This is a genomic window from Streptomyces sp. NPDC059788 (assembly GCF_042732265.1).
Lineage (GTDB): Bacteria > Actinomycetota > Actinomycetes > Streptomycetales > Streptomycetaceae > Streptomyces.
In genome coordinates this window covers 21,704-78,112 of the sequence record NZ_JBHWHY010000039.1, presented here as the reverse complement: position 1 = coordinate 78,112, position 56,409 = coordinate 21,704, and the positions used below count along the sequence as shown (strand labels likewise).

At 70.9% G+C, this 56,409-nt stretch carries 50 protein-coding genes and 2 pseudogenes (1 of these 52 running past the window's edge); 27 read left to right on the top strand and 25 right to left on the bottom strand.

Annotated features, from left to right (window positions below):
- Positions 1–55, top strand: partial view of an FAD binding domain-containing protein gene (locus tag ACFV57_RS30135; protein WP_385238676.1) — the 3' end only. Its footprint begins 923 nt before the window's first position; only the last 55 of its 978 coding nucleotides appear in the window; its start codon lies beyond the left edge, outside the window; it ends in the stop codon at positions 53–55.
- Positions 52–2,235, top strand: coding sequence for a xanthine dehydrogenase family protein molybdopterin-binding subunit (locus ACFV57_RS30130; RefSeq protein WP_385238674.1), 2,184 nt, complete (start codon positions 52–54; stop codon positions 2,233–2,235). The genes ACFV57_RS30135 and ACFV57_RS30130 overlap by 4 nt, the downstream gene beginning before the upstream one ends.
- A gap of 17 nt (positions 2,236–2,252) precedes the next feature.
- Here the strand turns inward: ACFV57_RS30130 and ACFV57_RS30125 are convergent, their stop codons facing one another.
- A complete protein-coding gene (locus ACFV57_RS30125) occupies positions 2,253–3,158 on the bottom strand; it encodes a LysR family transcriptional regulator (RefSeq protein WP_385238672.1) in 906 nt (301 codons plus the stop codon).
- Positions 3,159–3,233: 75 nt separating this feature from the next.
- Here ACFV57_RS30125 and ACFV57_RS30120 point away from each other — a divergent pair, with 75 nt between their 5' ends.
- Positions 3,234–3,635, top strand: coding sequence for an ACT domain-containing protein (locus tag ACFV57_RS30120; protein ID WP_385238670.1), 402 nt, complete (start codon positions 3,234–3,236; stop codon positions 3,633–3,635).
- 99 nt (positions 3,636–3,734) lie between these two features.
- Here ACFV57_RS30120 and ACFV57_RS30115 read toward each other — a convergent pair whose 3' ends face one another.
- Both ACFV57_RS30115 and ACFV57_RS30110 read right to left on the bottom strand, forming a co-directional pair.
- Positions 3,735–4,028 (bottom strand): transposase, encoded by a 294-nt coding sequence (locus ACFV57_RS30115; protein ID WP_385238668.1) that lies wholly within the window; start codon positions 4,026–4,028, stop codon positions 3,735–3,737.
- Positions 4,029–4,175: 147 nt separating this feature from the next.
- Positions 4,176–4,502, bottom strand: a complete 327-nt coding sequence (locus ACFV57_RS30110; protein ID WP_385238666.1) for a beta/gamma crystallin domain-containing protein — start codon at positions 4,500–4,502, stop codon at positions 4,176–4,178.
- Between the two features lie 149 nt (positions 4,503–4,651).
- Here ACFV57_RS30110 and ACFV57_RS30105 point away from each other — a divergent pair, with 149 nt between their 5' ends.
- The 3 genes from ACFV57_RS30105 (at position 4,652) to ACFV57_RS30095 (ending at position 6,909) form a co-directional block, all read left to right on the top strand.
- Positions 4,652–5,410, top strand: a complete 759-nt coding sequence (locus ACFV57_RS30105) for a GNAT family N-acetyltransferase (RefSeq protein WP_385238664.1) — start codon at positions 4,652–4,654, stop codon at positions 5,408–5,410.
- Between the two features lie 365 nt (positions 5,411–5,775).
- Positions 5,776–6,132 carry a hypothetical protein gene (locus ACFV57_RS30100; protein WP_385238662.1) on the top strand — a complete coding sequence of 119 codons (357 nt, stop codon included), beginning with the start codon at positions 5,776–5,778 and terminating at the stop codon, positions 6,130–6,132.
- Between the two features lie 153 nt (positions 6,133–6,285).
- Positions 6,286–6,909, top strand: coding sequence for a DUF1345 domain-containing protein (locus ACFV57_RS30095; RefSeq protein WP_385238660.1), 624 nt, complete (start codon positions 6,286–6,288; stop codon positions 6,907–6,909).
- Positions 6,910–6,930: 21 nt separating this feature from the next.
- On the opposite strand, the gene ACFV57_RS30090 is transcribed toward ACFV57_RS30095, so the two are convergent.
- The 4 genes from ACFV57_RS30090 to ACFV57_RS30075 all read right to left on the bottom strand — a co-directional run bounded on the left by ACFV57_RS30090 (position 6,931) and on the right by ACFV57_RS30075 (position 14,368).
- Positions 6,931–11,829, bottom strand: coding sequence for an AAA family ATPase (locus ACFV57_RS30090; protein ID WP_385238658.1), 4,899 nt, complete (start codon positions 11,827–11,829; stop codon positions 6,931–6,933).
- Positions 11,826–12,701, bottom strand: coding sequence for a hypothetical protein (locus tag ACFV57_RS30085; RefSeq protein ID WP_385238656.1), 876 nt, complete (start codon positions 12,699–12,701; stop codon positions 11,826–11,828). The genes ACFV57_RS30090 and ACFV57_RS30085 overlap by 4 nt, the downstream gene beginning before the upstream one ends.
- Before the next feature lie 151 nt (positions 12,702–12,852).
- A complete protein-coding gene (locus tag ACFV57_RS30080) occupies positions 12,853–13,524 on the bottom strand; it encodes a hemopexin repeat-containing protein (protein WP_385238655.1) in 672 nt (223 codons plus the stop codon).
- Positions 13,525–14,068: 544 nt separating this feature from the next.
- Complete coding sequence (locus ACFV57_RS30075; protein ID WP_385238653.1) at positions 14,069–14,368, bottom strand: hypothetical protein; 300 nt, start codon at positions 14,366–14,368, stop codon at positions 14,069–14,071.
- Positions 14,369–14,789: 421 nt separating this feature from the next.
- Here ACFV57_RS30075 and ACFV57_RS30070 point away from each other — a divergent pair, with 421 nt between their 5' ends.
- From ACFV57_RS30070 to ACFV57_RS30050, 5 genes and pseudogenes are all read left to right on the top strand, one after another.
- Positions 14,790–16,199 carry a lamin tail domain-containing protein gene (locus tag ACFV57_RS30070; protein WP_385238651.1) on the top strand — a complete coding sequence of 470 codons (1,410 nt, stop codon included), beginning with the start codon at positions 14,790–14,792 and terminating at the stop codon, positions 16,197–16,199.
- A gap of 570 nt (positions 16,200–16,769) precedes the next feature.
- Positions 16,770–17,435: a class I SAM-dependent methyltransferase gene (locus tag ACFV57_RS30065; protein ID WP_385238649.1), complete on the top strand. Its 666-nt coding sequence runs from the start codon at positions 16,770–16,772 to the stop codon at positions 17,433–17,435.
- 83 nt (positions 17,436–17,518) lie between these two features.
- Entirely contained in the window at positions 17,519–18,769 is a 1,251-nt protein-coding gene (locus tag ACFV57_RS30060; RefSeq protein ID WP_385238647.1) for a glycosyltransferase, read from the top strand.
- A gap of 303 nt (positions 18,770–19,072) precedes the next feature.
- A complete protein-coding gene (locus tag ACFV57_RS30055) occupies positions 19,073–19,396 on the top strand; it encodes a hypothetical protein (protein WP_385238645.1) in 324 nt (107 codons plus the stop codon).
- Positions 19,397–19,531, top strand: a pseudogene (locus tag ACFV57_RS30050) (transposase); the annotation flags it as partial.
- 68 nt (positions 19,532–19,599) lie between these two features.
- Here ACFV57_RS30050 and ACFV57_RS30045 read toward each other — a convergent pair.
- Positions 19,600–20,028: a VOC family protein gene (locus ACFV57_RS30045; RefSeq protein WP_385238643.1), complete on the bottom strand. Its 429-nt coding sequence runs from the start codon at positions 20,026–20,028 to the stop codon at positions 19,600–19,602.
- Between the two features lie 655 nt (positions 20,029–20,683).
- On the opposite strand from ACFV57_RS30045, the gene ACFV57_RS30040 reads away from it, so the two are divergent.
- The 3 genes from ACFV57_RS30040 to ACFV57_RS30030 all read left to right on the top strand — a co-directional run bounded on the left by ACFV57_RS30040 (position 20,684) and on the right by ACFV57_RS30030 (position 25,978).
- Positions 20,684–21,949, top strand: coding sequence for an FAD-dependent oxidoreductase (locus ACFV57_RS30040; RefSeq protein WP_385238642.1), 1,266 nt, complete (start codon positions 20,684–20,686; stop codon positions 21,947–21,949).
- Positions 21,946–22,746 (top strand): HisA/HisF-related TIM barrel protein, encoded by an 801-nt coding sequence (locus ACFV57_RS30035; RefSeq protein ID WP_385238640.1) that lies wholly within the window; start codon positions 21,946–21,948, stop codon positions 22,744–22,746. Before ACFV57_RS30040 ends, ACFV57_RS30035 begins: the two co-directional genes overlap by 4 nt.
- A 133-nt stretch (positions 22,747–22,879) precedes the next feature.
- The gene (locus tag ACFV57_RS30030; RefSeq protein ID WP_385238638.1) at positions 22,880–25,978 is read left to right on the top strand and encodes an amino acid adenylation domain-containing protein; all 3,099 of its coding nucleotides are present in this window, start codon (positions 22,880–22,882) and stop codon (positions 25,976–25,978) included.
- A 113-nt stretch (positions 25,979–26,091) separates the two neighbouring features.
- On the opposite strand, the gene ACFV57_RS30025 is transcribed toward ACFV57_RS30030, so the two are convergent.
- Positions 26,092–26,742: a hypothetical protein gene (locus ACFV57_RS30025; protein WP_385238636.1), complete on the bottom strand. Its 651-nt coding sequence runs from the start codon at positions 26,740–26,742 to the stop codon at positions 26,092–26,094.
- An 855-nt stretch (positions 26,743–27,597) separates the two neighbouring features.
- On the opposite strand from ACFV57_RS30025, the gene ACFV57_RS30020 reads away from it, so the two are divergent.
- Positions 27,598–28,596 (top strand): DMT family transporter, encoded by a 999-nt coding sequence (locus tag ACFV57_RS30020; protein ID WP_385238634.1) that lies wholly within the window; start codon positions 27,598–27,600, stop codon positions 28,594–28,596.
- 57 nt (positions 28,597–28,653) lie between these two features.
- Here the strand turns inward: ACFV57_RS30020 and ACFV57_RS30015 are convergent, their stop codons facing one another.
- From ACFV57_RS30015 to ACFV57_RS29985, 7 genes are all read right to left on the bottom strand, one after another.
- Complete coding sequence (locus ACFV57_RS30015; protein WP_385238632.1) at positions 28,654–29,916, bottom strand: nitric oxide synthase oxygenase; 1,263 nt, start codon at positions 29,914–29,916, stop codon at positions 28,654–28,656.
- A complete protein-coding gene (locus tag ACFV57_RS30010; protein WP_385238630.1) occupies positions 29,913–31,163 on the bottom strand; it encodes an MFS transporter in 1,251 nt (416 codons plus the stop codon). The genes ACFV57_RS30015 and ACFV57_RS30010 overlap by 4 nt, the downstream gene beginning before the upstream one ends.
- Positions 31,160–31,900: an NUDIX domain-containing protein gene (locus tag ACFV57_RS30005; RefSeq protein ID WP_385238628.1), complete on the bottom strand. Its 741-nt coding sequence runs from the start codon at positions 31,898–31,900 to the stop codon at positions 31,160–31,162. Before ACFV57_RS30005 ends, ACFV57_RS30010 begins: the two co-directional genes overlap by 4 nt.
- Before the next feature lie 31 nt (positions 31,901–31,931).
- Positions 31,932–32,435, bottom strand: a complete 504-nt coding sequence (locus tag ACFV57_RS30000; protein WP_385238626.1) for an LOG family protein — start codon at positions 32,433–32,435, stop codon at positions 31,932–31,934.
- 7 nt (positions 32,436–32,442) lie between these two features.
- Complete coding sequence (locus tag ACFV57_RS29995; protein ID WP_385238624.1) at positions 32,443–32,778, bottom strand: hypothetical protein; 336 nt, start codon at positions 32,776–32,778, stop codon at positions 32,443–32,445.
- Between the two features lie 9 nt (positions 32,779–32,787).
- Positions 32,788–33,408: a GTP cyclohydrolase I gene (locus ACFV57_RS29990; protein ID WP_385238622.1), complete on the bottom strand. Its 621-nt coding sequence runs from the start codon at positions 33,406–33,408 to the stop codon at positions 32,788–32,790.
- A 235-nt stretch (positions 33,409–33,643) separates the two neighbouring features.
- Positions 33,644–35,032, bottom strand: a complete 1,389-nt coding sequence (locus tag ACFV57_RS29985; protein WP_385238620.1) for an STM4012 family radical SAM protein — start codon at positions 35,030–35,032, stop codon at positions 33,644–33,646.
- 183 nt (positions 35,033–35,215) lie between these two features.
- Here ACFV57_RS29985 and ACFV57_RS29980 point away from each other — a divergent pair, with 183 nt between their 5' ends.
- Positions 35,216–36,355: a DUF1152 domain-containing protein gene (locus ACFV57_RS29980; protein ID WP_385238618.1), complete on the top strand. Its 1,140-nt coding sequence runs from the start codon at positions 35,216–35,218 to the stop codon at positions 36,353–36,355.
- A gap of 64 nt (positions 36,356–36,419) precedes the next feature.
- On the opposite strand, the gene ACFV57_RS29975 is transcribed toward ACFV57_RS29980, so the two are convergent.
- The gene (locus ACFV57_RS29975) at positions 36,420–37,283 is read right to left on the bottom strand and encodes an SDR family NAD(P)-dependent oxidoreductase (protein WP_385238616.1); all 864 of its coding nucleotides are present in this window, start codon (positions 37,281–37,283) and stop codon (positions 36,420–36,422) included.
- Positions 37,284–37,341: 58 nt separating this feature from the next.
- On the opposite strand from ACFV57_RS29975, the gene ACFV57_RS29970 reads away from it, so the two are divergent.
- Complete coding sequence (locus tag ACFV57_RS29970; protein ID WP_385238614.1) at positions 37,342–38,052, top strand: TetR family transcriptional regulator; 711 nt, start codon at positions 37,342–37,344, stop codon at positions 38,050–38,052.
- A 237-nt stretch (positions 38,053–38,289) separates the two neighbouring features.
- Positions 38,290–38,697 carry a Dabb family protein gene (locus ACFV57_RS29965; RefSeq protein WP_385238612.1) on the top strand — a complete coding sequence of 136 codons (408 nt, stop codon included), beginning with the start codon at positions 38,290–38,292 and terminating at the stop codon, positions 38,695–38,697.
- Positions 38,698–38,825: 128 nt separating this feature from the next.
- Here the strand turns inward: ACFV57_RS29965 and ACFV57_RS29960 are convergent, their stop codons facing one another.
- Together ACFV57_RS29960 and ACFV57_RS29955 are read right to left on the bottom strand one after the other, a co-directional pair.
- Positions 38,826–39,818 (bottom strand): phospholipase, encoded by a 993-nt coding sequence (locus tag ACFV57_RS29960; RefSeq protein ID WP_385238610.1) that lies wholly within the window; start codon positions 39,816–39,818, stop codon positions 38,826–38,828.
- 242 nt (positions 39,819–40,060) lie between these two features.
- Positions 40,061–40,300, bottom strand: a pseudogene (locus ACFV57_RS29955) (cupin domain-containing protein); the annotation flags it as partial.
- Positions 40,301–40,395: 95 nt separating this feature from the next.
- On the opposite strand from ACFV57_RS29955, the gene ACFV57_RS29950 reads away from it, so the two are divergent.
- Positions 40,396–41,022, top strand: a complete 627-nt coding sequence (locus tag ACFV57_RS29950) for a class I SAM-dependent methyltransferase (protein ID WP_385238609.1) — start codon at positions 40,396–40,398, stop codon at positions 41,020–41,022.
- 370 nt (positions 41,023–41,392) lie between these two features.
- Positions 41,393–42,517: a glycosyltransferase gene (locus ACFV57_RS29945; RefSeq protein WP_385238607.1), complete on the top strand. Its 1,125-nt coding sequence runs from the start codon at positions 41,393–41,395 to the stop codon at positions 42,515–42,517.
- Positions 42,518–42,599: 82 nt separating this feature from the next.
- Here the strand turns inward: ACFV57_RS29945 and ACFV57_RS29940 are convergent, their stop codons facing one another.
- Complete coding sequence (locus ACFV57_RS29940; protein WP_385238605.1) at positions 42,600–43,160, bottom strand: cysteine hydrolase family protein; 561 nt, start codon at positions 43,158–43,160, stop codon at positions 42,600–42,602.
- Positions 43,161–43,365: 205 nt separating this feature from the next.
- On the opposite strand from ACFV57_RS29940, the gene ACFV57_RS29935 reads away from it, so the two are divergent.
- The 4 genes from ACFV57_RS29935 (at position 43,366) to ACFV57_RS29920 (ending at position 48,110) form a co-directional block, all read left to right on the top strand.
- Positions 43,366–44,310 (top strand): TIGR03619 family F420-dependent LLM class oxidoreductase, encoded by a 945-nt coding sequence (locus ACFV57_RS29935; protein ID WP_385238603.1) that lies wholly within the window; start codon positions 43,366–43,368, stop codon positions 44,308–44,310.
- A 212-nt stretch (positions 44,311–44,522) separates the two neighbouring features.
- Entirely contained in the window at positions 44,523–46,223 is a 1,701-nt protein-coding gene (locus ACFV57_RS29930) for an amidohydrolase (protein WP_385238601.1), read from the top strand.
- Positions 46,210–46,569 carry a hypothetical protein gene (locus tag ACFV57_RS29925; RefSeq protein WP_385238599.1) on the top strand — a complete coding sequence of 120 codons (360 nt, stop codon included), beginning with the start codon at positions 46,210–46,212 and terminating at the stop codon, positions 46,567–46,569. Before ACFV57_RS29930 ends, ACFV57_RS29925 begins: the two co-directional genes overlap by 14 nt.
- 32 nt (positions 46,570–46,601) lie before the next feature.
- Complete coding sequence (locus ACFV57_RS29920; RefSeq protein ID WP_385238597.1) at positions 46,602–48,110, top strand: sodium:solute symporter; 1,509 nt, start codon at positions 46,602–46,604, stop codon at positions 48,108–48,110.
- Here the strand turns inward: ACFV57_RS29920 and ACFV57_RS29915 are convergent.
- The 4 genes from ACFV57_RS29915 to ACFV57_RS29900 all read right to left on the bottom strand — a co-directional run bounded on the left by ACFV57_RS29915 (position 48,072) and on the right by ACFV57_RS29900 (position 52,141).
- Positions 48,072–48,638, bottom strand: a complete 567-nt coding sequence (locus tag ACFV57_RS29915; RefSeq protein WP_385238595.1) for a hypothetical protein — start codon at positions 48,636–48,638, stop codon at positions 48,072–48,074. The two genes, ACFV57_RS29920 and ACFV57_RS29915, sit on opposite strands and share 39 nt — an antisense overlap.
- A gap of 156 nt (positions 48,639–48,794) precedes the next feature.
- The gene (locus tag ACFV57_RS29910; protein ID WP_385238593.1) at positions 48,795–49,676 is read right to left on the bottom strand and encodes a fumarylacetoacetate hydrolase family protein; all 882 of its coding nucleotides are present in this window, start codon (positions 49,674–49,676) and stop codon (positions 48,795–48,797) included.
- Between the two features lie 121 nt (positions 49,677–49,797).
- Positions 49,798–50,685: a 3,4-dihydroxyphenylacetate 2,3-dioxygenase gene (locus ACFV57_RS29905; RefSeq protein WP_385238591.1), complete on the bottom strand. Its 888-nt coding sequence runs from the start codon at positions 50,683–50,685 to the stop codon at positions 49,798–49,800.
- Positions 50,678–52,141, bottom strand: coding sequence for an aldehyde dehydrogenase family protein (locus tag ACFV57_RS29900; protein ID WP_385238589.1), 1,464 nt, complete (start codon positions 52,139–52,141; stop codon positions 50,678–50,680). The genes ACFV57_RS29905 and ACFV57_RS29900 overlap by 8 nt, the downstream gene beginning before the upstream one ends.
- A gap of 253 nt (positions 52,142–52,394) precedes the next feature.
- Here ACFV57_RS29900 and ACFV57_RS29895 point away from each other — a divergent pair, with 253 nt between their 5' ends.
- A complete protein-coding gene (locus ACFV57_RS29895) occupies positions 52,395–53,891 on the top strand; it encodes an aldehyde dehydrogenase (protein ID WP_385238587.1) in 1,497 nt (498 codons plus the stop codon).
- On the top strand, positions 53,888–54,670 hold the full coding sequence (locus tag ACFV57_RS29890; RefSeq protein ID WP_385238585.1) for a gamma-glutamyl-gamma-aminobutyrate hydrolase family protein: 783 nt from the start codon (positions 53,888–53,890) through the stop codon (positions 54,668–54,670). Before ACFV57_RS29895 ends, ACFV57_RS29890 begins: the two co-directional genes overlap by 4 nt.
- Positions 54,671–54,714: 44 nt before the next feature.
- Here ACFV57_RS29890 and ACFV57_RS29885 read toward each other — a convergent pair whose 3' ends face one another.
- Positions 54,715–55,290, bottom strand: a complete 576-nt coding sequence (locus ACFV57_RS29885; RefSeq protein ID WP_385238583.1) for a MarR family winged helix-turn-helix transcriptional regulator — start codon at positions 55,288–55,290, stop codon at positions 54,715–54,717.
- A gap of 164 nt (positions 55,291–55,454) precedes the next feature.
- Between ACFV57_RS29885 and ACFV57_RS29880 the strand changes: the two genes are divergently transcribed.
- Positions 55,455–56,318: an SDR family NAD(P)-dependent oxidoreductase gene (locus ACFV57_RS29880; protein ID WP_385238581.1), complete on the top strand. Its 864-nt coding sequence runs from the start codon at positions 55,455–55,457 to the stop codon at positions 56,316–56,318.
- The last annotated feature ends 91 nt before the right edge of the window (positions 56,319–56,409 follow it).

Below are 56,409 nucleotides of genomic sequence, written 5' to 3'. Positions count from 1 at the left end.
GCTGATGCGGCGTACCGTCGTGCGTGCGCTGCTGGAACTGGAGCGTACCCGATGACCGTCTCTCCGCTCGGACGCGAGATCGATCGCGTCGACGGGCCTTTGAAGGTCACCGGCCGTGCGCCGTACGCCGCCGACTACCGGCCCGAGGGCCTGGTTCACGGCCATCTCGTCCAGGCCACCGTCGGCCGGGGAACGGTTCGCGGCATGGATGTGTCCCGTGCCGAAGCCGCGCCCGGGGTCATCGCCGTCTTCACGCCGTTCCGTCCGCTCCGGCTCAAGCCGCCGAGCGGTGAGAGCGGTGAGAACTACAGCGCGTTGCAGGACACCGTTGTCCGATTTCGCGGCCAGATCATCGGTCTGGTCGTGGCCGAGACCTTCGAGCAAGCTCGGGACGCCGCCGCGCTGGTCTCCGCCGACTACGCGGTCACGACGTCACGGACCTCGCTGGTCGACGCCGGCCCGGGCGTGTCACAGGGCGTCGTGCAGAAGCTGGCCCCTGGTGTGTCCTCCATCGACGCCGTACTCGCGTCGAGCCCGGTCACCATCACCACCTCGGTCACCCAGCACGCCCATCACCACATCGCGATGGAGCCCCACGCCACGACCGCGGTGTGGGTCGACGACCAGCTCACCGTCTTCTGTGGAGCGCAGGCGCCGCAGCGGTCCGCCGCGACGATCGCCGCTCGGCTCGGCGTCGAACCCGCCAAGGTGCGGCTGATCTGCCGCTACACCGGCGGTGGTTTCGGCCAGCGCTCACCGGTGTGGAACGAGGCGCTGCTGTGTGCCGCTGCCGCCCGCGCGCTCGGCCGTCCGGTGAAACTGGTGCTGAGCCGGGAGCAGGTGTTCACCGCCATCGGCCACCGAGGAGCCGTCCGGCAGACGGTCCGGCTCGGCGCCGACGCCGACGGCAGGCTCCGCGCGCTCAGCCATGACAGCGACGCGGAGTTGCCCGCGGCCGGCGGCTGGCAGATGATGCCCGGCCGCGACACCTCGGCGGTGACGTACCGCACCCCGAACATCCGGATCGACCAGCGACTGGTCACGCTGGACACGCCGCCGACCTGGTCGATGCGGGCCCCCGCGGAGGCGCCCGGCATGTTCGCGCTCGAAACCGCGATGGACGAACTCGCCGTGCGCACCGGAGTCGATCCGGTGGAACTGCGGCTGCGCAACTACGCGACGGAGGACCCGGTCGAGGGCCGCCGCTTCTCCAGCAAGTACCTCGACGAGTGCTACCGGGTCGGAGCCGAGCGGTTCGGCTGGACCCGGCGCCAGGCGCGTCCCCGGTCGAGGACCGACGGTGACTGGCTGATCGGCATGGGGATGGCCAGTGCGATCTACCCGGCGTGGCGCCAGCCCGCCTCGGCGCGGGTTCGGTTCCGCGACGACGGTCACGTCGCCGTCGCCTCGGCCACGTCCGACGTCGGCACCGGCGCCTTCACCATGCTGGCGGCGGTCGGGGCGGAAGAACTGGGCTTGCCGGTCGGCTCCGTCACGGCGGAAGCGGGCGACTCCGCACTCCCGCCCGGTGGTGTCGGAGCGTTCGGGTCCAGCGTCACGACGAGCACCGTGCCGGCGGCGCAGGCAGCGTGCCGGGCGGCCGTCAAGGCGCTCATCCGGTCGGCCGTGGACAATCCGCGATCCCCGTTCGCCGGCATCGACCCCGCGGCTGTGTCCTACCGAGAGGGCCGGATCGAGGCGACCGGCACATCGGTCGACTTCCGTACCCTGCTGCGGGGCATGGATGTGCCGTACGTGGAGGCGGTCAGCACCGCGGCACCCGAGGCGGGCGCGGCGCAGTACCGGTTCCACTGCTTCGGTGCCCACTTCTGCGAGGTGCGGGTCCACCGGCTGACCGGTGAGCCACGGGTCGACCGGTTCACTTCGGTGTTCGACGTAGGGCGAGTCGTCAACGCCAAGGCGGCCCGCGGCCAGCTCATGGGAGCGATCATCTGGGGCATCGGGCACGCCCTGCTGGAGGCCGATCCGATCGGGCCGGAGGGAAGGTTCGCCGCGGCGAGCATGGCGGACTACCTCGTCCCGGTCCATGCCGACACACCGGAGATCGACGTGCACTGGCTGGACCGTCCGGACCCGCACATCAGCGAGTTCGGCGCCCGCGGGCTGGGCGAGATCGGTCTGGTCGGCTCCGCCGCGGCGATCGGCAACGCCGTGTTCAACGCCACCGGGGTCCGCGTCCACGACCTGCCGATCACGATCGACAAACTGCTGTGAGCCGGTACGCGCGGCTGTCAGCCGGTCAGATCCAGTGCCGCCGCGCGGATCATGTCGCGCAACCAGGAGTGCATCGGGTCGGATTCCAGCCGCGCGTGCCAGATCATCCCGTACGGAAACGCGTCGAACTCCTCCGGCGCCTCGACCAACCGCACCCGTGGATCGGTGACCGCCCGCAGTTCCGCGAGCCGCCGCGGAATCGTCGCCACGAGAGCCGTACCGGGCAGGACGTCGAACGTCGAGCTGAAGTGCGGAACCCGCACCGCGGCCCGCCTGCTGTGGCCGAGCGTCTGCAGCAACCGTTCGATCATGGGTTGCTCCTGGTGCAGCAGCGTGACCACCACGTGACGGGCGACGACGTAGTCGGCCAGTGAGAAGCGGTCCCGCACCGGGTGGTCGCGGTCCACGACGCAGACCATGTCGTCGGTGAACAATCGCTCCCACCGCAGCCGGGTGGCGGGGCGGAGCACGGACAGTGCGATGTCGGCCCGGCCTCGTTCGAGGTCCGCGTACGAGTCCTCGTCCCGCGGTTCGATACGGACTTCCAGCTCGGGCGCGGCCGCGAGGAGCAGGGGCAGCAGGTGCGGCCCCAGCGTCGAGGTGGTGTAGTCGGTGCCGATGACGCGCACCACCCCGGTCGCCGTGGAGGGATCGAAGCCCCGGCCGGCCACGAGGCTCTCCAGCCGCGGCAGGAGCAGGGCGAGTTCGCGCTGCATTTCCCGCGCGCGAGGGGTCAACTCGTAGTCGCCGCCGGACCGGACCAGAAGCTCGTCACCGAACAGCGCGCGCAGCCGCTGCAACGTGCGGCTCATGGACGACTGGCTCAGATGGAACAGCCCAGCGGCCCGGGTCACATTTCGTTCCTCAAGCAGGATGGAGAGAGCACGCAGTTCGTGCAACAGCCCAAGATCACTGTGCGACATGCGCACAGTATGCATCCGCGTCGGGCCGGGTATCGAAAACGCGGACCATTCGTAGGTTGCGATAGGTTGCTGAGCATGCCTGGTGAGAGTGATCTGCAAAAACTGCTGGCGGGAATGCGGCCCGAGCTGAACGCGGGCTGTTACGTGTTCGCCACCGCCGATGATGGTGTCGTCCCGCCGGGCGTGACCCCGGTCGTCACCGTCGCTGAACGGGAAGGACTGACTCTGGTCCTGTCCCGGCAAGAGGCGGATGCGGCGGGGGTGGCGTATGAGTACGTGGCGGGCTGGATCACGCTGCGGGTCCACTCGGCGCTTGAGGCGGTCGGCCTGACCGCCGCCGTGGCGCGCGAACTCACTGATGCGAATCTGAGCTGCAATGTGGTCGCCGGTTTCCACCACGACCACCTTTTCGTGCCCTACGAGCAGGCCGCTCAGGCGGTCGCGGTACTGGAGGGGCTCGCGCGACGGTCCGCCTGAGACGGTATGGACGATGCTGGGCACAGCCACTCGTTGAGGGCCGCTACGGCGACGGTCGCGTCGTAGCGCGCTACGGGGTTGTCGTACCGCGGACCTTCTTCAGGGCGGGCTCGAACTGCGGGGAGTCGCCTCGCTGCCCGGCGGTGATCGCGAGCACCAGGCCGAGGTGTCGACGAGAAGGTGGCGTTTGGTGCCCGGCACCTTCTTGCCGCGGTCGTACCCGTACCGGCCGCCGCGCTCGGCGGCCTGGACGCTCCGGCTGTCCAGCACCCCGGCACTCGGCGCCGGCTCCCGTCCCTCACCGACGCGTTTCCGGGCCCGCAGGGACGCAAGGATCTCCTCCCGGCGTCCCTCGATCCGCCACTGCCGCCCGCCCGGCCTCGGCGGTGGCACCAGCGGATCGAGCACCGCCCGCTACACGTCAGACAGCTCCGTTGGGTGTGCACGACGCTGCCCGGCCATCCCGGCCTCCCCCAACACAGCAATTACCGACTCGTCTGCCTTGAACAGGCCTGCTCGGACAACCTCCGACTGCGGAGATCAGTAGATCTCGATCCGGGTCACCTTGTGGATGTGTCCAGGATTCCACGACCTCCACTTTTCCAGAGTGACACTTTCAAGATTCGGGTTGTTCACGTCTCGCTGGAACTGAATGTTCACCTTGTTGTTCCCCGACTCGACCCAGTTGATGCCGTAAATGGCAACCCCGATGAACCCACGGTCGGCGAAGCAGAGAATATCCCTGCCGTCATTTCCGTGAAGTTCCAGGTAATCGTTCCGGTCGCAGTTCACGCGGTGGGTGCGCAGGGAGCTGTCGGTCGGGGTGCTGGCGGCGGCAGACGCAGTCGCGGCGACCACGGCGGTCACCGCGGCTGCAGCGACGCCGAGCCGGCGTAAGCGAGGTCTTCACCGAGGAGCGCGCAGGGCCTCCTGGACAAGCTCTGCTCTATTCTCGACTCCATGATCGAGGAACGGCCGATCGCGGGCATCCCGATGTGCGAAGGGGGCGCGACCGCGTGAACAGCGAGAACATTCTGGCGGGACTCGACGAGGAGCGCCGGGCCTCAGGGGAGAACTCCGGACGGGGCGTCGTCCGCGAGCACGCGACGGACGGCTCCGAGTGCCGGATCGTGTACGCCCGCTGCGCTCCCGAGGAGCTGGACGACGTCATCCGGGAGGAGACCGCACTGGCGCGGTCGCGCAACTACACCCTGGAGTGGAAGTTGTACGGCCACGACACCCCGGCGGACCTGGCCGGCCGGCTCACCGCCGCCGGGTTCGAGCCGGACGACCAGGAAAGCGTGCTGGTCCTGCCCCTGGACGGCGCGGACCTGGCCTCCTTCGACGCGGCGGGCCGGGACATCCGCCCCGTGACGGACAAACAGGGGCTGGCGGACTACGCGCAGATCGCCCGCGCGCTCGGCCGCAAGAACGCCGAGGAGGAACGGCAGCGGCTCGCCGCCGAACTGCGGGACGACCCGGCGGCGATGAGCATCCACATCGCCTACGTCGACGGGAAGCCGGCCTCGTGCGGCCGGGCCTACTTCCGGAAGGGCGGCAAGTACGCGGAGCTGGCGGGCGGCCGGACCGTCCCGGAGCACCGGCGGCAAGGACTGTTCACCGCGCTGGTCGGCAGCAGGCTGCGGCAGGCGCGTGAGCGGGGGCGTACCCATGTCTTCGTGGACGCGCTGCCGACCTCCGAACCCACCTTGCGCAAGCTGGGGTTCGAGGTCGTGACCTGGACCAGGCCCTTCGTGTACGAACCCGGCGCCTGAGCCGGCCCGGAGAGCGGGAGAGGAAGGGCGAAGGCACATGACAGCGGATGTCGCCGTGGTCGGCAGCGGGCCGAAGTAGCGTTCAGGCGTTGGCCCGGTCCTGGGATCGGTCGCGGTGTTCGGTCGCGGTGTTCGGTCGCGGTGTTCGGTCGCGGTGTTCGGTCGGGCGGATGCCGAGAGTGCGTTTGAAGGCGGCGCTGAGAGCGTAGGAGCTGGAGTACCCGACTTGGCGGGCCACGGCCGCAGCCGCCCCGCGGGGCAAGAACGGCCAGGCCACCTCGGCCGGGCAGACCGCTTACGAACTCGGCCTCGCCTTCGGTATCGCCGCCACCGGCAGTCTGATGGCGTCGGTGTACCGACACCAGGTGCGTGCGGTCGCCCCGGCCGACGCGCCCGCAACCGCCATATCGCAGGCGGCCGACAACCTCGGCGGGGGCCTCTCCGTCGCCGAGCGCCTTCCCGGAGAACTGGGCCGGTCGACGGCCGCGGCCGTGCGCACCGCGTTCACCTCGGGGCTGCACGCCGCCGCGCTCGTCAGTAGTGCCCTGTCCGTCGCGCTGATCGTGTTCGTACTCCTGCTACTGCGGCGAGTGGCCCCCACCGGCGCCCCGCAGCCCGCCGGTTCGGAAACGGCCCGGCAGGCGCCGCCAGTCCGCGAGACGGTCGGACACAGCGGAAGACACGCCCTCAAATCCGCCCACCAGGAGTCGGAGCACTCATAGCATCAGACGGGGCCCGCCCTATCATTACTGCCCCTATCATTACTGCCCCTTTCCTTGCTGTCCCTTTCACCACCACCCCATCTCACGATGACCATCCGGAGAGGATCGCCCGTGCACCGCTGGCTTTCCGAAGGGCGTCGAACGATGGTGGGGATGGCGATCGCGGTGTGCGCGGCAGTCGTCCTGCCCCACGACAGCGTGGTGCGGATCTCGGCGATAGACGTCGGCGTGCTCGTGCTTTTCGCCTACCTGCTCCCCTACCTCGCGATCACCTTGACCGTGTTCGTGACCATCGCTCCGGATCAGGTGCGCTCCTGGGCACATCGCGAAGCCCGTGGCACGTTCATGCAGCGCTATGTCCTCGGGACCGCCCCCGGGCCGGGCGTGTCGCTTTTCATCGCGGCTGCCGCGCTGATGGTGGCGGTGGTGTGGCTCCCCGGTCACGTCAGCACCGCGTTCTCCGCCCTCCCGCGTACGCTGGTGGCTCTCGCTCTCGTCGTCCTCGCCTGGATCTGCGTGGTCGTGGCTTTTGCGGTCACCTTCCAGGCCGACAACCTCGTGGAGAACGAACAGGCTCTCGACTTTCCCGGCGGGGGTTCCCCGGCCTGGGCCGACTACGTCTATTTCGCCCTGTCGACGATGACGACGTTCGGCACCACCGACGTCGACGTGACCTCGCGGGAAATGCGGCGGACGGTGGCGGCGAACTCGGTCATCGCCTTCGTCTTCAACACCGTCACGGTGGCAAGCCTGGTATCCGCGCTGGGCAGCAGATAGTACCGCGGCTCCGGTGCGGCGTCAGTCCCGGCCCGGTGACGGGAAGCTCAAACAGAAGATTCCGGTGTCCGTCTCGACCGCGAGCCAGCCGTCCGGCATGGCGTGAATCTCCTCCACCGTGGCGTTCATGGGAATGCGGAAGAGAAACCGGCCCGTCGTGAAGTCGATGACCGAGATGCCGCCTTCCGTGTCGACGGCCAGCGCCGCACCACGAGAGCCGACCTGTCGCAGGCGGAGCAGGGAGTACTCTCCTCCGTGCGGCCGTTCGGGCAGTTCCGTTTGCCACAGCAGATCGCCGGCCGGAATACGGCGGACGGTGACGGTACGGGAGGCCAGCTCTCCCACCAGGACCTCACCGCCCAGGTTGGTCAGGTCGAACCCGTCGATCCCGCCCGGGAGGATGAGGCCGTCCCGACTTCGGCGGGATTTTCTCACAGGTCGACGCACACCTTCACCGAGCCGGTGGACCACCGTGCCGGACGGGTAGTGCCGGACAGCGAAGACGGGATCTTGCGGAAACAGTGGGGAATTGACAGGCGCTCCCGGCTCGATCGACGAAGGCGGCAATTCCTCAGGGACCGAGGAATACCAGGCGATATAAATGTCGTCCGCTGACGTGGCGACACGCAGATCCTGACTGCCGAGGAGGGGCGAGTAGATGGAAAGAAAGTCATCCCATTGGTTTGTTTGCGCCCTGTAGATGAAGTACCGCCGACCTCGCAAGCGCCAGGACGCGAGCTGCCGCTCGGTCGCCACGACGAGCACATCGTTCTTGGACTTTCCTGTCACGGCGGCATGCATGGTGCCGTCGTGGGACGATCCGACGTCTTCGGTACGCAGAAACCGTCGCAGCGCGTCCCGGCCGGCCCGACGCAAGGGGGGGCCATAGGGCGCCAGCACCGTCGCCCTTTTGCCGAGCGCGTCCAGGACACGTCCTCTGCCGTTGCGCAGCACGTACCAGCACAGCAAGCCGTCCGGTATGCCCGGGGACACGGCCATGGCGGTCCCCATCAACGGTCCGGGGAGAGGCGCGGTGGCCTTGACGCGGCCCGTGCGGGCTTCCAGCAGCGTCACCTGGCTCGTCCTGATCAATACCGCGGGCTCATCCCGGCTGACGCCTACCGCCACTTGACGGATGGCGGGCGGGCGTGGCTCGGGCCTCGCCACTATCGGCTCGGGTGTGGTGCCGAGTGACACCTCGCGGACAGCCACCGCGCTGGGCGACGCACGCAACTGGGCCAGCAGGACTCTGCCCGGCACGGTCTGCATGGCCTCGACAGCGACCGAGCGATCCATCCAGCCTTCGGACAGGGTGACGGGCTTTGCCGCACCGCCCAGCGTTCGGATCGAGAATCCTGTGTCCCCGGTCGACAGGACCGCCAACGCGGTGTCGCCGACGGGAAGAAACGAGTCCCGGGCCCAGCCGTGCAGCTTCCACCGGCTCAGCTCGACAAGCTCCTGATCGTGCACGAATACCGGGTTCTTCGTCGCCGGCGGCGTGTCCATCTCGGTTGCGGCGCACACCTGGTCGTCACTGACCATGAGGTCGCGCAGTCGCTCACCGTGCAACTCGCTCGTCCTCGGATGTGCGGCGCCCCAGCCGGCGCCGGGCAGCACGTCCCAGCGGAGCACGGTGCAGCCCTTGCGCCCCTCGTCGGATTCGAACGAGTGGTGTCCGTCCATGGCCAGCGCCACCTTCAGCTGCCCGTCACGCATGCCGAGCGCCAGCGCGGCTCCGGCGAACCCCTGGTCCGAGCGTCGGTCCGCCGCTCGCCGGGCCCTCCGGCGCTCCGTTGCGCGCGCGTCGGCCGCCCAGGTAGCGGATTCAGGTACGGACAGGCGGCGGACCTCACGCCCGTCCGCCATGTCGATCAGCTTGACCGACCCGTCGGCTTCCACGATCCCGGCCACGACGGTGTCCCCGACCTCCACCAGGGCCAGTGCCTCCGGCTCACCACGGACGGCGGCTCCCCATGGAGTGCGGCTACGGGAGTCCCAGACGCGCAGTTCCCTCGGGCCCTGATCCTCCGGACCCGTACTCACCAGGAGCCAGGGCGAACTGACCGTACGGCAGGCCGTGATGCCCACCGGACGCCCCGCTCCCGCAACGGGCAGCTCGCCCAGTGGCAGGCAGACGTTCAGGTCCCACAGCCGGATGCGCCCGGCCACCTCCAGGGTCGCCAGCAGGGGGCGGCCGTCCCCGTACAGCATCCGGATGTCGCGGAGGCCGCCGGGAAACTCGTCAAGGGTGCGGTGGTGATCGGGCGGGTCGTACAGGTGGCCCCACTCCGCCGTCCACGGCAGACCGGGCATCCGGGCGCTCACCTCGTCGGCCAGTTCTCTTTCCCCGGCTTGCAGGGCGGCCAGGCGCAGCAGGGCCGCGCGGGAGAGCAGGTCGGGCTGGGCGGCCAGGTGCGGAGCGACTCGTTCGTACACACTGCGGACAGCGATGGCGCGGGCGGTCCGGACGGTGAGCAGCCCCCGCTGGAGGGCCGTTCGTTCAGCGGTCACCAGGTACAGCGGGTCCAACAGGATGTCGTCGAGGAGGCCGTGCGGGGCCAGGTGGGAGGCGAGATGCTGATGCAGGTACGGGTCGGCGGCGGGCCAGTCGCGGGCCCCGGTGGCGGGGTCGAAGGGGACGAGGGCGAGCAGTGCTCCGGCCACGCGTTCGGGCGCCTGCGGCTCCATCGCGGCGCGGAGTTCGTCGGCGAACGACTCGTGGAAGAGCCGGTAGACGGAACGGTTGTCCTCGTCGGTCTCCTCGACCAGATGCGCGGCGCCCGCCCGCAGAATCCAGTGCACATCTTCGAAGGTCACCTCACCACCGGTCAGCGCCCCCGCCATGGCGCGCCAGACGGCGCCGAGCGGCAGTCCCGCCCCCTCGGCCAGGGCCAGCGCGGTGAGCAGCCCCCGCCCGATCGGCTCGCGCTCCCCCAGCCGGGTCCGCAGGTCCCAGCGGAAGGCGAAGCCCGCAGCGGTGCTTTCCGTAGTACGTGAACTGCCCGAACTGTTGGTGGCGTTCGGGGTATTCGAGGCACTCGGGGTATCGGAGAAGCACGGCGCCTCCCCGGCGTCCGCGATGTCCCCGGCATCCGCGGTGTCCGCGGTGTTCGCGTGCGAGGTGTCCGCGATGCCGGCGAGCCGGTCCCGATCAGCGGTTTCCGAGGTGCCCGAGGCGCTGGCGGGCCGGTCCTGGACGTGCTGCGACGGGGCTGCCGCTTCCCGCCGCGGAGCCGGGCCGTCGGCGGCGAACAGAGAATCCGGCAGCCGGCGTCGCCAGTCTTCGACTGTCACATCGAGCGGCTGGTCCTGGACGGCGATGAGCCGGGCCAGCAAGCGCGCGACCAGGTACACACCTCCGGAACGGCGCGCGATCTCCTCCGCGAGGGCGGTCAGGACGGGGCCGGCCGCATCGTACGCGCTCCGGCTGGCCGGTCCGTCGGGCGAGAGCAGCAGCTTGCGCGCGTAGGCGGCGATGTCGTCCGTCCCGGTCCAGCGTGGGTCGTCCAGGTCCAGCCGGGTGAAGGCCGTCCCCAGGGCGTCCACGACGTGCGGGCGTGCACCGATCAGCATCCGGACGCAGCCGGTCTCCGCCAGGGGACGCAGCAGCGTCTCGGCGACGCGTACCGGTTCCGTGTCACCGTATGCCGTGCCCGCTTCGTCGAGTGCGTCGATGACGACGACCAGGGGCTCGGTGCGGCGGGCGAGGGCCTCCAGCAGGGCGCCGGGGCCTTCGTCCGGCAGTCCCGCGGCGTCCGCGATACCGGCAGCGATCTCTTCCAGCGTTTTGTGCCGTGCGTGGATCGAGGTGTGGATGTGCCCTCGCGGCAGTGCGGCGCCGGCCGGCAGGTCGGGCAGTGACCTGCGTTCTTCGCTGTCCGCGAGCAGCACCAGCCGGCCGAGCAGGGAGGACTTGCCGACCCCCGCGCTGCCGGTGACCACGACATGCCGTTCGGGGCTGCCGGGTGCGCCGTCGAGCCAGCCGCCCAGCTGGGCGAGCGCGGCGGTCCGTCCGGTGAAGTACGAGTCCTCGCCGTGGGCGGCGCCCCGGCCGCGCGGCGCGAAATGGCTGCGCAATTCGTTTCTGCGGCGGATGCCCTCAGGGGTGAGCCAGGTCCGCTGCTCCGCGAGGTCCATCGGGACCTCGGCCTGGCCGGGCAGGTCCGGTACGTAACGGGGGTTCGGGAAGAAGGGGAAGCCCTCGCCGCCCGGTGTGGCGTAAGCGGCATGCTGGAAGTCGCCGTTCGCCGTCAGGGCCTCGTTGATCCGGCCCACCAGTTCGGGGAGGAAGAGCTGCCGCTGGCGGTTGCCGCCCAGCCGTGGGTCGTCGACGGCTTCGGCGAACGCGCGGGTGAACGCTCCGTCGTTCGCTTCCTCGGTGCCCCGCGCCGCGACGATCACCGAGAGTTCGGGGATGCGTCCGCTGCCCGCCGCGCGGCTGCCGCTGAGCCGGACGCACAGCTCCTGGGCGTACGTCCGTACGGCGTCGGCGCCACCGTGTCCGGCCGCGCAGGTGTCCACGATCAGCAGTAATCGCTCGACGCCGTTCTCCGCGACGACGCGCAGCACGTCCTCGGTCGCCAGCGCGGTGCCCGCCAGTTTGCCGGTGCGGCTGTCGGTGAACAGCAGGCAGTGCCGGTCGTGGTCGTAATCACCGTGCCCCGTGTAGTAGAGGACGACGGCGTCGTCCACCCGGTCCTCCGATTCGGCCCAGTCGGCCAGCGCGGACTGGAAGCCGGACGCCGTGAGGTCCAGCAACGGCTCCTGGATGTGATAGCCGAGGCCGCCGAGCGCGGTACCGATGGTGCGCACGTCGCCGGGCACCGCCGGGAGGTCGTCCTGGTACTCGTACCGCGAGGTGCCGCCCAGTACGGCGATCCTGCGCACCCGGTCCGTACCGCCCGCGTCCATCGGCCTCATCCCGTCAGCCCGGCGGCGATCGCCGCGCCCGTCTCGACGGCCGTGAGATGCCGTTCGATGGCATGCGCCTGCCAGCCGTTGTCCACCAGCACGTCGTGCACGGCGGCCGGGCCGCCGGGGAACAGCGGAGCGAGCCGTTTGGTGAGGGCGACGACGTCACGACGGTCGCAGATGTTCGTCCAGGTGCGGGCCCGGCCGGGCCAGGCGCCCGCGCCGGCGACGGGGCCGGGGACCAGCCGGTCGAAGACGAGGTGCGGTATGCCGAGCGGGGAACCGACGGAGACGAACGCGGTCACCTGCCACTCCGGGTGCCGGCACAGCGCCTCGTAGGCGACGACCGAGCCGAGGGAGTGCCCGATCAGTACGCGCGTCTCGGGCGTGACGACCGAGGCGATTTCGCGCTGCACCTGTTCACGCGTCCGCTCTTCGGTGAGGTAGCGGCGCACCTGCTGGAGGACTCCGATGAGGAAGCGGTCGGCCGTACGGGCCAGAAAGCGCGAGCGGCTCAGGGCGTACAGGGCCCGTTGCACGAACTGCGGAGTGGCGGCCTTGGTGCGGCTCCCGCCGTCCGGAGGTGGTGGTACGCGGTCCGGATCGGTGCGGGCGGCCTCCGTCCACAGCGCGAGCAGCAGCTCCGTGTCGTACGGATGCGCCGAGTCGGAGGGGGCGGCATCTCCTTTGTGCGCGGGAGATGGAGATCCGGCCGGGCGGAACCAGTGTCCGTAGAAGGCCACTTCGACATCCTGCGCGGTCAGCGCGGGCCCATCGGCCAAGCGCACACCGTCGAGGACGGCGGGCGTGATCGAGCCGTGCAAGGTCTGCGGCCCCAGATACTGCTTGCCCACCCCGTGCACCACGACCACAGCCGGCATCAACCGCCCCCCTTTCACTTTCTTACCCAACCGTACGGCCGGCACGGCGAGCAAGGGGAGAGATGTGCCAGGGGCGCGACCACACCGAAGCGCCCCGCCCGGAACCGTCCGGACGGGGCACCGTACCGCCGCGCGCGTCAAGCCGCCCGGCTCACACGAAGAAGTTCCAGTTCCCCTCGATCGGCAGCGGGTAGCCGCTGTCGGTCCTGTCGCTCACCAGGTCGTACCGGACGTACTGGTCGTCCTTGAACAGGTACACCTTGTCCGTGTCGAGCACCGAGTTGACGGCCGCGTCGACACCGCGCGAGAAGTTCTCCGGCAGCCCGCGCCAGCCGCGCAGGATGGGCGTCGGGCCGCCCAGCAGCTTGTCGTTCGGGACGTCGTAGCGGACGTACTGGTCGTCCTTGAAGAACCAGCTGACGTTGGGGTCGCTCTGGTGGTTGACGGCCGCGTCGACGCCGAGCTGGAAGTCGGGCGGCAGCCCCTTCCACCCCTCGGCGATGCTGAGCGGGTAGCCCGGCTCCACCTTGTCGGAGTCCAGGTCGTAGCGCACGTACTGGCTGTCCTTGAAGAGGTACACGATGTGCGGCTGGTCGCGGCGGTTGAGCGCGGCGTCGATACTGCGCCCGAAGCTGTCGACCAGGCCGGGCCAGTGGCCCTCGATGGGCTTCGGATACCCGTCGAAGCCGTGGTCCTCCTTCATGTCGTAGCGCACGTAGGAGTTGTCCTTGAGGATCCAGGTGATGGGGTCGTTGCCCTTGGCCCTCACGATGGCGTCGATGCGCCGGTAGAACGATCCCGGTGCGGCGGTCTGCTCTGCCACGTTCCACACCCTCTCGCGGTCGATGGGTCTGGCTGATGCCTGCCGGCCGGCGGCTGTCCGAGCTCGTCCCGTCACTTTCGCAGCCCACTACGGTCGTGTCACGCCAGCATTACGTATCGGCTCATTCCTCCCCCATCCCGCTCTTCAGATCGAGCCATACCACATCCACCCGAAACACCTCGGTAACCGCGTAGGCCACCCGTACCTCCCAGGCCCGCTGCCCTGTGCCACCGAACCTTGACCGCGTGCCATCGAAGTTTGATCGACATCGCCGCCGGTGAGCCGCTTGCCGGCTGTCACCGAGGTCCAGACGGGGCTGTCACCGGGCTGTCGGAGGCGGCGCATGGTGCTACCCGTCGGCATCGGCGGGCTTGCCCGGACCGCGAGCCCGGACCATCGGTCCGGGCTCGCTCGCATTCCACCGAATCAGCTGAGCTTCCTGCTCGGTGTTCGCAGTGGGCGGGACTTTGCTGACAAGCACCGCCGGGTGGGCTCAGGCGGCCCTTGACCGTCCAGCTCTGCGCAAGGTGCGCGTCGACGGCGCCTACTGCATGACGCGGACGCTCCATCCTCTGGGGAAGAAGCCGTTGCTGACCGGCCCCACTATGCCGATCACGTTGCCTGCGCATTCCGGCTGATCGAAGATCACCACCGGGGAGTTGGTGTTGTTGTGCACGATGAGATTGAGCGCGCCGCCGGTATGGCACGACGACCGGGCGGGATCGGTGATGACACGTCCGTTCAGGTCCAGATTCCCGACTGCGGCATTGGCCGACTGAGTGAGACCGAGCGTGAGCAGAGCGCTCCCGCCGAGTACGCCGAGTGTGCGCGTGAGACGGCGCAAGGCGACCTCCCTGATCCTGAGATTTCGGCCCGCGCACCCGTCGGCTCGATCTGAACCCTCGGGGCGGCGCCTTGACGGCCCGAACGGTAACGACGAGAGCGTCCCGGCCGCCAGGGGCTTTCCCCACTCCGGGACGACTTCGACCAGTGACGCTACGCGCCTCCTGGAACGCCGATACGGGCCCCGGCCCCCGGCACCCGGCCCGGCTCCCGCCCCAGGTCCAGGTCACGGGTTCGCCTCCGCCTGCGCGAGGGCCTCAGGGGCCGTCCTGGTCGCAGTGGGTGAAGCGTGACGGTCTGTCCGGCCTTCCAGGGATTCTTCGTTCTGCGTTCACCTGATCTCCGCATGGCGGGAGTCGTCTCGTTCGGTCTGCGTCGGGAGCGTCGTGCCGCCCCTCCCCCGCGACCTCTGGACGGACCCCATGACCGCAATACGTACGCGCCGTCGGCACCGTGACTTCGCTCTTCTCCTCGTCGCCGGATCGGTGCTGGCCGGCACCCTGGCCGCCGCCCCTGCCCATGCGGTCCCGGCCAGTGATATCCGTATCAACGAAGTGGTGACCACCGGGGACGTCGAGGACTCGGTCGAGCTGTACAACAAGGGCACCGCGGCGGTCGACGTCTCGGGCTGGATTCTCAAGGACGACAAGGACGGCTCCAAGTACAAGATCGCTTCCGGGACCACGCTGGCCGCGGGCGCTTCCCGCGCCTTCGACGTCCACGACGCGTTCGGACTGGGCTCGGACGACAAGGCCCGTCTGTACCTGCCGGACGGCAGGACCCTGGTCGACAGCTTCTCCTGGAGCAAGCACTCCGCCCCCTCGTGGTCCCGCTGCCCCGACGGCACCGGCGCCTTCAAGGCGGCCAAGGTGACCCTGGGTGCCGCCAACGACTGCGGTGGCGGCGGCACCACACCCGTGGCGTGGCCCGGCAGCGGCAACGTGACGACCGCCGACGCCTCCGGCGTCTTCGGGGAGGACCTCAGCGGCCTCTACCAGGACGGCGGCGTCATGTGGGCCGCCCAGAACAGCGGCAAACTGTGGCGCCTGGTCCGCAACGGCTCCGGGGGCTGGGCCCCCGACACCGCCAACGGCTGGACCTCCGGCAAGACCCTGCGCTACCCCGGCGGCTCCGGACGCCCCGACAGCGAGGCCGTCGCCGTGACCGGAAGCGGCCCCGCCGCCGGCGTCTTCGTCGCCGGCGAACGCAACGGCGACGCCTCCGGGACCAGCCGCCTGTCCGTGCTCAAGTACGACGTCTCCGGCAGCGGTTCCACCCTGACCGCCACCAAGGAGTGGAACCTCACCTCGGACCTGCCGCCCGTCGGCTCCAACCTCGGCTTCGAAGGCGTCACCTGGGTCCCCGACACCTACCTGACCAAGGCCGCCTTCAAGGACGCCGCCACCGGTGCCGCCTACGACCCGGCACGCTACGGGGCCCACAGCGGCGGCGTGTTCTTCACCGGTGTCGAGGGCACCGGCATGATCTACGGCTACGTCCTGCAGGACTCCGGCGCCTTCACCCGCGTCGCGTCCATCAACAGCGGCATGAGCGGCGTCATGGAACTGCAGTGGGAACCCCAGGCCACCCGCCTCTGGGCCGTCTGTGACGACACCTGCAACGGCCGGCACAGCACTCTGCGGGTCGATGCCTCCGGCGCGTTCACCACCACCGCCGTCTACAACCGCCCCGCCGGTATGCCCAACTACAACAACGAAGGCTTCGCCCTGGCAGGCGCCGACGAGTGCGTCGCCGGCTCCAAGCCCGTCTACTGGTCCGACGACGCCAACGACGACGGCCACGCCCTGCGCAAGGGCACCGTCACCTGCTGACCCAGCTCTTCCCCCTTTCCTGGCCGGGGCGGGGCGCCCCCTCCCCCGGCCAGGTAACGGCTGGAAGGTCGCCGAGTGTGATTCCCGTGGCCGGAAAGCGAGGCCCCGGGCGCGGAACAGCCGACGACCGCGGAGGATTGGTCTGGACCTGAGACGGTACGACTCGGGCATACCGTCCCCCACGTCGGGCGCCACACCCCGGCGACGCCACTCCCGGCACGCCTCCCACCTGCGCACACTCCTACCGCCCTGCCACATTTTCGGGCCGCCATTGGGCACCAACGGGCTTGTCCGGCAACGGGTTTAGCGGCCCTTTGCAATTGCCGAGTGGACATGTGCGACCACTGTGCAAGAATTGCCGACGCACATCCGTGAGCGGACATGTACGAAGTTTCAGAACCCTGTGCTCGAATGCGGCCCAGGGAGTCGCAATACTTCCCGGACGGCTGCCCTGTTCCACCGGCTCCCAGGTGAAGGGTTGTTATGAACGACATGAACCGCGGGTTTACCGCTGCCGGCGTTCGCCATTCTCCCGTCATTCCGCCGGCCTGCGAGCCGGCGGAACGGACGATGAAGGGCATCTTCGGCGAGCTCTATGCCGACGACGCCTGGAAGCTGTTTCCAGGGGGCGACGGCCGGAGCGAGAACCTGTCGCGTTCGGGCAGCGGATCGGATCTCGTACAGACCGCGGCCCTCCGCCAGGAGCTTCCTGCCCTGCTCGCACAGCTCGGCGTCCACAGCCTCCTCGACATACCGTGCGGGGACCTCTACTGGATGTCCCAGGTGGAACTGGGCGTGGACTCCTACCTCGGCGCCGACGTCGTCCCCGAGGTCGTCGAACAGAACCAGCGGAAATTCGCACGGGCGGACCGCGGGTTCCGCGTGCTCGACATCACGCGAAGCCGGCTGCCACAGGTCGACATGGTCTTCTCGCGAGACTGTCTGGTGCACTTCAGCAATGCCGATGTACGGGCCGCCCTGGACAACATCAGGCGCAGCGGCTCCACCTACTTCGCGACGACCACCTTCACCGGCCGGGTCGGCAACGCCGCCGACATCGAGACCGGCGGCTGGCGTTCCCTCAACCTGTGCCGTGCGCCGTTCTCGCTCCCCGCTCCCCTGCACCTGATCGATGAGCGCTGCACAGAGGTCTATGTGTCCGAAGAGGGCGGAGCAGAGGTCGAGCAGCGCTTCACCGACAAATCGATCGGAGTCTGGCGGACCGCCGACCTCTAAGCGCTCTCGGTCTCGGTCTCGGCATGTCACGACATCAACCAAGGGGACCGGAGTCCGTGAAAGTACCCTTACGCGATTCGCGAATGGCCGGAATTCTCGTAGTCAACGAACGATACTTCCCGGACAGCGAGCTGGAGCCGGCGCATGTCGGCGCCACCTCGTTCTCCCGTTCCGCTTTGCACTGTCTGCACAACGCCGGGCTCTCCGCCGGAGCGATCCTCTACAAGCGGGATGAAGAACTCACGGAACCGCAGGTCGATCTCGTGCGCAGGTCGGGCTTCCGCTGCGCCACGCTCCGCTTCAATTTCGACATGGAAACGGGCACCGTGAGCCGCGCCGTCGCCGAAGCGGCAGCTCTCCTCCGTGCCGAACACGGCTTCCGCGGCCAGGCCATGCTCTACTACCAGACGGATGCCCTGCTGGGATTCCACCCGCAAGAACTCGCGTGCTGCGTGACCCATCACGGGCCTTTCGTGCACGACTTCGTCGGACTGTTCTCCGCGCGGGAGACCGCTCGGGCGTTCGGTGACGCCGCCAAGGCGCTGCACCTGTTCAAGCACCAGGAACTGGGCCTGCACAGGGTCCGGTCGAGCGGCCGCATGTTCGTGCTCCAGCATTCCCGGCTGCAACGGGAGTATCTGGTCAGCCGGGGCGTCGACGAGCGACGTATTCGGGCGGTACGGCCACCGATAGCGCCGCCCAGGGCGTCGGAGCCGCTTCGTGACGAGCGGCTCCGGGCGTTCGTCGAGGGAGCCGAGCTGCTCGTCTTCACCGCGGTCGCGCGGCTGGACTACTTCAAGAACGTCGAACTCCTGGTCAGCGGCGGCATCCAGGCACGCAAACGAGGGGTGCCCCTGCGGATTCTGGTCGTCGGGGACAGCCCTGATGACGCCGCCGCGCGGGAGGCGCTGCGCGCCCGCGTGCCGAAGGAGCACGGCGCGGAGTTCATGGCGGTCGAAAAGCTCGCCAAGTCCCAGCTGTATGCCCTGTTCGGCCTGGCACGGACCAACGGAATCTTCGTCTGCCCCTCGCGGTACGAGACGCTGGGCATCACCCCGCTGGAAGCCGCGCTCTCCGGTGTCTGCACCCTGATGGCCGACTCCGACAAGGTGGAAGCACGCAGATTCTTTCCCGCCGCTCACCGGTTCCTGCCCAGCAGCGACGGCCTGGCCGACGCGATCGGGCTCATGTACGCCGACCCTTCGGGCGTCGAGCAACTCGGCAAAGAACTACGGGAAACCATCGCGACCGAGATCTCCGAGGAGAACTTCGAACGTGACACCCTCAGCGCCTGGCACCACTTCTCACAGGCCGCCCGGCAGGTGGGCGCCTGAGTGAGGCCGGTGGAGTCGCCGTGGCTGTTGTGCCGCGGGGAGAAGGGAGAAGGACGCCGGTCGGCGCCGGCGGCGGTGGAGAGCATGTTCACCGCTTACGGCGACGAGCACCGACGCCTGCACCGAGGGAGAACTCGCGCCCGTACGGTACGGTCCTCGAATTCGGCCGTACCGTACGGTCGCGGACAGCGCGCGGCCCTGTGGGGCTACGTCCGCCCGATCTCCAGGTCCGCAGTGATCAGCACGGTGGCCTCCGCCGAGAACTCGTAGGCCGAGTCGTTTCGCACGGCGGGCCTTCCGGTCATGCTGACCGAGGCGCCGCCGGCCGCGCTCACCGCGGGCACGATGGTCACCGGGGTCGCCGCCGTCGCGGCTGCGGCCGGCACGAAGGTGAGTTACTGCGAGCGGCCGGAGGTCGCGCCTGCGCGGACCACCGGGCTCGGTGCCGGGCAGCCGTCCGCGGTGGTCGTCGACGGGCTGGGCCGGTGCGCGCGCCAGTCACCGGTGGCGCAGGGCTCTTTCACCGTCGGTGCGTGCGACGCGCCGGGCAACGTGACCGTGGCGCAGAAGCACGGCTTCGCAAACGTCCTCGACTTCGGCGCCAAGGGCGACGACCGGAGCGACTAACGCGCTCGCGTCGAGCACGTCTTTGCCCGGATGAAGACCTGGAAGATCCTTCGTGACTGCCGCCTGAAAGACGACGGCGTTCACACCGCCATGCTCGGCATCACCCGACTGCACAACCTCGCCTTCACGGGGTAACTCCCGCCCGTACCAGACCGGAGATGCCCAAGGGAGGCGGCTCCCCACCTCCCCGGCTCAAAGAATGCTCAGTCGATGCAGAACTCGTTGCCCTCGATGTCCAGCATCGGGATGCACGCGTCATTGCCGTCATACAGCGTTTGCACGTGTACCGCACCAAGAGGAACCAGCCGCGCGCATTCGGCCTCAAGCACGGCGAGACGCTCCTTACCCACGAGACCGGTGCCGACCCGCACATCAAGATGCACCCGGTTCTTGACGGCCTTCCCCTCGGGAACGCGCTGGAAGTACAGTCGCGGGCCCACACCTGATGGATCTATGCAGGCGAACCATGAATCCCGCTGCTCAGGCGGCTGCGCACGCTTGAAATCGTCCCAAGTGGCAAACCCCTCCGGCGGAGACGGTACGACGTACCCCAACACCTCGCACCAGAAACGAGCGAGACGCTCAGGTTCTGCGCAGTCAAAGGTGACTTGGAACTTCCTGATCGCTGGCATCGGTGCACCGTAGCAGGCGGACTCCGCCGCACGCCTCCCCCAGGTGGATCCGGCCCACCTTCTATCGCGCCGTGTGACTGTCTGGGGCGATCGCTTGGCGTTCAAAGCGGCCCAGGGGAATAGGAATATGCCCGCCGGGTGACGAAGAGGACGGGGTGAAGCGCGGTTCCGGAGGGGCCGTTGGTGTGTCACAGGAATGGTATGCGCACGCGGGGGCGTCCGACGGGCACGCCCGCGCGCGGCCGAGAACCTCCCCCGCGCCCTGGCTTAATTCGTGTACGAAGTTTCTCCGGTGCGCGTATGCCCGCTGCCGGCCGATGCGTCAGTGCGCCATCGTTCGCCATGTGATGCCTGTGCAACTCGCTTCCGGTCAATTCCCGTTGCGCTCGATTCGACTGAGATACGGGGGTACTCAGCCACCTGACCGACGGCGAAAGATGAGGACGCGCGGGCGGCCCATCGGGCATTGCTCGGCATATTCCGCAGGAAACCTTCGATCCGACAGTGCGCCGAGGAAATCACGGGACGTGTCGCGCCCGATTCCCGCACGGAACGAGGAGAAGAACTGGTCATGGTCAACATTTCCACCACCGCCGACGAACCAGCCGCGCGGGACTCAGGCAGTTGACGCCCCGCGACGATGGGAGGTGACCGCATGAAGGTCGGCATAGCCGGAGCCGGAGCGGCCGGGCTCGCTACCGCCTGGCTCCTGGAAGAAACGCACGACACGCTGGTGCTCGAAGCGCGCGACAGCATCGGCGGCAATCTCCGCTCGGCGCATCTGCCCGACGGGGACACGGGATCGCCCGCCGCGCTCGACCTGGGCGTGCAGGAAGTCCCCCGCCATCTGACGGCCGTGGCCGGGGAGATCGCGAAGGCCCTCGGCATGGAAGGCCACTGGGAGCAGCTCCCCTCCGAACGCGCCGTCGTCTGCGACGGCACGCCGTTGGCACGGTCCTCCGACAACGGCTCCAGCGGCGCGCTCCGCGTCACCGAGGACGAGACGCTGGCGGCGCAGGAGCTGCTGGCCTCGCAGGCCGCCGAATGGGCGCGGAAGGACATCGCCTGGACCGTTCCGCTGGCAGAGCTGGTGGAGCCCTGGGATCTGCCCGAGCATGTCAGGGACCAGGCGGTGTACGCCCTCCCCGCCTCACTGTTCGGCTGCACCCGGTCCGACGCCCGGGGCCTGTCGGCGCGCGCCGTGGGGGCGTTCTACGCCGATCCCGGGCCGGACGCGGACGCCCGTACGTACCGGCTGCGCGGCGGTATGCAGGCACTGGCCTGGCAGCTGGCCCGCCAGTGCCGGAGCGCCCGGATCGTGCCCGGCACGGCCGTCCGCCGGGTGCGCCGCGTGAACGGCCGACTCGAAATGACGGACTCCGCGGGGGGCCGCCATCCGGTGGACGCCGTGGTGCTGGCCCTGCCCGCCGAGGACGCCCGCGGCGTCGTGGGCCCGCTCGGCGGGACCGGCACGCTGCGCCGCCTCCTCGGCGCGTACGACTACAACGACCTGGTGTACGGCGTGCACAGCGACCCGTGCTACCTGCCCGCCGCGCGCGACCGCTGGGCACCGACGACGCTGTCGCTGCACGGCGGCTGGGCGGAGACGACCACGTGGCGCGAGCGGTCCGGCGGTGATGTCTTCGTCAGCCAGCTCACCCACCGCGCGGAGCCGCCCCGGTGCGTCCTGGCTTCGACGGCGTTCCGCACGCTGCTGCCCACTCCGGCGATGCTGACCGCCCAGGCCGAACTGCTCGGCCTGCAGGGCGAGGGCGGACTGTACTTCGCCGGTCATCTCACCGCCCCTGTCGACGATCTCGACAGCGTCCTCGGTTCCGCCGTCGCGGTCGCCCGTCACCTGGCCCCGGACAGTCCGCGTCTGAGCGCTCTCGTGCGCGCCATCGGAGAGGAGAAACGATGAACCAGCCCGTATTCCGCACCCAGCACGACCACATCGGCGATCTGGTGATTCCTTGTGTGGACGTGGCGGACGGCCGTGCCACGGAGCCCAGCGGCATCGCCGGCCTCGACGACCCCGAAGACGTGGCGGCCATCGTCGCGGCCTACGCCGGCGGCAACGCCCGCAAGGTCTTCCTGGACGTCTTCGACCCGTGGGACGCCATCGACTACCTTCCCCCGCTGCTGCGTGACCTCAAGGAACTCGGCGTCCGTCCGCTGGTGTCCGTGGGGCACGGCGACCTGCCGTCCGTGGTGCACGCCGGTGGGCTGCTGGAGGCCGGCGCGGACGCCCTGTCCGTGAGCACCAGCCTGATCGAGAAGCCGGGCACCGTGGAGGCGGCGGTACGGGAGTTCGGTGCCGAGCGGCTGATGGGCGTCATCAACTGCCGCCGGACCGGCCCCGGCCAGTGGGGCGCCTTCACCCACGACGGTGCGCAGGATACCGGGACGAGTGCCGTCGATGTGGCCCGGCAGCTCGCGAAGCTGCGGGTCGGCGCCATCCTGGCCAACAGCGTCGACCGCGAGGGCACCGGCAGGGGCTTCGACCTGGAACTGTTCCACGCGATCGCCACGACCTCGGGCCTGCCCGTCATCGCCTCGGGCGGCTGCGGCGACCTCGACCATCTCCATCAGGCGCTGAGCGCGGGCGACGTGACGTACGTGCTGGTCAACAAGATGCTGCACAAGGGGCAGTACCGCATCGACGAGGTGCGCGACCACCTGCTGGAGCACTCCTCCTTCGGCGATGCCGGGGGATGAGGCGATCGCGACACGGCAGATCCCCCTCCCTCGGGGCGGCGCCCCGCCCTCTCCCCCGGCGCGGCGCCCCCGCCCGCACGAGGACGGTCGTCCCACGCGCCTCCCACCGCACCCGCAACCTCAGGAATCCCCCATGAACCACGACACCCGTCACGTCCCCGACACCGTCCGCTCCTGGAACGACACCACCACCGACTACCCCCGCGACGCCACGGTCCCTTCCCTCTTCGCCGAACAAGCCCGCCGTCACCCCGGCCGACCGGCCCTGGAGTGGGACGAGGGCCGCCTCACCTACCGGGAGCTGTACGCCCGCGTCCGCCGGGCCGCCGCGCACCTCCACGCCCGCGGCATGGCGGACGGGGACACCGTCGCCGTCCTGCTGCGGCGCTCCCCGGAGGCGACGGTGGCCGTGCTGGCCGTCCTGGAGGCCGGCGGTGCCTATCTGCCGCTGGACCCGGACGATCCGGACGAGCGCCTGGAGACGGTGCTGACCGGCGCCGGAGTCCGCCACGCGATCACTGGGCCGGGCGAGCCGCCGGCCCCGGTCGCACGCCACTGCACCCAGGTGACCACCGACGCCCTGGCCGGACACCCGCCGCCGGCCGACGACGAGCGCTGGGGAGCGGACCGCCGCGCCACCGACCCGGCCTACGTGATCTACACGTCCGGCTCCACGGGGACCCCGAAGGGGGTCGTCTGCCCGCACCGCGGCCCGGTGCGGCTGGTGAAGAACACCGATTACCTGCAACTGGGCCCGGACGACCGGCTGCTCGCGACCACCGCGCTGACCTTCGACATCTCCTGCCTGGAGCTGTTCGCCCCGCTGCTGAACGGCGGCTGTCTGGTGCTGCCGGACCCCGAGGCGCTGCTGTCCGCCGACGCGCTGGAAGACCTCCTGCGCACGCGGCGGATCACCGTGCTGTGGCTCAGTGCCGGGCTGTTCCATCAGCACGCCGAGGACCGTCCGCGCATGTTCGCCACACTGCGCGCGCTGATCGCCGGGGGCGACGCGCTCAGCCCGTCCGCGGTGCGCGCCGTGCTCCGGCACGGCCGGCCCGAACTGCTGATCAACGGTTACGGCCCCACCGAGGCGTGCTCGCTGGTGACCACCCACCGGATCGAGGATCTCTCCTCCCATGCCGAGACCGTGCCGATCGGGCGCCCCATCGCGAACGCCACCGCCTATGTGGTCCGCGAGGACGGCCAGCCGGCCGAACCTGGCGAGGACGGTGAACTGTGGGTCGGCGGCGACGGCATCGCCCACGGCTACCTGGGCGAGCCCGAGCGGACGGCCGAGGTCTTCGTCCCCGACCGGTTCGGGCCCGACCCGGAAGCGCGGCTCTACCGCACCGGCGACGTGGCCCGCCGGCGGCGCGACGGCGTCCTGGAGTACCGGGGACGCCGCGACCGGCAGGTCAAGATCCGCGGCTACCGGGTGGAACTCGACGAGATCGAACTCGCCCTGACCAGCCACCCCGAGGTACGGGAGGCCGCCGTGGACGTCCTGGGTGAGGGCGCCGGGCAGCGCCTGGCCGCGGCGGCGGTGCCCGCCTCCGGCACCCGGGCCGAGGGACTCGCCGCCCGGCTGACCGCCCACGCCCGGGACCGGCTGCCGCAGTACATGGTTCCCGCGCGGCTGGCCGCCGTCGAGGAGATCCCCCTCAAGCCGAGCGGGAAGATCGACCGTGAGCGGTTCATGGAACTGGTCGTACGGCAGAACGGCGGCGCCGAGGGAGAAGGCACCCCGCCGCGCGGCCCGGCCGAGGAGACCGTCGCCGAGGTGTGGAAGGAACTCCTCGGCCTCGACCGTGTCTCCCGCGACGACGACTTCTTCGCGCTGGGCGGCACGTCGCTGTACGCCACACAGGCCGCCTCCACCCTGCGGGACCGGCTCGGCCTGCCCCCCGGGGCGAGCCGGACGCTGATACGTCACCTGCTGGAAGGCCCCTCCCTGTCCGGCTTCGCCGCCCGCGCCGACGCGCTGCGCGACGGCGACGGCGAGGACGGAATCCAGGTGGACTTCACCGCCGAAGCCCGGCTGGACGACCGGCTGCGCTGCGACGCGCCCGCGGCCTCCGCGCCCACCGCCCCCGAGACCGTGCTGCTGACCGGCGGCACCGGGTTCTTCGGCGTCCATCTGATCGACCGGCTGGCCGACGCGGGGGTGAAGCAGATCCGCTGTCTGACGCGGGCCGACAGCCGGGACGCCGCGCACGCGCGCATCGCCGCGCGGATGCGGCACTACGGACTCGACCCGTCGTGCTGTGAGGCCCGCATCGTGCCCGTGCCGGGCAGCCTGGATTCCCCGCGCTTCGGCCTGTCGGACGCCGGCTGGGAGGATCTGGCCCGCACCACGGACCTCATCGTGCACGGAGGGTCCCAGGTCAACTTCGCCTATCCGTACGCGGCGCTCGCACCGGCCAACGTGGGCGGCACCCGCACGGTCCTCGAACTGGCCGCCGCCCACCGCCTCAAGCCCGTGCACTACATCTCCACGGTCGCCGTCTGGGCCGGCGAAGGGGCCGCGGGCTCCCGCCGGGTCGACGAGGACACCCGGCCGGGCCACCCCGAACTGATCTCGCTGGGCTACCCGGAGACCAAGTGGGTCGCCGAACGCCTCGTCGTGCAGGCCGGTGAACGCGGCCTGCCGACCGCCGTCCACCGCCCCTACGAGATCACCGGGACGCGGCAGCGGGGCGTGTGGAACACCGACACGATGATGTGCGCCCTGTTCCGCACCATCGCCGAAACCGGCATCGCCCCGGACATCCCCCTGCCGCTGGACTTCGTCCCGGTCGACTACACCGCCCAGGCCGTCGTGCACATCCTCACCCACGAGCAGCCCGACGGACGCGCCTACCACCTCACCAACCCGCGCCCGGCCCGCCTCCCGCTGCTGGCCGACCGCCTGCGGGCCATGGGCTACCGCCTCGACGACCTCGACTACGACTCCTGGGTCTCCCGTATCGCCGAGCTGACGGCACGTCACCCCGACCAGCCCATGGCGCCCTACCTGCCGATGTTCACCGACTCCGCCAACGGATCGGAACACACCGTCAAACAGCTCTACTTCGCCGGCACCTTCCCCGAACTGGACCGCGCGCACGCCGACGCCGCCCTGCACGGCAGCGGCATCACCTGCCCGCCGGTGGACGCCGACATGATCGATCTCTACCTGCGCCGCTTCCAGGAAGTCGGCTTCCTCGCCCCGCCTCAGGGCACGCGCGGTTGACCGTACGGAACCCTCTCCGCCGCGCGGCCTCACCCGGGCGCCTGCCGCTGCCGGGACGTCCAAGGGCCCGCTCCCCGGTACTGGGGAGCGGGCCCGCGACAGGTCCCCCGGCCCTACTCGCCGTCGAGGACGTACCCCCAGTAGCCTTCGACGGCCACCGGAAGCTGACGGGCGAAGCTCAGCATGCGGTCGGGGCTCTCACCGCGCCGCAGCCCGTAGGAGATGACGGCCAGAGTGCCTTCGACGATCTCCCGAGGCGGCTCGCTTCCCCACCATTGCAGGTACTCGACGAGGGGCTCGGGCAGCTGCTCCTGACGCCGGCCGGCCTCGGCCAGCTCGCTGAAGACCGAGCACCATACGCACAGGTCGCTGTACAGATACAGAGCGGCCTCCCCCGGCTCGGTGAGAAGTCCCGCCAGCGTCATGCTGCGCACGGCACTCGCTGCCTGGACGTCCGCGGGGACCGACAGGCCGTCCGGGTCCAGCCCGACCGACTGGGCGGCGGGGCCGAGCAGTGCCCGGGCCTTCGCCACCGTGTGGACGACGAGCCCGAAGTACGCGGCGGGCACCGCGTGACGGTGCTGGGCGACCAGGAACGGGTATGTCGCCAGTTCCGCTTCCTGACAGCAGAACTCCGCGGTCACCAGCCTCTGGAGCTGCGCCGGGCTCGCCTTTCCGTCACGGATACGGGAGACCATCTCGACGCTTTCGATTGACCGGGTGATATCCGGTCGCATGGTGTCGAGCAGTTGCTGTGCGTTCATGCGCTGCCTCCTTGGTCGGGTTTCGCTGGTCTGGTTTGCTGGTCGTCTGGTTTTGCTGGTCGTCTGGTTTTGCTGGTCGGGTTTCGTCGGCCGGGTTTCGTTGCCCGGGGTGAATTCCGGTAGCGCCCAAGGCCGCGAGTGGGCGCCCTCTTCGCTAGCACCGGAGATTCGCCCCGGGGCGGGCAGGAGAGAGCCGATCGCGGCGCGCGCATTCCCGGGCGTAACGCGGCGTACGGCGAGGAAGGTTCACCCGGGGCGCTCGCGCCCCCGAAGACGGAACGCCGCGGAGATACGAGATGTGATCTCTCCCGGGATTTCGCGGCGATTCCCTGTATTCACATGCTCGCCATTCTCCGGAATCCCGTCAACCGACCGAGGAGCGCATGGCCGAAACTGGGGACGGACACAGGTGGGCGCGTCCCGGCCGACGCAGAATCTTCTGCCACGGCGCATCCCGTGCGGCCGGGGATTCAGGTGGTGCTCGCGCTGCGCTCGTGGCGACGCTTTGTGGCCATTACCGGTTGCGGGTGCTTCAACTGGCGCCCACAGGCAATTCGTTACGCACCCCTCGGTGAAATCTGGAATGGCGGCGCAACCCGCATCCGCCGCCATTCGCCCTTTTCTTGTCCGCCGTGATGACGCCGCGTTCGATGTCGGGCGGGTCCGGCCGGCCGCCGTGCTGTTGTGGTGGGAGTCGACAACCGAACCGGCCTGTCGGGCCCCGGTGTTGGAGCTTCGCACTATGGGGACACGATGTCGTCACTCGTTAGCGTCGGGGCAGGAGGTGCCGCAGCGCAGACGCAGTCGGCCCGTGAGCCACGCTGCGGTCCCGGTCGGTATGGCGAGACGAGGGGTATGGCCAGCGTGGACACCCGGTTCGGCGGCATCGTGCCCGTTCTGGCGGCGGCAGTGTTGTGGGGCACCGTGGGGCCCGCGCAGCTCGTCGCCGATGCCGATGTCTCTCTGGTGAGCCTGGGGGCGTGCCGGATGCTGCTGGGCGGGGCGGTGCTGGGCCTGTTCACCGTGCGGGCCGCGGGGCTGCGTACGCTGTGGCGGCCCGCGACCCGGTGGTGGATGCTGGCCGGCATCCTGGTGACGGCCGTATTCCAGGCCTGCTTCCTGGAGGCGGTGGACCGTACGGGGGCGGCACTGGCCACGGCGGTGACGTTCGGGACCGTACCGGTGATCACCGGTCTCTACGCGCGGTGGCTGGAGGGTGAGCGCGCCCGCGTGGTCTGGTGGTGCGGCACCGCGTGCTCGCTCGTCGGTATGGGATTGCTGCTGGTGCCGGGGGCGGCCGCCCGGGTGGACGTCGTCGGCGTGCTGCTCGGCATCGCGTCGGGGAGCAGCTTCGGTACGTATATCGCGACGACCAAGCAACTCGCCCGGTGCGGCGCCGATACGGCGGCCGCGGCGCCGATGAGCGTGCTGTGCGCGGGAGTTCTCCTGTCGCCGTGGCTGATCGCGGTGCCCGACGGCCTGGCGGCGCCGCGTGCGCTGCTGCTGACCGGCTGGCTGGCGCTGGGCACGACGGCGCTGGGCTATCTCCTCTTCGCCCGCGGTGTCACCCGGATCAGCGCCGCCACCGCGGGCACGTTGAGTCTCGGCGAACCGTTGGTCGCCACGGTGCTGGGCGTCGTGCTTCTGGGTGAGCGGCCGGGCGCGGTGGCGGCGTGCGGGGCGGTGTTGCTGCTCGGCGGCCTGGCCGTGGTCTCCCTGCCGTCACGCGTCCGGCCGGCGCCCGACGGGGTGGAGCCGGCCGTTGCCGCCGTCGGCGAGGGCACGGCGGAGCAGCCCCTGTCCCGGGGCGGCGCGCCGGAAGCCGGCCCGGGACGGGCGCGCAGCAGGCCCTGAACCGGCGAAGTCCCGCGAGGTGGAGGGGCGCGGGCCGCATGCCGAGGCAGTTCGGTGCTACGGCTGTCCGTCGTGGGGCGTCGCGCCACCGTGCGAGTCCGCGGTGTCATAGGGGCAGGTACGCGCCGGATCGCCTGCCGCGTCGGGCAGGTTCTGCCGGGCCTCCTGCGGGCAGGCGCCGGTACCCTCGCCCAGCGCCTCCGGTTGGTAGACGAACGCGGGGTGGCGCTGCTCGGTGTCGTAGTAGCGGTGGAAGACGGGCGTGGTGGCGCCGGACATGGGCGGCACGATCCACGACCAGTCGGCGCCCACGGCACGCCCGGCCCGTTCCTCGCGGGCGAGGTGGGCCAGGAAGTGGCGCGACTCGGTGTGGTGATCGCTGATGGTGACCCCCGCCTGCTCGAAGGAGTGGAGCACGGCGATGTTCAGTTCGACCAGTGCGCGGTCCTTCCACAGCGAGCGGTCGCGGGAGGTGTCCAGGCCCAGTCGGCGGGCGATACCGGGCAGCAGGTTGTAGCGGTCGGTGTCGGCCAGGTTGCGGGCGCCGATCTCGGTGCCCATGTACCAGCCGTTGAAGGGCGCCAGGGGGTACCGTACGCCGCCGATGTCCAGGCGCATGTTGGAGACGGCCGGCACCGCGTACCAGCGCACGCCCAGCCGGGCGAACCAGCCGTGTTCGGGGTGTTCGATCGGCACCTGGAGCACGGCGGATTCGGGCAGCTCGAACCACTGGGGCTTGTCGTCGTGTCCGTGGACGATGAGGGGCAGTATGTCGAAGGGGGTGCCGGGGCCGCCGGGCCAGCCGAGGTTTCGGGCGGCGGCCGTGAGCTCGGCGCTCACCGGGTCGCCGAGGACCGAGCCGTCCGGCCGTGTGTAACCCGCGTAGCGTATGAGCTGGTCGTTCCATATGCGGGGGGCCGGCCGCCGCGGACGGTCCGGGGCGAAGACGGTGAGGTACGGGCGGATGCGCCCCCCGTTGGTGGCCTGCTGCAGGTGCCGGACGGCTTCCTGGGCGATCCGGTCGGCGCCTTCCACGTGCCGCCGGTCGCGCACGATCAGCGACTGCCAGTACAGACGGCCTATGCAGCGGATGCTGTTGCGCCAGGCGACCTTGGCTCCAAAGTCCAGTTCCTGTGGCGTGTGCGTGTACGTCCCGGTGCGGGAGATCTCCGCGCTGATCTCCGCCAGCCGCCGGTCGGGGGAGCCGGCGCCGGGGTTCTCGTGGTGGTGGAGAGTCACGAACTCTTCGGCCAGCGCACGGACCGCTTCCGGCCCCACGGCGGTGGCGTCGGCGAAGCGGCGCGCCTCCCCCGGCTTCATGGGGCTCGCCGGTGCCGGGCGCGAAGGCGCAGTGTCGAGATCCCCCACAGGACCGTCGTCGCCGCCCCGAGCGCCGCGCCGAGGACCGAGACGCCGGTCCAGCCCTGCCGGGCGTAGGCCAGCGAGGCGAGCGCCGATCCGGTGGCTCCCGCCAGGAAGTACGTCGTCATGTACGCCGCGGTGAGCCGGGACCTGAACTGGGGCGCCAGGCGGTAGATCTCGCTCTGGTTGGTGATGTGCAGGGCCTGGGCCGCGAGGTCGAGGACCGCGATGCCCAGCACCAGGACCGGCAGCAGGGTGCCGCCCAGCCCCAGCGGGAGCCACACGACGAGCAGCAGTACGGACGAGATGCCGGTCACCTGGTGTGCCAGGCCCCGGTCCGCGAGGCGCCCGGCGCGGGCCGCGGCCAGTGCCCCGGCCAGTCCCGCCAGGCCGAACAGTCCGATGACGCCGGGTGAGTAGCCGTACGGCGGCGCGGAGAGCAGGAAGGTCAGGGCGGTCCACAGCACGCTGAAGGCACCGAACGACAGCGCTCCGTACGCCGCGCGCAGCCGCAGCACCGGCTCCCGGGCGAACAGTTGGAACACCGAGGCCACCAGATGCCGGTAGCCGGGGGTGCCTGTTTCCTGGTAGCGGGGCAGGAAGAGCACCGCCGCGGCGGCCAGGAGCGCCATCAGGCCCGCGGCGCACCAGTAGACGGCGTGCCACCCGGCCCACTGGGCCAGGGCGCCGGCCACCGTACGGGCGAACAGGATGCCGCACAGCAGCCCCGCCATGACCGTGCCGACCACGCGTCCGCGCTGGTCGGGTGCGGCCAGGGAGGCGGCGTAGGGCACCATCACCTGGGTGGTGACGGAGCACAGCCCGACCAGCCCCGCGCCCAGGAGCAGGGCCGGCTGCGACCGGGCGGTGGCCATGAGCACCAGGCTCGCGGCGCAGGCCGAGGACAGGATGACGATCAGCCGGCGGCGTTCGAGCAGGTCGCCGAGGGGAAGGACGAGGAGCAGGGCCGCGGCGTAGGCGCACTGTGCCACGGTGACCAGCAGTCCGGCCTGTCCTTCCGGCAGGCCGAGGTCGCGGCCGATGTCGCCGAGCAGTGGCTGTACGTAGTAGTTGTTGGCCACGGACAGGCCGGTGCCGACGGTGAGCAGCACGACCACGCCGCGGCCCGGGGCGGATGCCGGGCGTTCTCCGGTGGTGTGGGACGCGAGCGGTGGGGGCGTGACTGCTGTCTTCTTACGGGTCACCGTAAAGGGCTCTCCTTAGCCTGCGCTGCGGCCAGCTGTTGTTCGATGCCACGCCCCTGCCAGCGGGGGTGGACCAGTATCCGGTCCCCGGCGTCGGCACAGCCCACCAAGAAGCCTCCCAGCGCCGCTACGAGCGGCCAACGGCCGGGGCGTGCCACCTGGCGGGCGGCGGGCGCCGCGGCCGTGCCGGCCACGGTGGTGTCGGCCGGAGCGTGTGCTGTCAGCAGGCGCCGTATCTCCCGGCTGTCCGCCTCGGTCGCCTCCCTGATCTGCGGGACGGCCGACCTGCCGGGTGGCGCGGCGGGCAGGACCTCGCGCAGGACGGCTGCGTGGTCGAAGGCGAGATCCTGCCCCGCTTCGGTGTCCGGGAAGCCGTCCGGGGGCGTGGGCAGCGGCTGCCACCACGCGTGCGCGGCGTCGTCGCCGCCGCGCACCCGCTTCGGCCGGGGCAGCAACGCGGCATAGACCAGGCTCACATAGCGTCCCCGGGGGTCCCGGTCCGGTGCGGTGCGCCAGGTCAGCGGAACGAGGTCGGTGTCAGTGGCCCGCAGTCCGGTCTCTTCGCGCAGTTCACGGCGGGCCGCGGTCGTGGCGTCTTCGTCGGCGCCGACCTTCCCGCCCGGAAGGGCCCACCGGCCCTCGAAGGGGTTTTTGCCTCTGCGGATCAGCAGGAGGTGCCAGCTGTCGTTGTCATGGGCGAGCACCACCAGGTCGGCGGTCAGGACGGTGGCGCTCATCGGTCCCTCCCTGCGGTCGTCCGCTCACCGGCTATCCCCGGTCGGGGGCCGGCGCGGTACTGAAGGCGGTCAGCCGCGCGGCCAGTTCCTCCAGGGACGCCAGGTACTCGACTCCCGGAAGGCGCGTGGCGTGCTCGCCCAGGGCCCATACCGTCTTCTCCGCGTCGACGGCCACGATCATCTCCTGGAGGGCTCCGTGCGAGCCCGGCACGGCGATCATGGCGTGCGCGACGCTGGCCAGCACGATGTTGCGGCCGTTGGCGGTCAGTCCGGTGTCCAGCCGGAGGTCCACCTCGGCGTGCGGCCGGGTCGTACGGTTCGAGCTGCCCGGCAGCAGGCCCAGCACCCGGCCTCCGTTCTCCTTCGCGCCGCGCGCCGCCGCCTCCATCGCGCCGCCGAGCCCGCCCGTCACCAGGAGGCAGCCGGGTTGCCGTGCGACGAGCGCTCCGACCTCGCGGGCCATGTCGTACACCGCCGGGGGGCAGTTGCGGCCCTTGCCGACCACGGCGATGAGTGTGTCCGGCCATTTCTCCACGGGGCCCTCAGCCTTCCTTCTTGCGCAGGCCTAGGGCGAAGAGCGCGTCGACAAAGCTGATCAGCCGCTTCTCCCGGCCGATCTTCGGCGAGGTGTCGGGGTGCTCCCCCTGGGACTCGTACGCGTGCATACGTTCTTCGGACACGGCGACCAGCCTGCGGCCGATCTCCTGGAACTGCCGTGAGTCGATCTGCCCTCCGTCGAGGGCGGCGGTGCATCTCTCGTACGCCGCCAGCGGGCCCACGGTGTGGACGGAGCAGGTCTGCAGCGCCTGCCGCATCTGGTCGGCGAGCCGGCGTACGTCCTCGTCGGCCATCGACGCCGGCTGCGTGCCCTGGTCCATGTGGCTCACCTACCTCCCCAGGAAGGCCGGTTTCTCCGCAACAGCACTGGCCCACAGCGGCGACCAGTAGCGCTCCTCGCACAGTACGCCACGCCGCTCGATGACCGTGACGACTTCCTGGCTCGGGGCGTTGGTGCGCAGCGCGATGCAGCAGTGTGCGCTGCGCAGGACCAGGGCGATGCCCTTCGGCTGCAGCCGCGCCTCCAGGAAGTTCACCGCGTCGACCACCAGGCGCTCGTTGAGCTGGGGCTGGCGCGCGAGGTAGTTGAGGCCCTTCTTCAGTTTGGAGTAGCCCGCCACCTTGCGGTCGGGTACGTAGCCGACGTGGGCGATCCCGAAGGCGGGCGCCAGGTGGTGTTCGCACAGCGAGACGTAGTGCACGTCGTTGACCAGGACCAGGTCCTGCATTCCCGGATTGTCGAAGACCTTGAAGTCCTCTTCGATGTCGATGTCGCCCGGATTGATCGACTGGGCGTACAGCTCAGCCACCCGGCGCGGGGTCTGTGCCATCACCTCGGGCTTGTCGCCCTGGCCGAGGCCGCGCAACAGTTCGCTGATGGCGTTCTCGATCACGTCCACATCCACCGGCTTCGGCGGAAGCGGTAAGTGGGGCTGCTGGGGATCCGCCATGGTGCCACCCTCCAGGTCCCTGTGGCCCGCTATGTGGGCACAACTCCCAGGACTCATCAGTTGTGGAGCGTTACATGGATCAACCGTTTGACAGGCTAGAAACGATATTGGGAGCGAGTCAACCTGTGTGCAGTGACAACACGTCAGTTTTTTGTGTGGCGCCCGCGCACGTCGAGGCCCTGTTGGCGTTGCCGTCACCTGGCCGCTCGGTGCGCGGGGCGCCGGGTCGGCCGGGCTACTTGTCCAGGTAGCTCGTCATGGCGTCGTTGACCCGCGGGGAGAAGAACAGCGGGCCGATGGCGTCCGCCCAGGCCATTCCCTCCGGGGTGAGCCTGAGCACCGTGCTCTCGCCGTCATCGAGCCACCGCTTCTCGCGGAGCAGGGCGAACTCCGCCGGGAAGTCCTCCTCGGGCTCCGTGCCGAACAGGCCGCGGTAGCCGGCGACCGGCAGGCCGACGGTCTCCAGGAGCCACTGCAGGACGTACATCCGGCGCCGTTCCCCGTCGTCCATCCGGAAGACCCACTGGGCCCGGCGGAACTCCTCGGTGGGGGTGGCGATGTAGTCGTCGATGATGCGCCGCACCTCCGGCACGGCCACCGCGTAGTCGGTGGTGTAGTGCAGGGCCGAGGTGAACGAACGGGCGCCGACTCCGAGTCCCACCATCCCGGCCTGCTGGTTGTACTCGCTGATGCTCGTGTCCTCGGCGAGGTCGTCGGCCGGGGTTCCCAGCCGCCGGAAGACCCGCATCGAGGTCTGCTCGTAGCCGGCGGCCAGCAGATGGTCGCGGCCGTAGCGGTACAGGCGCAGGCGCTGCTCGTCCCACTGCCGGCGGTCCTTGTCGTGGCGGGTGCTCAGGCCGGTCAGGGGGCGCACGTACAGCGGGTAGAGGTAGATCTCCTCCGGCTCCCAGGCCAGCGCGGCGTCCAGGGAGACGCGGAAGGAGGCTTCCGTCTGGCCGTCGATGCCGTAGATGAGGTCGATGTTGAGGATGGGGAAGCCGGCCTCGCGCAGCCGGGTCAGGGCCCCCTCCACCTCCGCGCGCTTCTGCGGCCGTACGGCGGCGCGGGCTTCCTCGTCGATGAAGCTCTGCACGCCGATGCTCAGGCGGGTGGCGCCGCGTTCGGCGAGCACCGCGAGCCGGTCGGCGGTCGCGGTGGCCGGGGAGGTCTCCACCGACCAGGGGACGGCGCGGAGGTCGGCGCCCATCACGTTCTCGCAGATGTCGCAGAGCCGGGTCAGTTCCGCGGCGGTGAGATAGGTGGGGGTGCCGCCGCCGAAGGCGGACAACTGGAAACGGACGGACCGGCCGCTCGCTTCCAACGCCTCCCGGGTCACCTGCGCCTGCCGGCCCAGGGTGTCCAGGAACGCGCTCGTGACGTCTTCCGGAGCACCGGTGCGGGTGAAGAGGTTGCAAAAACCGCAGCGCATCTCACAGAAGGGGATGTGCACGTAGAGCGAGAGGGAGCCGAGCTGCTCGTGCCTCCATAACTCGCTCAGTAACGGCCCGCTTTCCAGCCGACGGTAGGCCTTCTGGTGCGGGTAGACGTAGACGTACTGCTGGTAGGGAGTCTCAGGGGAAACCGGCCTGCCCGAAAACAGCTGAACGGGAGCAGAGGCGGCCATGGACAACACCTTCCCTCTTTCGACAAGGGAACTGAAGTACAACTCTCAAGGCACGATAGCGGCCTGGGCCGCGAACCTGGAGGGATCGGTACGGCGCCGTCTGCCGGGGCGTCTGCCGGAATACGGCCCCGACGCTCCGGTCAGCGGGACGACCACCGCAAACAACCCGAGGGGGTAACGGTATTGACTGCCAAACTTCTCATCGCCGCCGGAGGCGGAGGCGACGCGATCACCACCGCCATGGTCCACGCGGCGTTGCACGGCGAGGACGCTCCCGCCCTCGTCCTGACCTACGCCTGGGAGCGCCTGGTGGTCGATCCGGTCCCCGGCCCCCGGCGCCGGACGGACTTCACCGGCACCGAACACGTCGGTGATCAGGTCCACTTGGTCACGCCCCGGTCCGCCCCCGTCCCTCCCGCGGGCTCGCTGCTCCCCCGGCTCGCGGCCGATCTGCGGCCCGCGCTCGGCCTCATCGACCCCTACGAAGGCGCGGTCGGCCTGGCCCGCCAGATCGTCCGGGCCGCCGAGTACTGCGGCGCCGACCACGTCGACATCGTCGACGTCGGCGGGGACGTGGCGGCCGACGGCTGCGAACCCACCCTGCGCAGCCCGTTGGGCGACGCCCTCGTGGTGGCGGCGTGCCGGCGCACCGGCCTGCCGGCCGCGGTGCACATCGCCGGCCCCGGCCTCGACTCCGAGGTGCCCGAAGCCGTACTGCTGCCCCGCCTGGAAGGCCCGGAGTTCTCCCTCACCGCGGCGCATACGCGCTCGGTCGGCGACGTCTTCGCCTGGCACCCCTCCGAGGCGAGTGCCCTCCTGGTCGCCGCGGCCCGCGGTCTCCGGGGCGTCTGCGGCACCCGCGACGCGCCGGACCCGGTCGTACTCGGCCCCGCCAGCGCACACGTCTACCGGCTCCCCCTGTCCCGGGCCCTGGAGATCAACCGGCTGGCCCGGGCCCTGGACGGCACCACCGACCTGGCGCAGGCCGAGGAGGCCAGCCGCTCCGTGTGCGGCTTCTCCGAAGTCGCCCGCGAACGCGAACGGGCCGGCCGGCAGCGGGCGACGCCCGGCCAGGCGCGCGGGGGCCACAGTGCGCCGCAGGACGCCGCCACCCTCTACCGGCGGTTCGTCCAGTGGGAGCGGCACACCGCGGCCACCGGTATCCAGTACGCCACCACCCGCAGGTTCGCCGAGGAACTGGGCCTCTCCCAGGAGGCGCTGCCGGTTCTGCGCCGCCACCTGGAGAACAGCGCTCCGGCACGCTCCGTACCACCTCTGTGGCAGTTGCGCCCCGAGGGGCGGTCCGCCCGGCAGGAGGCCTGAGAGAACACCCCCGCCGCTCCCCTGCCCCGCCGCCTTCTTCCTGCCGGTTCGGACGATCCCCCGTCTACTCGGCGCAGGTCGGGAGTTCGACGGGGTAGCCCGCGCCGAAGTCGGCGGAGACGGCGACGGCCTGCCAGGTTTCGGCCTCGGCCAGTTGGCGCCGTGCGTGGTCGAGCGCCATCCGGGCCGCGTTCTCGCCCAGGAGCAGGTGGGCGGGGAGCTCGTCGCGCTTGAGGACGCGGACGAGGATCTCGGCGGCGCGGTCCGGGTCGCCGGCGGCGCGGCCGGCCCGGGCCCGGTCGTGGAAGGCGCCGACGGTCTCCCGGTACTCCGGCGGGATGTCCTGGATCTCCATGGAGGACCCGGCCCAGTCGGTGGCGAAGCCGCTGGGCTCGACGACCAGGTAGCGGATGCCGAACGGCGCGGTCTCGGTGGCGAGTACGCGGGTCAGGCCGTCGATGGCGAACTTGGCCGCCTGGTAGGAGCCCAGCCCGGCGCTGCCGCCCACCCGGCCGCCGATGGAGGAGAACTGGACGACGGTGCCGCCGCCCTGCGCCCGCAGCAGGGGCAGAGCCGCCTTGGACACGTGGTACACGCCCCAGAAGTTGGTCTCGAACTGGCGGCGGAAGTCGTCCTGGGGCGCCGTCTCGACAGGGGCGACGTTCGCGTAGCCGGCGTTGTTGACGACCACGTCGATGCGGCCGAAGCGGTCACGGGCCGCGTCGAGCGCGGCCGTGGCCGCGGCGGCGTCGGTCACGTCGAGCGCGACCGTCAGTATCCGGTCGCCGAAGCGCTCGGCCAGGTCGGCGAGGTCGGCCGGCTTACGGGCGGTGGCGACGACCCGGTCGCCCGCCTCCAGGGCGGCGATCGCGAGGGAGCGGCCGAAGCCGCGGGAGGAACCGGTGATGAACCACGTCTGGGTTGTCATGGGCTTAGCGAAACACGGTTGCGTTAATAGTGCAACCTGGTTGCGTTAGAGTGTGGGCATGGCCAGCTCCCGACCGCCCGCACGAGCCCGCAGCGCCGAGGCCAAGCGCGCCCGCGAGGCGGCGATCCTCGACGCCGCGGCCCGGCTGGCCACGGCGCACGGCATCCGGTCGGTGACCTTGACCGACATCGCCGCGGAGGTCGGGCTGCACAAGTCGGCGATGCTCCGCTACTTCGAAACCCGCGAGGAGATCTACCTGCGCCTGGCCGCCGCCGGGTGGACGCAGTGGTCGCAGGCGGTACGCCAACAACTCGCCGACCTGGCGCCCGGCACGGACGCGGAGGCCCCCGCGGACAGCGCGGGCCAGGAGCGCCGCCTGCACACCGTCGCCGGACTGCTGGCCGAGTCGCTGGTGGCACGCCCCCTGTTCTGCGACCTGCTCGCGCACACCCCGATGAACCTGGAACGCAACGTCTCGCTGGAGAGCGTCCGGTCCTTCAAGCTGACCGCCCTCGCCGAGGTCGCGGCCGTGAGCGAGGCACTGCGCCGGGCCGCCGCGCTGAGCCCGGCACAGGCCGGCAACGTCGTCGCCACGGCCACGTCGATGGCCGGAGCGCTGTGGCAGATGGCCGCCCCGGGAACCGAACTGCGCCGCCTGTACGAGTCGGACCCCGGCCTCGCCCACGCCGTCGTCGACGTCGCCCCACGCCTGACCGACATCCTGAGCGCACTCCTTCGCGGCTACAGCGCGGAGAGCCAGGTCGGGTAGCCCCTCCACGCACCCCCACCCGGCGCCCGCACCCAGCAGCTCGCGCATCCCATCGACTCGCACACCCTCAGCTCGCACACCCGAAGAACGGACCGCCGAGAGCCGCGAGTTCACCGAAGACGCCCGCCTCCGCGGCAGCGCCTTGCAAGCACCCATCATTATGGTTATAAGCTATAGCCAAAGAATGCGGGTGAAACCGGAAGCCACCCCCGTCTACCGAAGCGAAGGAGATCCACCGTGATCTATCACCAGATCCGCCTCGCCATGCGCCCCGACGCCCCCCAGGACAAGGTCCACGAAGCGCTGGACCTGCTGCGCAGGATGGGCCGGGAGATCGACGCCGTCGAGCACTGGGCGGTCGGCCGTGACATCGGCGGCGACTTCGACTACGGCGCCCTCTTCGCGGTCAAGGACGTCGAGGCGTACCGCGCGTACATGCACGCCCCGCTCCACCGCCGGGTGGACGAGATCGGCCTGCCCCTCGTGCGGAACATGGTCTCCCAGGACCTCACCGACGACGAGGACCCCGGGATCGCCGACAAGATCCGCAAGATCCACGCGGACCGTTTCGCCGGCGACCCCGCTCTCGTCGCCCTGATCGAGAACCTCGGTTCGTACGAGGGCAGCGGCGCGCCGAACAGCTGAGCGCCGAGCCGGCCGCATGGTCCGCGGCCGGCCGGCGGTGTGAAGGGCCCACGGGCGCGGGGCGGTTCGGGGCCGCCCCGGCCCGGGGGCGTCCGCTGCTCGGGGCTGTCCGCTGCTTCGACAGACCGTTACTTGAACAGGCGGTCGCCGCTGTTGGCCATGCGGTGGCTGCCGCTGTGCCGGTTCACCCAGTCACGGATGAGGTTGATGGCGTTGGCGCACTGCCAGCCGTTGTCGTACTCGTGCTCTCCGGTGAAGTTGGCGTAGCCCGCGATGATGCCGTCCACCCGCGCGTCGCCCAGCAGCTTGTCGACGTACCACGGGTCGTTGTAGGTGGTCGTCCAGGACAGCGTGGCCGCGAGCTGGCCGGCGGCGCGGTCCGCGGCACCCTTCTTCAGTTCCGCGCACGTGTTCCAGGTGGCTTCCGTACAGTTGCCGAACCCGTTGGTGATGTTGTTGTCGCCGTAGTCCATCACTCGGCGGCCGTTCGGAAATCCGGAACCGGACTGGTTGAAGGCGTTCCGGACCTTGTCGCGGCTCCCGGTCGTGGTGATGCCCTCCAGCTTGCCGAGCTTGCCCTCCAGACTCTTCCAGCCCCGGCCGCCGACGTCCGGCGTGTTGCCGCCGTGATACTCGAAGAACCCGTACAGCACCTGGATTCCGGCGGCCGTCAGCCGCTGCGCCTTGTCACGCAGTCCGGCGACGCTGCACGTACGGTTCTGCGCCTCGCCGCAGTAGTTCGGGTCCTTGATGTCCAGCCAGACCAGCGCCAGCCGGCGCCCCGCGTTGGCGTGGGAGAGGATTCGGTCGATCATGCTGTCGAAGCTGGGGCCCCGCCGGTTCTCGCCGGCCGAGGAACAGTCGTGCCAAGCACGCCATTCGTTCGGGTTCCACCAGGCACAGACATCGATCTCGATGGCGTTGGCGCCGTGGTTGAGCGCGGCGTCCACGCCGTCCAGGGTGTCGACCCGGTGCGCGATCGCGTAGATCGCGTGCCGCTGATCGGCTGCCGCCGCCGGTGTCGTACCGAGCGCGGTGACACCGATGATGCTGCACAGTGCCGCGATCAGCGCCAGTACCATCCGCGGACCGCGGGCGCCCGGTCGAAGGTGAGTGGTCAAGAAAGGTGCTCCTCAAAGTCGTTGTCCTGAAGGACGACTGCGCAAAGTACGGACCACATCTGCAAAAGGCGACGGCAACAAGGCGTGCGAGCCGCACGTGCCGTACGAGCCGCTCAAGCCGTCGGCTTGGGGCGAAAAGTATCGCGCCCGGCGCGGCTTTCGTGACATGTTCTCGGACTGCTGTGGTCGCCAAACAGCCATTTTGCAGGCCGGGTTGTATCCGGGGAACCGGGCGCTGCCGATTATGCGAGCGAGTGGGCACGCACTCCTTGCAGACCGAACAGGATGAGCAGTTCGACCACGCCGCCGTCGGCACTGCCCAGCCAGTGCGGCAAGGACGTGTCGAACTCGGCTGCCTCACCGGGCGGCAATGTCAGGTCGCGGTCGCCGAGCACCAGCCGCAGGCGGCCGTTGAGCACGTACAGCCATTCACATCCTTCGTGCGTCTGCGGGGTCGGTTCGAGCGGTTCCGGCTGGGCTGGGGTCCATGGGGCTCAGCTTGCCGTTACCGCAAGTTTTCGTGCCAGGTCGTGGCGTGCCCGGCAAGACTGCACGCACCTCGACGCAAGGAGACTTGATGAGTACCACCGATGCGACCGCGTTCTGGGACGGCGTCTACGCGGCCCGGCCGGCAGCCGTCGGCCCGCGGCCGAACGCCCGCCTCACCGAGACGGTGACGGACCTGCCGCCCGGTGACGCGCTGGACCTCGGATGCGGCGGCGGAGGCGACGCGCTGTGGCTCGCCGGCCAGGGATGGCACGTCACCGCCACCGACATCTCGGCCGTCGCGGTCGAGCGGCTCGCCACCCTCGCCCACTCACACGGCCTGGGCGATCGCGTCCTCGCCGTACGGCACGACCTGCACGAATCCTTCCCGCCCGGCGCGTTCGACCTGGTCTGCGCCCACTACCTGCACACCCCCTTCACGCTGGACCGGTCGGCCGTCCTGCGCTCGGCCGCGCACGCGCTGCGCCCCGGCGGGCGGCTGCTGGTCGTCGATCACGGCTCGACCGCGCCCTGGTCGTGGAACCAGGACCCCGATACCCGGTATCCGGGCCCGCGGGAAGTCGCCGCCGGTATCGCACTGGATCCCGCGGCATGGACGGTCGAGCGGGCCCACGCGCCCCGCCGCATCGCGACCGGGCCGGACGGGCGCACCGCGGAGGTCACCGACCACGTCCTCCTCATCCGCCGCACCGCCTGACCCGGCGACACGCGTACGCTCCCGCTTTCGCCGGTATTCGCCGCCCGGCTCCGCTCCCGCACCGCGGCGGCCTCTGTAGGTGGGGATTACGTAATGACTACGTAATGCACTACGTAGATCACGTGGGAACGGTGCCGGGCGGCCGGGCCCGGACGTAGCCTCGACGACGGCAGGCGGGAATTTCTCCGGCGGGCAACAGCGGTCGCGCGTACGGAGTTTTCGTGGGCGGTCTTGTCGAGCAGGTCCCGGGCTGCCGGTTCGCCTTCCGGCTTTCTGCCTCCGTAACGATGTGCGCCGCCTTCGCGGCGGAGAAGTTGGAGTTCGCGTGCCCTTACGGATAGCCATCACCGCCGAGCCGGTCCCTTCGCATGTGTCCGCACTCGATTACGTCACCGGGCCGGCCCTTCAGCAGGGCCACGATGTGGCGCTCTACGCCCCCCTCATGTTCCGCGGTGAAGCCCGGCGCCGCGGGATGGAATTCCACGAGGCGGGAACGGACTGGACGTGCAATCCCGCCGTACAGCAGACGGCGAGCGGGGTGTGGAAGAGGTACGGGAACGTGCCTTTCAACCGGTACGTCTTCGGCCGGCTCTGGCCGCATCAGGCCGAGACGAAGGCCCATGACCTGATCGCCGCGTGGACCCGGGCACGGCCCGATCTGGTGATCGCCGAGTGCAGTGATCTCGGTGCGCACCTCGCGGCGGAGGTCCTGCGTCTGCCCGTACTCGCGGCCGACAACGGCCTCGGTCCGGTGCTCCTGGACCTCTGGGACACCGACATCGCGCCCGAGTTGGCGCCTCTCCACAAGCGCCACGAGCAGGGCCCACCCGTGCTCCCCGCGCTGCTCACGCCCGCGCCGGCCCAGTGGTTCTACGAAACGCCCCCGCCCTTCACGCAGGTCGTGCGGCGTACCGTCGTCGAAGACCGGTCACCCCTCCCCGACCGGCTGGGCCGCTCCGCCTCCCGCCCCCTCGTCTACGCGAGCCTCGGCACCCTGACCACCACGATGTCGGGGCTCCGGACCCTCGTGCGGGACGCCTATCAGGAGATCATGGCCGCGCTCTCCGCCCTCGGCTGCGACGCCATCGTGTCCGCCGGAAACCTCGCGGAGCACCTGCGGAGCACGGACCCCCGTATCCATGTCGCGGAGCGCGTCCCGCAGCCCGCGCTCCTGCGCCGTACCGACCTGTTCGTGACGCACGGGGGCCGGGCATCCCTGCTCGACGCGGTGCAGGGCGCGACGCCCGTCCTGGGCATGGGTGTTCTCGCCGACCAGCCCGACAACGTCGCGGCGTTCGCACGGCTCGGCCTCGGCCGCGCGCTGGAACTCACCGCGACGCGCGACGAGATCGCCGACGCCATGACGGCCGTCCTCGACGACCCCCGCCACCACGCCGCCATGGCCGACGCCTGCGTCGAGCTGTCACAGCTGCCACCGCTCGACATCGCGGAACTGAGGGACGTAGGCGAGGGTGCCCGCGTCTGCACTCCGTAACTTCGTGACGCCGTGACTCCGCAGGGCAGCGGTCGGCCCAGAGGGCGTACCCGGAGGCGGTGCCACCGAGGCGGGGACGCTGCTACCGAGGTGCGATCGTCTTGACCCAGTCGTCGGCGGTGACGACGTCCGCCCACTGCGGGAACAGTCGCTCGACGAGGACCCGGTGCAGTTCCGGGTCGGTGTCCAGACAGGCGTCGGAGAGAACGGTGAGGCCGAAGTCCATGTCGTTCGCCTGGCACAGGGTGGACAGCACCACGGCGCTGGTGGCGATGCCGGTGAGCACGAGACGGTCGATACCGCGCGCCCGCAGCACCATGTCGAGATCGCTGCCCGAGAACGCGCTCGCCCGCTTCTTGGTGACCACCACGTCGCCCGGCCGGGGCGCGACCTCGGGGTGGATCTCGGTGCCCGGGGCGCCCTCGACGAACAGGCCGGCCTGGGCGATGGCGGCGAGCGGCCTGTTGTGCGTGCCGACTTCCGGGAAACCGGGACGCAGGGCGATGACCACGTAGATCACGGGGATGTCCGCCGCCCGGGCCCCGTCGATCGCCCCGCGCAGACGCGGCAGATATCCGGAGCCGTCGTCGGCGATGTCCACGATGGCCTGCTGGACGTCCATCACGAGAAGGGCGCTGCTCATGTCGTCTCCTGGAGCGAGGTCGGTTCGGCGTGGGAACAGGCCGGGTTCCGGTGTTCGGATCCTACGCGTCCCCGGGCGTGGTGATCCGCGGGCCTCGGCTCCCCCGGCGCGCTCGACCGGGATGCGGCACGGCTCTTGAGCGAGGCGGCGGAGCGGCTTACCGTTTGGGCTCAAACAATACGCCCGAACGAGGCCGGGAGTACGGATGACCAAGCCCCACCCCCGCATGACGCTCGTGCTGACCGAGAACTGGACCATGACCGGCGGCCGTTGCGACCTCGGCGCCCTGGTGCGCTGGGCCCGCGAGGCGGAGGACGCCGGATTCGACTCGGTCATGCTCAGCGAGCACATCGTGCTCGGCCCGGACTCCGGCGCCAAGGGCCCGATGCCCAACCCGCGCGAGTACGCCCTGCCGGGAAACCAGCCCCCGGACACGCCGTGGCCCAGTTCGCTCGTCCTGCTCGCCGCCATGGCCGCCGTCACCGAGCGCCTCCGGCTCGCCGCCGCTGCCGTGCTGGCGCCGCTGCGCCATCCGCTCCTGCTGGCCAAGGAGCTGGCCACGCTCGACCTGCTGAGCGAGGGACGACTCGTCGTCCTGCCGACGGTGAGCTGGAGCGAGGACGAATACGCCGCGCTCCAGGTCCCCTTCGCGCGGCGCGGCAGGCTGCTCGACGAGCACCTGGCCGCCTGGAAGCTGCTCTGGCAGCCCGGCCCCGCCACCTTCGAGGGCGAGCACTACCGCTTCCGTGATGCCTGGCTGGAGCCGAAGCCGCACCGGGCGGGCGGCCCCGAGCTGTGGTTCGGCGGTTCGACGCTGCACGACGCGGTGCTGCGGCGCATGGTGACGTACGGCCACGGGTTCAACCCGCTGGGGCGCCCCGCGCCGGGCGAGTTGGAGAAGCTGCGCGTGGCCATGGCGGAGGCCGGGCGGGACATGTCCGAGCTGGAGATGGTCGGCGGCACACGCGCCGTCTTCCCGGACGGGGAGTCGGTGGCCGACCTCGGCCGGGCACTGGAGGCCGTGCCGGAGCAGATGGAGCAGGGCTTCACGACGTTCTGCATCAAGCCGTCGCAGTTCACGGACGACCCGGAGGGGGTCGGGGACTTCTGCCGCGAGGTGATGCGGCGGGTGGAGCGGCTCGCCGGGTGATACGGCGGGCGGGGCGAGATCACGTACCCGAAGCGGGCGGAAGCCCGAGGCGGGACGGCGCCCCGCACCTGTCCATGCCCGCATCCCGCACCGGCGTCCCACGCGCCAACGCCCGTATCCCGCACCGGGAATTTGTGCAGCCCCCTTGCGCCGGGGACAGCTCCCGGTCTTATGTTTGGGCCCAAACGACAACGGACGGAAAGGGGTCTTCCATGCCCGGACCCGCAGACCTCGTGCTGGTCGACGGCACCGTGCTGACCGTCGACGCCGCGTTTCGCGCCACGCAGGCCGTCGCCGTGCGCGACGGCCTGGTCGTGGCGACCGGAAGCACCGGCGAGATCCGCGCGCTCGTCGGGCCCGGTACCGAGGTCGTCGACCTCGAAGGTCGCACCGCGCTCCCCGGGATCAACGACTCGCATCTGCACGCCGCCGCCTTCGGCGCCACCCGGCCGCCGCTGGCCCTCGACGTCGCCTGGCCCGCCGTGCCGTCGATCGCCGGCGTACGCGACGCGGTACGCGGCAAGGCCGCCGGCCTCCCGCCCGGCGCCTGGATCTTCGGCAACGGATGGGACGTCGGCTACCTCAAGGAGTGCCTGGCCGAGCCCGGCCGTACCCCACGGCGCCAGGACCTGGACGAGGTGTCGCCGGACAACCCGGTGCTGCTGTACGAGTTCTCCGGGCACACCTCCTGGCTCAACTCCCGCGCCCTGGAACTCGCGGGCATCACCGCCACCACACCGGTACCGCCCGGCGGTGTCATCGAGACCGACGCCGACGGCGCCCCGACGGGCATCCTGCGTGAGGGCGCGCAGGACCTGGTGAACGCCGTGGTGCCGCTGATGGACGACGCCGCGCGCGAGGCCGCCGTCCGCTCCGCCATCGCGGTCTGCCACGCCGAGGGCATCACCAGCTTCACCGAGCCGGGCCTCGGCCCCGGCGGCACCTCGCTCTTCCTGGGAGTCGCGGACACCGGGACGCTCAACACGTACGCCCGCCTGGAGTCGGCCGGTGAACTGCGGGCGCGGGTCAGTGTGCTGCTGCTCCCCCTGGAGATGGGCGGCGCGGCGCGGCACCTGCCCGACCGGCTGGTCCAGCTGGAAGGGGTGTGCGCGGCGGCCGATCCGCGGCGGCTGCGCGTACTCGGCGTCAAGCTGTTCGCCGACGGCATCCCGCCGAGCCGTACGGCCTGGATGCACGAGGAGTACGAGGGCGGCGGACGCGGGAGCCTCTGTCTGCACGGGCACAGCGACGCCCAGCGGGTCGAGGAACTGAACGCGATCGTGCAGTACGCCCACGCCGCAGGCCACCAGCTCGGCGTGCACATCACCGGGGACCACGGCATCGACGCGGTCGTCGAAGCCTTCGAGGCGGCGCAGACCGGGACTCCGCGCCGGGACGCGCGCCACTACGTCATCCACGGCGACTTCGCCTCGGCCCGTTCGCTGGCCACGCTCGCCAGGCACGGCTGGGGCATCAACATGAACCCCGGGGTCAAGGACGCCACCGCGGACGCGATGGACGCGATCGTGGGGCCCGAGCGCTCCGCCTATCAGTGGCCCGTGCGCAGCGCCGTGGAGGCCGGCATCCCGGTCACCGCCAGCTCGGACGCGCCCATCACCTACCCCGACTGGCGCCGGGGCGTGGCCTCGATGATGCTGCGGGAGGCGCGGGCGAGCGGGCGGCAGAGCGGCCCCGAGCAGTGCGTCGACCTGGAGACCGCGCTGCGCGCGTACACCTCGAACGCCGCGTGGCAGGACTTCGCGGAGAGCTGGAAAGGGACGCTGGAGCCCGGCAAGGTGGCCGACATCTGTGTCGTGGACGGCGATCTGGCGCATGCGGACCCGCACGAGATCGCGACGATGCCGGTGGCGATGACGGTCTTCGACGGGGAGATCGTCCATGACGCCCGGTGACAGGGCGGCCGGTGACATGACGTCCGGTGGCATGACGTCCGGCGGAGGGAGCCCGCGGCCGTTCCGCCGGCCGCCTGTCCGGCGGTTCGCCGGGGCGCTGTCCGGCCGCTTCGCCCGCTGGGCCGTCGCGCTCTCCCCGCGGCGGAAGTGGGCGCTGTTCGGCTGCTGGTTCGCGCTCGACGCCGTACTGGCGCTGGCACCGCCGGTGTACTGGGCCGCGGGCGATCCGCGCTTCCAGGGCGGAATCCCGTTGTCCGTCTGCTACTTCCTCGCCCTCGGTACGCACATCTCGGCAGGCGTCATCGCGCTGTACGGCGTCGAGTCGGCCCGCGGCGAGATCGACTGATACCTCCTCGCGACGGAGAGGGGCTCGCCCCAGTGAATGTGTTCCTCGGCTACGGCATGGTGGTGCTCTTCTTCTGCGGAGTGCTCCTCACGCTGTATGTGCACCGCAGGCGTGACGCCGACTTCACCGACTACGCCGTAGGCGGGCGCAGCTTCGGCAGCGGCTATCAGACCATGTCGGTCCTCAACACCTGGTTTCCCGGCTCGGTCTTCATCGCCGACGCCGGCCTGGCGGCGGGCGGCGGGGTGATCGGCTTCCATCTGCTGGTCTACGGGCTGTTCGCCTACCTGCTGATGTATCTGATGTCCCGGCGGGTGTGGATGTGGGGGGAGCGGTACGGGCTGCGCACCCAGTCCGACCTGTTCGGGCTGCGCTACGGCGGAACGTCGTCGCGCACCGTGCCCGCGCTGATCCAGGCCCTGGTGAACTTCCCGATGACGGTGCTCGGGATGCAGGCCATGGGGCTGGTCTTCTACTACATCTCCTTCGGTCACCTCAGCTACTCCCAGTCGGTGCTCGCGGGAGTGCTGGTGCTGGTGGTCCGGCAGTTCTGGACGGTGCGCATGGGGATGCGCGGAGTGGTCGTCACGGACTTCTACCAGGGCATGATCGCGTACGTCTTCGGGTCGGTCCTGCTGGTGGGGCTCATCGTCTATCTGGCGGTGCACGGCCACGGGTTCTCGCGGCTGCCCGTGGAACGGCTGTCGCTGCCCGTGGGCGGCGGGGGCAGCGGCGGGCTCTATCTCTTCGCCCTGACCTTCACCGGTTCGGTGGGAGGCTGGTGCCTCTCGGGGATGTTCGTCCGGCTCTTCACCGCGGACGGGGTGCGCAGCGTCAAGCGCTCCGCCGTGTTCGTCATGCCCGCCTCGCTCGTCTTCGCCGGGCTGCTGCTGACCGCCGCGCTGCTGTCCGGGACGCTGCCCGGCGTCTCCGACAACCCCGACCGCGCGCTGTTCACCCTGGCCCAGCACATCGGCGGCCCGTGGGTCATCATCGCGATCGCCCTGTGTGTCCTGGCCGCGCAGATCGGCATGGCCGACGGGGTGCTCCAGTCCGTGGGCACGCTCATCTCCAACGACCTGGTCGCGGTGTACCGGCCGATGAACGACAAGGGGCGGCTGCTGGCGGCGAAGATCTCCATCGCCGTCTACACGGTGGCCTCCGCGCTGGTCGCCAACATCGGGCTCAGCAACCTCATCACGCTGTCGATCATGGCGTACCAGGGAGTGGTGCAGCTCGCCGTCCCGCAGTTCCTCGGCCTTTTCTGGAAGCGCGGCAACCGGACCGGCACGGTCGCCGGGACCGTGACCGGCTTCGTCACCGCCGCCGGGCTCTCGGCGGTCTACCCCACCTCCATCCCCTGGCTGAGCGGCCTGACCTCGGGGGTCGTGGGGATGGCGGTCAACCTCGCCGTGTACGTGGCCTGTGCCTACCTCGTCCCGCAGAGTACGGCGGAGAAGCAGCGGGTCGCGGAGCTGTTCGCCGCCACGTCCGTGTCCGGTTCACCCGGCCACGTCCGGCAGGACCCGGTGGCCGGGTGACGTGCGGTGGCGGTAGGAGTGTGCGGCGACGAACAGCCCGATGCCCCATACCAGGAACTGCGGGATTCCGTAGACGACGATCCAGGGGCTGAAGACACCGTCGTCGTGGAAGTCGCCGATCGTCTGCGCGGCGGCCCAGAGCGTGTACAGGAGGAGGAAGGCGGAGACGGCGAAGGCCGTGGCGGCCGGCGTCCGGCGCGGAACTCTGCGCCCGGCCAGGAACGGGGTCCGGCGCGGGAACACCAGACCCCACGGCCGGACCAGGCTCAACGCCAGGATGCCCGCCAGCAGGGCCAGGCCGCTGAGTACGAGAAGGTACGGGCCGCCGCCGACCTCGTACCACTCCCGGAACTTCCGCTCGTCAGCCCAGAGGGGAATGCCCAGCGCCCAGATCGCGTGTACCGGAATGAACCCGACGGTCGCGGAGAGCGCCGAGGCGACGGCGGCCCTGACGGCCCATCGGGGCGGGGGCGCAACCTCGGCAACGGCGTTTCCCGGACGGGGGGCGGTGCATTCGGACTTGGCCATGACCCGATTCTCCTGATGCGACGGGAAGGTGTGATCAGGAGGAACGGTTCCATGGGCCGGCGTTCCAGGGCGTCGAGCCGGGGGCTGACGTTCACTCATCTTTCGAGGTGGTGAGGACGTCGAATCGCTCCCCCGTACGGGGGAGCGGGGGTCATCCTAGGGTCTCCGGGGAGGCCGGATGCCCCGGTGCTCCCAGTCGCCGCCGAGGGCCGTGGACAGGACCTCCTCCGAGGCGGTCGGCTGCGCGCCGCAGTCGTCCCGGACGGGCGTCGGGCCCGTCACGATGTGGTTGGTCAGCCGCCCCAGCCCCTCCGCCTCGACCTCCACGACGTCGCCCGGCTGGACGGGGCGCGAATGCGCGGGTGTGCCGGTGAGGAGGACGTCGCCGGGGACGAGGGTGATGGTCCGGGCGATGTCGGCGACGAGGTAGTGCATGTCCCACGTCATCTCGTCGGTCGAACCGTCCTGCACCAGCTCGCCGTTGACGTACGTACGCAGGTACTTGCCGCGGAAGTCCCATCCCGTGACCAGTCCGGGGCCCAGCGGGCAGAGCGTGTCGGAGCCCTTGACCCGGAGCATCGAACCGGCGTCGGTGTCACGGAAGTCGTGCAGGCCGTAGTCGTTGGCGACGGTGTATCCGGCGATGTGGTGCGCCGCGTCGCCCGGTGCGATGTTGCGGCACTCGCGGCCGATGACGAGCGCGATCTCGCCCTCGTAGTTGAGGTACCGGCAGCCCTCGGGGCGCACCACCGCTCCCCCGTGCGCGTTGAGCGCGGAGACGGGCTTGTGGAAGTACGTGGGCGCGGGCGGCAGCGAGACCTGGAACTCCTCGACTCTGCTGCGGTGGTTGAGGTGTACGGCGATCACCTTCGAGGGTTGTACGGGCGGCAGGTGCCGGGCGTCGGCCGCCTTCACGCGGCGGCCGTCGCCGGCGATGAGGGCTTCGCCCTCCCGTACGACGTGGACGACGGCGCCGTCGAGCAGGATGCGGCGGTATTCGCGGGTGCCGTCCTGACGGGGAGTGCGTGCGGCGTTCATGGCGCCTCCGTTTCCGGGCACGGGGTGCCCCTGTTCGTACATCGCGGAATGCGGGGGTGTGGTGGCTTGTCGCGCCGTTCCCCGCGCCCCATTGGGGCACGGCGCCCTCGGGGAAGCGCCCTTACGCCGTCCAGCCCTCCGCCGGGCGGTCGAACCACAGGTGGATCTGTCCCGTGCCGATCGAGTTCTCGTACGCGCTGTAGGCCCGCGCGGGCGCCGTCAGGCGCTCCTCGCCCAGGGCGCCCGCCAGCATCAGGTAGTGACCGAAGCCCGCCTCGGGCCGGTGGACGGCGAACTCCGGCATGGTGCGCAGCACGCGCGCGTGGTCGCCGCGCAGGAACCACGCGATGCGCTCCTCGTCGGCGGCGCGCGCCTCGGGGGTGCGCAGGTGTTCGGGGTCGCTCGCCTCGTGGTCGCGCAGTTCGCGCAGGGGCCAGAAGGTGTGGGAGAGCGCGCCGGAGGCGATCAGCACCACCTTGCGGTCCGGCAGCGCGGCGATGCCGTCGGCGAGCGCGCGGCCGAGCCGGAGGTGGTCCTCGGTGTCCCCGGTCTGGCACACTCCGACGGAGAGCCACCGCTTGTCGGGCAGCCCTTGGCCCAGGTAGGTCCAGAGGTTGACGGTGGCGTAGTGGACCGGCAGGCAGGGGTCGTCGATCGGGGTGATCCAGGTACCGTGCCGGGTGGCGAACGCGGCCGTGGAGCGGGCCAGTTCGGGGTCGCCGGGGAAGTCGTAGGGCATCCGGCACATGCCGCGGGGCAGTTCGTCGGAGGTGTACAGCCCGGCCCGCCTGTCCTGCGCGGCGACGACGAACTCGACGGTGGTCGCCCAGTGCGAGTCCAGGACGACGACCGTGTCGTAGTCGAGCGTCTCGAAGACGTCCCGGCGCAGCCTGCGCAGTCCCGGTACGAGGCTGACCTCCCGGCCCCCGTTCAGCTCCCGCCGGCCCGCCTCGGGCAGGACGATGGTGGGGACGTGGGCGAGGAGTCCGGCCCCGACGATCTCACCCATGGCGCTGCCATCCTTTCGGTGCCGTGACGGTGTTCTTCAGGTCGCAGTAGAAGTCGAAGCTCCAGTCGCCGCCCTCGCGCCCCATGCCGGACTCGCGGGAGCCGCCGAAGGGCGCGGCGAGGTCGCGGACGAAGAAGCAGTTGGTCCAGACCGTTCCGGCGACGAGCCGCGCGGCGACGCGGGCCGCGCGCCCGCGGTCCCCGGTGACGAGGGTGGCGGCCAGCCCGTAACGGGTGTCGTTGGCCAGGGCCACGGCCTCGTCCTCGGTGCCGAAGCTCTGGAGGGTGAGCACGGGGCCGAAGACCTCCTCCTGCACGATCTCCGAGTCCTGCGCGACGTCGGTCAGCAGTGTGGGCCGGTAGTAGGTGCCGCCGGTCCGTTCGTTCAGCTCGGTGTGCGGGCCGCCGCCGAGAAGCGCGGTGGCGCCGTCCGCCAGGGCCCGCCGGACGAAGCCGTCGACCCGCTCCAGGTGCCGGGGGTGGATGGTGGGGCCGATGGCGGTGGACTCCTCGCGCGGGTCGCCCTGGACGAGGGCGCGGGCCCGGTCGGTGAGGCGCTCCAGGAAGGCGTCCCGTACGGAGTCCTCGACGAGCAGCCGGGTCGCGGCCAGGCAGACCTGGCCCGCGTTGTCGTACTGCTCGACGGCGAGGTCGGCGGCCAGGTCGAGGTCGGCGTCCGCGAAGACGATCAGCGGGGACTTGCCGCCGAGTTCGAAGCTGGTGGGTACCAGGTGCGCGGCCGCCGCGCGGGCGATGCGCCGCGCCGTGGGCACGGACCCCGTGAAGCTGATGCGGCGCACGCCCGCGTCGGACACGAGGGGCGCGCCGGCCTCGTCCCCGTACCCCTGGAGGACGTTGAGGACCCCTGGGGGCAGCCCTGCCTCGGCGGCGATGTCCGCGAGGAGCGAAGCGGTGAGCGGGGTCCATTCGGCGGGTTTGAGGACGACCGGGTCGCCGGCGGCCAGCGCGGGCCCGATCTTCCAGGTGGCCAGCATCAGCGGCGCGTTCCACGGTGTGACGAGCGCGGCGGGGCCGGCCGGGTCCCAGGTCACGTGGTTGGTGTGGCCGCGGGTCGCGAAGTCGTCGTGGCCGAGGGCGAGCAGGCGGTCGGCGAAGAAGCGGAGGTTGTGCGCGGCGCGGGGCATGACGCCGCGCCGGTGGGAGCGCAGCAGCGCGCCGTTGTCCGCGGTCTCGACGGCGGCGAGGTCTTCCAGGCGCGCCTCGACGCCGTCCGCGACGGCGTGCAGCAGCCGGGCGCGCTCCCGGTGCGGTGTCGCGGCCCAGCCGGGGAAGGCGGCGCGGGCCGCGGCGACGGCCGCCCGCGCCTCCTCGGCGCCGCCCCGGGCGATGTCGGCGAGTGGCGCCCCGTCGATGGGCGAGCGGTCGGTGAAGGTGCGGGCGGAGGCGATGCGTTCGCCGCCTATCCAGTGGCGGGTGTCGACCGTGACTCCGGCCACCGTGGCGGTGGGCGGACGGTCTGGGCGCTCCGACGGCGCCGGGGCTGCCGGGTGCGCCGGAGGGCCCGGTGCGGGCACGGGGGGAGCCATCGCGGCCTCCAATTCGTTTGAGGCCAAACAAAATAGGCGGCCCGGTTCCGGGCGGTCAACCCCTTCCCCGGCGGGGCCCCATGGCTATCATTTGACCCCAAACGTCATGCCGGAGACGCGCACACGCCCCGGACGCATCCGAGGAGACACGGGAGAGACCGCCATGCCGGACAGTGACAACGACCACGGCACGTGGCTGCGCCGGGCCGAGCGCTGGGTGCCGTCCACCCGCCACCGCATCGCGGGCGCGGACGAGGACGGCTCGGGCGCGTCCTTCCGCGTCCGGTCCCCGCGCGACGGCCGTGAACTGGCCGTCGTCGCGGACGCCGGGGAGCCGGAGATCGACCGCGCCGTCCACGCGGCCCGGCGCGCCTTCGACGCGGGCCCCTGGCCCCGCCTCCCCCCTGCCGCGCGCGGGCAGGCCCTGCTCCGCCTCGCCGACCTGATCGAGGAACACCGCTGCGAACTCGCCCTGGCCGTCAGCCTGGAGAACGGCAAGCCGATCAGCGAGGCGTACGGCGTCGAACTGCGCGCCGCGATCGCCACGTTCCGCTGGTACGGACAGCTCGCGGACAAGCTGCACGACACGTCCCCGCACACGGACCCCGGCGCGCTCGCCCTCGTCACGCGCGAACCCACCGGCGTCGTCGGCGCGGTCGTGCCCTGGAACTTCCCCCTCTCGCTCGCCTCCTGGAAGCTCGCCCCGGCACTCGCCGCCGGCTGCACGGCCGTACTCAAGCCGTCCGAGCTGACACCGCTGTCCTCGCTGCTCCTCGGCCGGCTCGCAGACGAGTCGGGGCTGCCGCCGGGCGTGCTCAACGTGGTCGCGGGCGACGGCCCCGTGGCAGGGCGGGCGCTCGGCCTGCACCCCGGCGTGGACGTCCTCGCCTTCACCGGATCGACGGCCGTCGGACGCCACTTCCTGCGCTATGCCGCCGACTCCAACCTCAAGCGCGTCTGGCTCGAACTCGGCGGCAAGTCACCGAACATCGTGCTGCCCGACGCGCCCGATCTGGAGACCGCCGCCGCCACGGCGGCCTGGGCAGTCTTCTTCAACCAGGGCGAGATGTGCACGGCGCCCTCCCGGCTTCTGGTGCACTCCTCCGTGGCGGAGCGGATCGTGGACACGGTGGTCGGGCGCGCCCGCGCGCTGCGCGTCGGGGACCCGCTGGACCCGGCTACGGAGATGGGCGCGGTGGCGGGCGAGGCCCGCGTCCGTGCCGTACTCGGCCACGTACGGGCCGGACAGGAGGCGGGCGCCCGGCTGCGCACCGGCGGCGCCCGCCTGGACCGCGTACCGGGCGGCAGCTATCTGGAGCCGACCGTCTTCGACCGGGTGACGCCGGACATGCGGATCGCGCGGGAGGAGGTGTTCGGTCCCGTGCTGTCCGTCCTCACCTTCGACACCGAGGAGGAGGCGGTCGCTCTGGCCAACGACACCGAGTACGGCCTCGCCGCGGCCGTGTGGACCGCGGATCTCGGCACCGCCCACCGCCTCTCGCGCGCCCTGCGCGCGGGCACGGTCTGGGTCAACTGCTACGAGGAGGGCGGCCTTTCCGTGCCTTTCGGCGGCTACAAGCAGTCGGGCAACGGGCGCGACAAGTCCGTACACGCGCTGGAGAAGTACACCGAACTCAAGACGACCTGGATGCAGTGGTGAACGCCCCGCAAGGCTCGTCGCGAGGCCGCACGCCGTACGGTGCCCGCCCTCTCATCGCCCTCCCCCAGCGCTTCTCCGCCGCAGCCTCGGCTCTGCGTTACGGCGCGGTGGTAACCGCGCGGGCCCTGTCGGAAGCGGTACTGCGCGCGGGCGGCGAGCCGTTCATGATGCATCCGGGCCCGCCGGAGGAGGCGGCGGAGCGGCTGGCCCGCTGCGACGGCGTCCTGCTGCCGGGCGGCGGCGATCTGACGCCACATCTCTACGACACCGGTGCCGAGGTCCACTACAGGGTCTACGACGTCGATGCGGAGCAGGACGCGTTCGACCTCTCAGTGGCGCGGCACGCTCTGGCGGGCGGGCTGCCGCTGCTGGCCGTCTGCCGCGGGCTCCAGGTCGTCAACGTCGCCCTGGGCGGCACGCTGCGCCAGGACATGGGAGGCGGGGAGGAAGAGCACAGGCATCGCGTCCACCACGTCGCGCTCGCGGCAGGCTCCACGGTCGCGAAGGCGATGGCGAGGGCGCAGCGGCCGGAAGCCGCACGGGAGGCCGACAAGGTGGAGGTGTCGTGCTATCACCACCAGTGCACGGACCGGCTGGGCGAAGGGCTCGCCGTCACCGGGCGCGCCGCGGACGGCACCGTCGAGGCCCTCGAACTGCCGGGCCGCGGCGCTTGGTTCGCGGCGGTGCAATGGCATCCCGAGGACACGGCGGTCTCGGACCCCGCCCAGCAGGGCCTGTTCGACGCACTGGTCGAGGCGGGCCGGGGCCGGCCCGCCTGATGGCCCGCGCGAGGGCTCCTGTGAGCGTTCCCCCGGGGTGCCGCTCAGCTCTTGGAGGGGCGGCGTCCGCTGCGCCGCGGGTGGGGGTCGGCACCGTCGAGGAGGGTGAGCCGCCGCTCCTCCCCGTTCTCCTCCGTCTGCACCACGATCTTCCGCAGCAGGTCGGCCAGCGTCCGGCACTCCTCGTCGGTCAGCCGGTCGGCGACGAAGACCTCCTCCGCGTTGAACGCGGGGAAGACCTCGGCCATCAGCTGCTCGCCCGTGTCCGTCAGCCGCAGCAGCACCAGGCGTCCGTCGGAGGGGTGGCTGTTGCGTTCGATGAGGCCCCGGCTCTGGAGGGTGCGGCACACCCCCGTCAGGGTGCCCTTGGAGATGCCCGCCTCCGCCGCCACGTGGCGGGTCTCCGTCTCGCCCCAGATCCATACGACCCACAGCACGACGAAAGAGGTCCAGGACAGCTCGGCACCGCGCAGCACGGAGTTCTCGAAGTGCTGCCGCACCGCCGCGGCGGCCCGGTAGATGTTCGCCACCGCGACCATCTGCACATGCCGGATCGGCGTGTCGCCCAGCTTGGCCTGTACGGCCTTCTCGGTCTCCCGGATGGAACGGTGCTCCGTCACGTCGTGTTCTCCCGCATCTCTCGCCGTCGCCGGCAATCCCCTGCCGAGTTCCGTGCGCCCCCGTACGAGCGTTGCCGTCCGCGACCCTTACGGGCTCAAACGATAACCCGCCCCGCGGTGCCCCGGCACACCGTCGCACCGCCCTCCAGCGAAAGGGAGACCCCATGACCCGGCCCGACCGACCCGCCCCCGACCGGCCCGCCCGAAGCGACCGTCCCGACCGTCCCGACCCGGCCCGGAGCGACCGGCCCGTCCTGCTCGTGGCCGGGGCCAGCAGCGGGATCGGCGCGGCCGTCGCCGCGCGCGGCGCGGCCGAAGGGGCCCGCGTCGCCGTGTGCGCCCGGCGTGCCGGTGCGCTGCGCGAGGTCGCGGACGCATGCGGCGCGACGCCCTACGTCGCCGATGTGACCGTACGCGGCGGGGTCGAAGAGCTGATCGCGGCCGTGTTGCGGGACCACGGCCGCCTGGACGGTGTGGTCGCCAACGCCGGAACGATACGCCCCGGCAGCCTGCTCGACCTCGGCGACGAGGACTGGGACGCCGCCCTGCGCACCAACCTCACCTCCGTCTTCCTGCTCGCCCGCGCGGCCCTCCCCCATCTGGAGGCCGCGCGGGGCGCGTTCGTCACCGTGGGCTCCGTCGCCGGGCTGCGCGCGGCCGTGGGCGCGGGCGCGTACGCCGCGTCCAAGGCGGGTGCCGGCATGTTGACGAATGTCATCGCCGCGGAGTTCGGCCCGCGAGGAGTGCGTGCCAATACGGTCTGTCCGGGCTGGACGCGTACGGAGATGGCCGACGAGGAGATGCGGGAGTTCGGCGGCGACCTCCCCTTGGACGCGGCGTACGCGCGGGCCACGGCACTGGTGCCGCAGCGGCGCGCGGCGACGGCCGAAGAGGTCGCCGAGGCCGTGCTGTGGCTCCTCGGGCCGCGGTCGTCCTACGTCAACGGGGCGACGCTGACCGTGGACGGCGGCCTGACCTCGGTCGACGCGGGGCGGGTGCCCTTCGACTTCACGGTGACACCGCGGTGACACCGCGGGCGCGGGGGCGGAACGCGACGCGCCCCCCCCCCCCCGCGAGCACCCCCCCCCCGCCCCCCCCCCCCCCCCCCCCCCCCACACC

Excerpts from the sequence above, each read along its gene's own strand:
- ACFV57_RS30055 (WP_385238645.1), top strand. The coding sequence starts at position 19,073 with ATGCTGACCGAGGCGCCGCCGGCCGCGCTCACCGCGGGCACGATGGTC.
- ACFV57_RS29930 (WP_385238601.1), top strand. The coding sequence starts at position 44,523 with ATGCCCGGACCCGCAGACCTCGTGCTGGTCGACGGCACCGTGCTGACC.
- ACFV57_RS30020 (WP_385238634.1), top strand. The coding sequence starts at position 27,598 with ATGGCCAGCGTGGACACCCGGTTCGGCGGCATCGTGCCCGTTCTGGCG.
- ACFV57_RS30090 (WP_385238658.1), bottom strand. The coding sequence starts at position 11,829 with ATGAGGCCGATGGACGCGGGCGGTACGGACCGGGTGCGCAGGATCGCC.
- ACFV57_RS30025 (WP_385238636.1), bottom strand. The coding sequence starts at position 26,742 with ATGAACGCACAGCAACTGCTCGACACCATGCGACCGGATATCACCCGG.
- ACFV57_RS30065 (WP_385238649.1), top strand. The coding sequence starts at position 16,770 with ATGAAGGGCATCTTCGGCGAGCTCTATGCCGACGACGCCTGGAAGCTG.
- ACFV57_RS30120 (WP_385238670.1), top strand. The coding sequence starts at position 3,234 with ATGCCTGGTGAGAGTGATCTGCAAAAACTGCTGGCGGGAATGCGGCCC.
- ACFV57_RS30040 (WP_385238642.1), top strand. The coding sequence starts at position 20,684 with ATGAAGGTCGGCATAGCCGGAGCCGGAGCGGCCGGGCTCGCTACCGCC.
- ACFV57_RS30070 (WP_385238651.1), top strand. The coding sequence starts at position 14,790 with ATGACCGCAATACGTACGCGCCGTCGGCACCGTGACTTCGCTCTTCTC.
- ACFV57_RS29995 (WP_385238624.1), bottom strand. The coding sequence starts at position 32,778 with ATGGACCAGGGCACGCAGCCGGCGTCGATGGCCGACGAGGACGTACGC.
- ACFV57_RS30035 (WP_385238640.1), top strand. The coding sequence starts at position 21,946 with ATGAACCAGCCCGTATTCCGCACCCAGCACGACCACATCGGCGATCTG.
- ACFV57_RS29905 (WP_385238591.1), bottom strand. The coding sequence starts at position 50,685 with ATGGGTGAGATCGTCGGGGCCGGACTCCTCGCCCACGTCCCCACCATC.
- ACFV57_RS30045 (WP_385238643.1), bottom strand. The coding sequence starts at position 20,028 with ATGCCAGCGATCAGGAAGTTCCAAGTCACCTTTGACTGCGCAGAACCT.
- ACFV57_RS30085 (WP_385238656.1), bottom strand. The coding sequence starts at position 12,701 with ATGCCGGCTGTGGTCGTGGTGCACGGGGTGGGCAAGCAGTATCTGGGG.
- ACFV57_RS29950 (WP_385238609.1), top strand. The coding sequence starts at position 40,396 with ATGAGTACCACCGATGCGACCGCGTTCTGGGACGGCGTCTACGCGGCC.
- ACFV57_RS29940 (WP_385238605.1), bottom strand. The coding sequence starts at position 43,160 with ATGAGCAGCGCCCTTCTCGTGATGGACGTCCAGCAGGCCATCGTGGAC.
- ACFV57_RS30130 (WP_385238674.1), top strand. The coding sequence starts at position 52 with ATGACCGTCTCTCCGCTCGGACGCGAGATCGATCGCGTCGACGGGCCT.
- ACFV57_RS30095 (WP_385238660.1), top strand. The coding sequence starts at position 6,286 with ATGGCGATCGCGGTGTGCGCGGCAGTCGTCCTGCCCCACGACAGCGTG.
- ACFV57_RS29910 (WP_385238593.1), bottom strand. The coding sequence starts at position 49,676 with ATGAACGCCGCACGCACTCCCCGTCAGGACGGCACCCGCGAATACCGC.
- ACFV57_RS29880 (WP_385238581.1), top strand. The coding sequence starts at position 55,455 with ATGACCCGGCCCGACCGACCCGCCCCCGACCGGCCCGCCCGAAGCGAC.
- ACFV57_RS29935 (WP_385238603.1), top strand. The coding sequence starts at position 43,366 with ATGACCAAGCCCCACCCCCGCATGACGCTCGTGCTGACCGAGAACTGG.
- ACFV57_RS29895 (WP_385238587.1), top strand. The coding sequence starts at position 52,395 with ATGCCGGACAGTGACAACGACCACGGCACGTGGCTGCGCCGGGCCGAG.
- ACFV57_RS30060 (WP_385238647.1), top strand. The coding sequence starts at position 17,519 with ATGGCCGGAATTCTCGTAGTCAACGAACGATACTTCCCGGACAGCGAG.
- ACFV57_RS29975 (WP_385238616.1), bottom strand. The coding sequence starts at position 37,283 with ATGACAACCCAGACGTGGTTCATCACCGGTTCCTCCCGCGGCTTCGGC.
- ACFV57_RS29970 (WP_385238614.1), top strand. The coding sequence starts at position 37,342 with ATGGCCAGCTCCCGACCGCCCGCACGAGCCCGCAGCGCCGAGGCCAAG.
- ACFV57_RS29925 (WP_385238599.1), top strand. The coding sequence starts at position 46,210 with ATGACGCCCGGTGACAGGGCGGCCGGTGACATGACGTCCGGTGGCATG.
- ACFV57_RS30005 (WP_385238628.1), bottom strand. The coding sequence starts at position 31,900 with ATGAGCGCCACCGTCCTGACCGCCGACCTGGTGGTGCTCGCCCATGAC.
- ACFV57_RS30015 (WP_385238632.1), bottom strand. The coding sequence starts at position 29,916 with ATGAAGCCGGGGGAGGCGCGCCGCTTCGCCGACGCCACCGCCGTGGGG.
- ACFV57_RS30030 (WP_385238638.1), top strand. The coding sequence starts at position 22,880 with ATGAACCACGACACCCGTCACGTCCCCGACACCGTCCGCTCCTGGAAC.
- ACFV57_RS29990 (WP_385238622.1), bottom strand. The coding sequence starts at position 33,408 with ATGGCGGATCCCCAGCAGCCCCACTTACCGCTTCCGCCGAAGCCGGTG.
- ACFV57_RS29985 (WP_385238620.1), bottom strand. The coding sequence starts at position 35,032 with ATGGCCGCCTCTGCTCCCGTTCAGCTGTTTTCGGGCAGGCCGGTTTCC.
- ACFV57_RS30125 (WP_385238672.1), bottom strand. The coding sequence starts at position 3,158 with ATGTCGCACAGTGATCTTGGGCTGTTGCACGAACTGCGTGCTCTCTCC.
- ACFV57_RS29915 (WP_385238595.1), bottom strand. The coding sequence starts at position 48,638 with ATGGCCAAGTCCGAATGCACCGCCCCCCGTCCGGGAAACGCCGTTGCC.